Genomic DNA, 57,671 nt, shown 5'->3' on the forward strand with positions numbered 1-57,671 from the left:
CCGCACGGCGCGCCGGAGCCACCGCTCCGCCTCCCGCACACGGCCTCGCTGCTGGAGCATTCCGCCCGCCAAGTAGGCGCACCTCGCATCCTCGGGCCGCACAAGCGCGGCCGCTTCGACGAACAGCAACGCGCTTGCGGGGGCCTCGCTGCCGAGTGCCCACTCACTGATCGCCAAGCAGGCCCGCGCCAGGTGCTTCGGATCCGCGCCCGACAGGTTGGCCAGCTCACCCGCGATCACCGCAACCGGCGCCCAGAGACCCGGGGCCTCTTCCATCCGTTCGAGCGCTTCCTCCTCCCAGCGCGCCGGCTCCTCGACGTCCGGAGGGGCCACGGCCGCCTCATCGCCCTGGGCCCACGCGAGCACGATCCGGTAGGCGCGCAGCACGGTTAGCGCGTGTTCCGCCGGGACCTCCGAGGCGATCACCGACTCCTGCAACTCCGCTCCTTCGATTGAGATCGGCAGCGCGAAATCCGGCTGCTCGACGCGAGCGGCAGGACGACGAGGGGGCTCCATGCGGGTCCTTTCAGCTGCGGTGCGTGTGATCTCTGCTTCGTCCCTCCCTACTGGCGGACGAAAGCGCGGCACCGCCGCCTGCCCCGCACCTGATCCACTCTGTCACCGACCGGCACGCGCCTGCCCTGCCGGGACGTGCGCGCTCCTCGCCGCCCATCAGTTCCCGCTCCGAACATCCGCCCGGAGACCGGGGGATAGCCGTACGTGTAGGTCTGGTAGTCCATAGGCTCGGACGACTGGGGAGGGTGCTGCGCTCGCATCCGGTCGGCAGCCGCCGGTGGGGACGGGTTCGAGGGGACGGTCGCGGGCGTGGCCGCCTGCGCGCGGGGTTCCACGGGCTGGATCGTTCGGCTTCCCATGCAGAAATCTCCGTTTTTGTCCTCGTGAACGAGTGCCTCTCGGACGAAGTTCTGCCGGGAAATGCGAGGGCGACAAGGGCTCCGGTGAAAGATTCCAAGCCATCTGGCTTGTCATCTTCGGAGCGCCACCGCGTGCGGTGTATTGCTGTGTTTAAAAGGGAAGAAACCCTGATAACCTGGTCCCGATGGCGTCGCTGGCTTAGTCGGGAAGCGGCGCGTAAACAAATGGGTGTGGTGGCGCGAAGGGAACGGGCTTATGATTCAGCCCGCCCGCCCCCATGCCACGGCGGTGCTCCCACATCACATGCGCCAGAGGAGAACCCAACATGCGGAATGGAACGCGAAATCTTCGGCTCGGTGCGGCTATCTGCACCGTCCTCATCCAGGGCGCGTGCAACGCGCAGCCGACCGCCAGCCGCGCCGGTGCTGACGAGGCTGTCGCCCGGTCGAGTGGCAGCTCGAACCAGGTCTCAGGTGGAAGCAGCACCAGCGGGAGCGGCGCGACAGCAGCGCCGGGTGAAACAACTGTCGCGGGAGATACGACGGGGCGGGGCGGAGTGTTCGTAGGCTCGGGACACTAATACGCCGCCAGTGGGGGCGGCGTCAGGGTTCCATCGGCGACAGCGACTGCAGCCGCCTCACGAACCGGCTAACGAAGCGTACGACGCCCGGTGGCGGCTCCCGGGGCACGTCACCCGCGCGTTTTTCGCGGACGGATTCGATGACGTCCAGTGCCGCTTTTTCGGCGCCCCCCATGCCGCGCAAGCGGGCGATCTTCAGGGCCTCGTTCGCCGTGGCGATGGCTTTGCCGTCAAAGCCGAGCGTATGTGCGGCGCGGGCGATCTCCGCCAGCGCCGCGGGCGCGAACTCCCCCTTCTGCGCATCCTCTCGGTTGACGCTCTCGTACGCGACCCGAAAACGGTCCCGGTCCCCGACTGCCGCGGCCGCACGGGCCACGTTGGCCAGCAGGGCGACCTGCACCGCCGGGCGCGCGACGTGACGCGCCAGGGCATCATACAGGCGGAGCGCGTGCGCATAGAAGCCGTGCTCCGCGAAGAACACGCCGGCATCCAATGCGAGCAGCGCCAGCCGTTCCGGGTTGCTGTCGTCGTAGAGCTTGTAGGCCGCAATGACGTGCGCCAGGCCAACATCGAATGGATCGTCCGGCACCGACAGTGCGATCAGGTTGTGCCGCGCGGCGGCCCCAAGCTGGTGAAGGCTTCCGCGCATCGCTGCCCGCCACGCCCGCACGTACTTCTGCCGGGCCGACGCGCGGCGGCCCCGCTGCTCCTCCATCAGGCCCCACCCGAGGAATGCGGACGCGTACGCCGCATCATCCCCCGCGCGGCGCGAGAGGCCGATGGCGCGCAGGAACCACTCTTCCGCGCGCTCATGGCGTCCACAGCGCCGCTCGGCCCGGCCAGCGGCGAAGGCCAGCTCAGGGTCGCGCGGCCGCAGCCGTGCCGCCAAGCCTGCATAGAGCGCCGCGGTCTCCTCATGCCCGTGCAGCGTGGCCCACTCGGAGATGCTAACGCTGGCTTTCGCGAGCGCACGCGGCTCGACGGCGCGAGCGCTGCCGATCAGCTCACCGAAGGCGCGCAGCGCCGGGTGGATCTCCACGGCTTCCGCTGCGGCGTTCGTAAACGCGGGGTCGCGCAGGTAGGTGGTTTTCAGGAAGAGGTGGTGCCGGCCTTCGGCGGCAACCGCGTTCCAGACCACCCCGTCCCGGAACCGCTGCCAGAGCTCAATCCCGAGAAGGCCGGGGACCTCCTCCAGGATCTGCCGCGGCGCCCCGCCCCCCGGGCCCGGACCCGCGGCCAGCGCCCAAGCCCGCGAAGGCCGGGGACCCCCCCCCGGACCTGCCGCGCCACCCGCCCACCGGGGCTCAGGCGGGGCGGCGCGGGAATGGTCCACCGGCGCTTCGGCCCGCGGTTCCGCTCCCTGCCCTCCGGCTCCTGTTTGCCGATATAAGCCACTGTCGCTCGCGCATGTGCAGGGCAGTTCCATTCAGGCGCACATCATCGGACACAAAGAATGCGCGTGGCCACTTTGCCTAGCAAGTGTGCCATTCGTGCTTGCTGAGCTCATGCAACCGGCCCCCGCCAAGGCGGGAGAAGGCGCCGAAACAGACAGGCCCCCAGTCGGGGGCCCGCCAGGCATAAACACGCCGTCCACCCCCGCCGCCTCTACCAGATCAGGGTCGTGCGAGCACCCTCCAGCCATCGCTCGCGCGCACGAGGATCGCCTGGGCCTGCCGCGGAACACCCGGCCCCAGCTCCCGCTCGACCTCCGGGTACAGCCGGAGGAAGCCGGCATCCTGGGCCCAGGCCGCCACGTCCCGGAGCCGGTAGCTGTACGTCACCTCCGTCTGCACCTGCCCGGCTCCCTCTGCCGGCTCGGTGTAGCGGATGATGGAATCGACCTCCGGCGTGCCGTAGCAGAACCCCCCGGCCGGCTTTCGCGGATCCCACCGGCCGACCGGGAACTCCCTGTACGCTGACCGGCCCGCGTCCGTCAGCTCGTAGCGCATCGGATGCCCCCACGCCGCGCCTTCCACCGGCTCGGCGCGCAGCAGGCCCAGTCGGACGAGCGCGTCCAGCCGCGCGAGCATCGCGGCCCAGTCTGGTTCGAGGGTGGGATGGTGCTCGCGCCTGAGATCCGCGGGGAAGCGCCATGCGATGTCCGCGATGCACCGCGGGGTTTCCGCCAGGTGCCGGTCAATCGCCGTCCGGAGCTCGCCTTCGTCCGGACGGGCCGGACCGCCACACGCCGTGAGAAACAGGGCGACCGCGGCGGCGGCGCCCATCGTCCGGAAGATCAGCCGTCGCCGCGTCACGGGCACACCTCCTCGGACGAGTCGTCGGAGAGCTCCTGCCCCCGGTCATCATACGAACGCGCCCGATACCGATGGCATTCGTAGGCGGCGTGAGAGTTCAGGGTGGCGAAGACCGCCGGCGGGGACTCGGCCTGCTCGCCCGGCGAGAGGTCGCTGACCTGCGTCGCCGCGCTCGCGACCGTGCTGCCGTCGCGTCTCGCGTCGACCTCCAGGTTCACGGCCTCCACGCCGACGGTGCCGCGGTTCTCCACGACGAAGACGATCGCAGGAAAGCCATCGGCATACAGGACTCGCGTCGCTGAGACGACCTCGATGTCCGCTGTGCGGCCGGGATCAGCCGCATCGCCGCAGCCGGAAACCATGAGGGGCGCCAGGAGGAGACAAGCGATTCGGAGAGCCATCAGGCAGACCGGGGTGCGGGTTAGCGAAAGAGGCGGGCACACCGGCGGATCTGGTCGGCGCTTGCAACCGCGCGCGCCCAGCCCTATGCTCTCCAGTGTAACCCGACGTGTTTTATCCAGAACTTATCCAGAAGCGGCCGGGGCGGCAATGCTCCCTGACCGCTATGTCTCTATTTCCCGGATCCGCGAAGCGGCGCGTGCCCGCGCCGAGGCCAGCTCGAACCGGGCTGTCTCCCGCGAGATCGGCATCGCCCACCGCGGTTTTCTCCTCTTCCTCGAGGGCTCCCGCCCACAGGCAAAGACGCTCGAAAAGCTCTACGCGTGGTATCGCGAGCACGTCGAGCGAACCGAAGGCCCACCGATCACCGCCTCTGACGCGCTGCTCGTCCTCGTCCGCGCGCTCCCGCCGGAGCGCCGCCCCGCTGCGTCGGGCGGCGTGATCGCCTCCCTGCGCGAGCACCACGCAGCCGCAGGAATCGAATTGCCCCCCGACGTACTCGCCGCCGCCGGCAAACCCGCCGGAACCCCAGCCGGCACGTAGCTTCCGCGCCACGATGACCGAATATGTCCGGCGAGCGGCGAACCAGGCCCGCGCACCGGAAGCGCCGTCGCATTAGAATGCCCGGATTCCGTGTTTACTCTGTCTACTGGGAAGGCAGGGCAGGCACGCCTCGTCACGATACGGCGCCCCGGTGGTGCCGTGTCACCCGGGCTCCGGCGGAATGCCAGATTCAACCGCACGCACCGGCCTCGTCGAACTCGCCGCGGCCGAGAAGGACGGCTGTGAGCACGCGCTGGAGCGCCTGCTCGCGCACGTGCATGTCCATGTTGTCAGAGCTTGCCGGCGCTGGCTCGCCGGCATCGGAGATGGCGCGGCAGAAGAGGTGGCCCAGGAAGCGCTGGTGAGGATCGCCGCGGGGCTCCAAACCTGCCGCGCCGGCACCGATGAAGTCCTCTTTGCCTGGTGCCACGCCGTCGCCCGGCACGCCGCGATGGATCGGTTGCGGGAGCACCTGCGGGAGTGGGAGGTGCGCGCCCTGGGCGACGAGCTCGCGGAGGTGGAATGCGGCGCGGATGCGGACGAACGGAGCGCGGCCGTCGGCGCCCTCCTGGCAGTGCTGCACGAGGCGCTCGGGACCGAGCCGGAGGCGGTCCACGCGCTGCTCTGGCACCGCGTGGTGCGGCGCGACAGCTGGGAGGAGGTCGGCCACGCGCTGGGCCTGACCGCGGCCGGGGCGAAACGCCGGTTCCAGCGCACTGTCGCCCGCGTCAGGCGGAAGGTGGAGCGCCTGCTGGCCCAGGGCGACGACCCGGGCCGCACGGACGCGCGCCGGTGGCTGGCACGCCAGCGTCACGGGCTCATGGCGGGCAAGGCGTAGAGACGGGCGGACCCACGCGCCCAGCCTCGCGCGGCGCGCCGGCCCCGACCACTTGCCGTCACCCGTCGCTCGCGGGCGCCTCCTCCTCCAGCACGATGCGCAGCGCCGCCTCCAGCCGGGCTGCGGCGTCGCCGTCCGCGCCTACCGCGCCGCCTGCCGGCGCCAGCGCGGAGCCCGACGGCAGCGCCGCGACGTGCGCCTGGATGTGCGCCAGGCGCACCAGCGCGTCCTCCCGGGAGACGCCGGCCGCCACGACCAGCGCCACCCGCTGGTCCGGCCGCGAGATCGTCCGCGTGACGCGTCCGAGGACGAGGTACCCGCCGGGCCCTTCGCCCGCGAGCAGGATCTCCCGGGAGCAGCCCACCACGTACACGTCTTCCGGGTCGTGCTCCGCGAGGTCCGCGAGATGGACGGCGGCTTCCGCCCGGACGCGGATCGACTGCAGCGCCTCGCCGGCCGGGAACCGCCCCGCCGCCATCTCCTCCGCCACCGCCGCGTCGGTGAGCCGCTCGACCCGGCCGTCCTGGTGCCCGCGCACCTTCAGACCCGCACCGAGTAGCGGTCGGCCGCGCCGAAGGCGTGCAGCTTCCAGGGCGTGCCGCCGCGCCCGGCATAGATGGCCTCCCGGAGCCACGCCGTCTCCCCCTCCACCTCCTCCTCGCGCCGGTCGGCGTACCACGCCTTCGGCCGCCCTCCTTCTCCGGGGCTCCAGCGGTAGCCCCTCCCCTTCAGGGCCATCCGCGCCCCGTAGGGCGCGTCCAGCGCCCAGACCCGGACCGTCCGCCGGCGGCTGGACCTGAGGAGCAAGGCGAAAGGCAGTTCGCCGGACCGGAACGGCGTCGCGAGCGCGTGCAGCGCCGCATGGCAGTCCTGATCCGCCCGGTGCCCCTCGAAGAAGGCCCGGCAGTGCTTGAAGAGGACGAACTCGAGCTTCGCCGCCGCGATCCCGTGCTCGCCCCAGGGCACCTCCACCTGCGAGCAGGCCCACGGCATCTTCCGGAACAGCGGCATGCGGCGCTCCAGCAGGGGGCGGTCGAATCCGGCGTTGTGCGCGATGACGAGGCTCGCCCCGGCCGCCAGCGCGGCAACGGCGCCGTCGTCGATTCGCCGGCCGGCCACGTCGGCGTCCGAGATCCCGGTGAGCGCGGAGATCTCCGGCGGGATCGGCCGGCCGGGGTCCTCCATCTGCACGAGCGGCTCGCCCACGGCGTAGACGCGGCCCGTCGATGGCGCGTACTCGAACGGCAGCAGCGCGAGCTGGATGATGTCATCGCGCTCGGTGTCGAGCCCGGTGGTCTCTACGTCGGCGTAGAGCGCACGGTACGTGGCTGTGCCGTCCGGCTCCGCGTACCGGCCCTTCGGCTCGAACCGGCGCGCGACGCGGAACGCGCCTGTCGCGTCCAGCGCATCCGCGATGCGCTGCAGGGCAGCGTCCCGGAGCACGCAGTCAGGCATGGGACGCCCCGTGGCGCCAGCGGTACGGGCGGGGCGGGCGCGCCGGCTCCCAGGCGAGTCCCCGCGCCCGGCCGACCCCCCAGTCAGGCAGGGTGAGGACTGCGCGCTCCTCGCCGGCGAGCAGCCGCTCGATCGCCGCCTCCAGCTGGTCCTGCGAGGGGATCATGTAGGCCGAGCGGATGCGGAGCACGCGCCAACCCGCCGCGATCATGGCACGGTCGCGAGCTTCGTCCCTGTCCTGCAGGGCCCCATGGAAGTACCAGCCGTCGTACTCGACCGCGATCGGCACCCCGTCACGCTCCAGCGCGACGTCGACGGCCAGTCGGCCCACACGGCGGTTCAGCTCCCCTCCCAGCATCCGCGCCAGCCGCCGCTGGTTCTGGGAGACTGGCATGCCGTTCACGCGGTCCTGACACCCGTGGCAGCCCGCCCCCCGCTCGATGCAGGCGTAGCTCGCCTCCCACTCGTGCCCCTTGCGGCAGCGCCAGCGCGTAGGATGGATGTTCCGCCGCGCCGGCGGCCCCAGCCACTCGAACCCGCGCTCGGCGGCGAGCGCATGGTAGCGCTCGGGCGGGATCCGTTGCCCGGCGTTGCGCCTGTCGAGCCTGCACCTCGGGCACCCGCGGCCCTGTGCGAGCTTGTGGAAGGGCGCGGTCCAGATCCGCTCGCACGCCAGGCATCGCCACCGCGTCTTGCCCCAGGCGCTCCCAGGCAGCGGGCCCAGCCAGTCCAGCCCCGCTCGCGCACCGGCAGCCCGGTAGTCCGCGTCCGTGTGGCGATCGCGCGCGCAGCGCTCCAGGTGCTCGGCCCGCGCGCACCCCGGACACCCGCGGCCTTGCGCGATCCGCGTGTACGTGCTCCGCCATGCGTGCCCGCGCGCGCAGGTCCACTCCGTCCGCGCCCTCGCCGTGCCCGGGTAGCGGCCCGTCCACCGGAACCCGCGGGACTCGGCCAGGGCGTGGTACGCCCCAGGCCCGCACGTGCGCAGCTCGGCGCGGCGGCGCACCGCGCAGTCGGGGCAGCCGCTGCCTCGCTGCAGCGCGTTGTAGATGGTTCTCCACCACCTGCCGCACGCGAGGCACTTCCACCAGGTGCGCGTGTTCGCGTTCCCCGCCACCGGCCCCAACCACGCCGCGTTCCGCCGCCGCGCCATGTCCCGGTAATCGGCCGGCCTCTTCGTCTCGGGCATCCCGTCCGCTCCGGCAGGGCGGCTGGCCCGGCGAGCTTCCGCTCCGCCTGCCCACCGCTTCCACCGGAGCGGACGGGCAGGCGGCACCGGTGCCGCGCTTCCGTCCGCCAGTATGGGAGACGGATCTCGGCGACCGCGGGAGGAGCGATGAAGGGCCCGACACCCGATGGCTTGCTGGTGTGCCTGGCGGAGGCGGCGGTGCGAGGGGACGAGGACGCGATGGAGCGCCTGCTCACGGAGCTCCATGTCGACCTGCTCAGGTACCTGCGCCGGTGGCTCCGCTTCTGGCGCCAGGGCGACGAGCTCGCGATGGAGATCGCGCAGGAGACACTGGTGCGAGTGGCCCGAGGGCTGCATTCCTTCCGGGGGACGAGCAACGGCCAACTGGTCAGCTGGGCCCGCGCCGTCGCCGCCAACCTTGCGAAGGACGCGGCCCGCGAGGCCCGGGGTGAGTGGGACGCAGTGGTGTTCGGCGAGGAGTTGGACGAACTCGATGCCCATGAACCGGACCTGCCCCTTGGGAACGACGACGACACACCGGGGTCGCAAGGGCGGAAGGTGGTGCTCCGGCTGCTCGGAGAAGCCCTGCAGGGTGGAAACGAAGAGGCCCAGGCGCTACTCTGGCACAGGCTCGTCCAGGGCGACAGCTGGGCCGATGCCGGCGCGGCCGTGGGCCTCACGCACACGGCGGCCAAGCGGCGCTGCCAGCGCCTGCAGGAGCGGCTGCGCTCGCAGGTGCTCGAGCGCATCGAGAGCCTGCCCGCCGCCGATGCGGCCGCGGCGCGGCGATGGCTCGCGCACCTGGAAGCATCGACCCCCGCTGGCCTACCCTGACGCGATCCGATGCGATGCCCGACGACGGCAAAGACCTCCCACCGAGACTGCTCGACCGGCTGATCCGCGCTTACCTCCGGATGCGCGGGCGGCCGGACCGGCCGGAGCTGCCGCCCGCTCCCAGCCTGGACGAGCCGGTGGACACCAGCCCCGCCACGCCCGAAGAGCGGGCCAGCGCCGAAGCCGCGGCCCGCGAAGTCATGCGGCGCCTCCGCGAAGGTCCTCGCTGAGCCCTGCCTGAGAAAACGCGCCTCCGCCGCCCACCGGGCGGCGGGGGCGCGCCGGCTACGCTCCATGCGAGGGCCGGGCCTGTCCCCACCGAAACATCCGTATTATGATCGGGCGCCCGCCTTCCACGCCCGACCCTCGGGGGAGCCGCAATCCGGATGAACGTACACTACTGGCCTATCGGAATCAGGCCCGCGCAGCCGCTCCTGCTGTCCCATGACCAGATGGCGGGGATGCTCCTCCAGGACTGGGCCCCTCTCAGCGCACCTCCTCCCGCATCCGCGTTGTTCGGCTGGCCAGCCCACCTCATCCGCCCGCACGACGACGGCGGCACCTTCTAGGGAGATGCACGAGGAGCTGGCCGGCACGGAGCGGCAATGGAAGCGCGTGATCGCCTGGATGCTCGGCGTGGTCGGCGCACGCCACCTGCTCGCCGAGGAGGGCTATCGCTGGATCGCCCCGGTGAGCGCCTTCCTCGCCGACGCTCGACACCCCATCCGGACCTACAACTGGCACCGTGCCTTTCCGCCAGGTGCGGTCGTGGCCCAAGGGTTCCCCCGGCAGCGAGCCAACGGCACCACCAGGCCCAAGCCCACTCCCCTCCTTCCGGATTACCTCGCGATGCGTCCACGACAGGTCACCGGCGTCCGCGGCTGGGCGGCGGTCGAGGCGAAGGGCACGGAGGAGGCCCTGCACACCCCGAGAAAAGACAGGTGCCCGCGTCCATGGCGGCGGCAGGCGTGGAACCTCATCGTCACGGTCCATGGCATGCGAGTCCCGGTCCCGCGGCACATCGTCGCGGCGACCCGGGTCAACCCCAACGCGAGGAAAGCCACCACCCGCTGCCTTCACATCCGCGGGTGGAACTCCGCCGACCGGCAGCCGCCGGAGCCGCCACCGCAGCTCGCGGTCGAGATCGCGGCGGCCCACCTCTTCGGCCTGTGCCTGAGCCTCGGGCTCGTAGAGAACGCGGCCGCGCTCGCGGCTGGCGTAGAAGCGAGGAGCCGCGGGGCGTCAGAGGCCGGGAAACGCCGTCCCCGCCGGGACGAAACGCTCGCTGCGCTGGCCGCGAGCGCCGACGAGGAGCTTGGCTCCCACAGCGCTCCGGCTACCGGAGACGACCAGGAGACCCGCCGCATCCAGCGCACCCTGGTGTCCTCGCTCGGCTCCGCGGAAGTCACCATGGAGCCCGCTACGACCACGCTGATCGAGCGCTTGCGCTCTGCGGACATCGACGAGGCCAGCGCAGCGCTGGACGAAGCCGACACGCGCCTCGACGAGCTGATGGCGGCCTCGCCCCCGGCCGCGCGCGAGAGCGCGCTGCTCCAGAACGGCCTGCGGATCCGCTTTAAGCCGTGACATCTCTGGGATCCCTGGAAGGCCACGCATCCCACCCCAGCTTCCCCGTTCCCGCCTGACCGGACGCGCAAGATGCCCACGAACTGGTCCGCCGCATCGCCCTTGTGCTCCGACTGCGTGGGCGATCCCGAAGTCGGGAAATTGATCCGGGCGAATGGCGCCCGCGCCCGCTGCGAGAACTGCGGCCGCCGGCGCAAGTCGGTATCCCTGGAGCAACTCGCAGAACTGGTCGATGGGGTCTACCGGGACTTCTACTCACCCGGCGAGATGGAGCCCCGGTTCAGCCGGGATACCGACCACGTGGAGTACCAGCAGAGCGGGGAGTCGCCGGTCGACATCGTCTAGGAGATGCTCGAGGTCGACTACGAGATCGCGGAAGCGATCGTCGGGCTCCTCGCGGACGCGGAAGCCTACAGCGTCGTCAAGGACGGCGCGGACGCGTTCTACGACGATTCAGGCGGATACGTCTTCATCCCGCACGCCGTCTGGCCGTATGAGCAGAACGAAGCGTGGAGCAGGTTCGAGGAACGGGTCCGGTACGTCCGCCGCTTCTACGACGACGAAGGCCGCGCATCCCTCGACGAGCTGCTGGGCGACGTAGAGGCCGCCGGCTGGGCGGGGGCACCCTCGCCGGTGCGGGTGCTGAAGCCCGGCGAGGACCTGAGGATCTACCGCGCCCGGCGCACCGATACGGTGGCAGCCTCACGCAAGGTGCTCAAGGATCCGCGCGCCGAGCTCGGACCGCCTCCGCGGGACCTGCGCATGGGCGGGCGCATGAACGCGCCCGGCATCGCCAACTTCTACGGGGCGCTCAGCATCGAGACCTGCGTCGCGGAGATCCGCCCGGCCGTCGGCGGGCAGGTCGTGGTGGGCGCCTTCGAGGCGGTCCGCCCGCTCAAGCTGCTGGATCTCTCGGTGTTCCGGAGCCTGCCGCCGTTCGGGAGCATGTTCCGGCCGCGGTTCCGCGAGGAGCTGGCGAGGTGGCGCTTCCTCATGGGGTTCCACGACATCGTGAGCCGGCCGATCCAGCCCCACGAGGAGTTCCTGGAGTACGTGCCGACGCAGGTGGTCGCCGACTATCTCGCCAACGTCCTCGGGTTCGACGGCGTGATCTACTCATCCGCGCAGGCAGGGCTGCCGGAGGAAGGGGAGCGGCAGGATGTAGAGGAGAACCGTAACATCGCGCTCTTCAACGCGGAAGGGATCGTGGAGACCGACCCAGCCGCCCGATCCGATGCTCCTGCCGCCCACCCGCCGACGGCCGGCGGGCCCGACCTCGACCTCGGTCTCCTGTGGCAGCCCGAGCTTCCGCCGCCCCCATCCGTCCGATACGTGCCGGACAGCGCCGAGGCGTACCGCGTCGCCTCCGTCAGATACCGCCACGAGCCGGAGTTCGTGTCCCTGCACGACGACGGATCTCCGTTCGACCCTGTCGAGCTGGTCGACTTCGACTGAACCCAGGACAGCGTCGCCGCCGGGAGGCACGGCACCCGGGCTACCAGGCCCGACGACCCCCATCCGTCCCATGAGCGAGATCCGCGTCGAGACGTTCACCGGTGATCCGGCCCTGGCCCAGGCGGCGGCCGCCCACTGGAGCCAGGACGAGCAGCACGCGTTCCGGTTCAAGGTCGCGCCCATCGCCGCCAGCCTGTGCAGCCGCGTCAGGAACGTCGCGCCGCGGGTGGCGAAAGCGAGCATCGCGTTTGTGCCCGAGTGGCCCTGCAGGTCGTGCGGCGGACGGCGGCCCCTGGCCAACCGGGAAGACTACGTCAGGGGCCGCGCCGGCCCCTACGAGTGGCTCTGCAACGCCTGCCTGGAACGGCGACAGGCGGAGGTGGCCACCGCCCGCCGCGCAGCCATCCGCAGATGCTTCCCGGCCCTACCCGACCGCGCGGCTTCCCGGCTGACGCTGATGGACCGCGTCTACCTGATGAGCTTCGCCCGTCTGGCGAAGGGTGGGCCTGAAAACCCGTCAGGGGCCGTGGCACAAGCGTACCCGCCGCTCTCGCCGACACCATTCCAGGACCGCCTGATCGTCGAGCGGCTGCATGCCCAGCGGCTCATCCAGGTCGCCCCTGAGTCCGATCTCTCCGCATTCGACTGGGATGAGGACGGCCGGCCCGAGGCCTTCGACCCGCTGCACGTGTCGTGGCTCATCGCCAGCCAACCGGAGCCAGAGGCGCCGCTGGTCCCCTTCCAACGCGAGCACGAGTTCGCGTCCGCACTCCAGCTCTGCAGAGCCGTCCTGATCCAGGAATGTTTCCAATACCTGGAGTTCACTCTCGCGGAACACCGCCTCGCGTTCCGCCCGGGCAGAGGCACCCACGACCTGTTCGAGCGCCTGATCGCAGATCTCTCCGTCGCCCAGATCTACAGGCTCATCTGGCGGTCAGCGAAGGACACCGCCGCCTTCGCGGAACGACAGCGGCTCACCCCGGACCACGCTGGCGCGACCGTCATCAACCAGCTCGCGCACACCGCCAGCTACCTGCTCTCACGGGAACTCCCGGTTGATCCGTACCGCCGTGACTGGCGCGTCCCCCGCTCACGCCTCAGCGAGGTGCTCTTCGACGAGCTCTTCCCCCTCGGCGCCGAAGCGCCGTTCGCGGCCCGGTGGAGCGCCCTGGAAGAGACGATCGCCGCGATGATCCTGCCGCCCGCGGACGCCGCAGCCCAAGATGGGCCGGGATAAGTGCGGGGCACATGAGCGCACAGGAACGGAATCGGAGTTGCGCCGCAGGGGGCAGGGGTACGACCAGAATAAGGAAAGGCGATTCTACTGCAGAAGACCCTTTGCAAGACCCAGCGACCGTAAACTTAGGTGAGCAGCTGCGCCGAGTTGTCAGGAGGAATCTCGAATTTCGCTAGTATTTGGCAACGGGCGGCGATCATTGAAGCCGAGTTCGGCCTGACCATTGACCGGAGGTGGAAATCTTCTATCTCGTTAGTGTTAAAATACATAGCTTTTGTTGTGGTCAAAAACGCTGTTACTAGTGAAAATTTCTGGTCAGGCCGGCGATGGTTACACAGCGAGAGCTCCCATCCAAGGTCGGATGGGAGCTCTCATCCAGTAACGCCGATCTGGAGTCTGCGTCGGGACCAAGCCGCTTACGGGTCTATCTCCTCCCAGATGATGCGTTGCGCTTTGGCCGTCAGATCCCTGCCCCGGAGGTGACCATACGTCTTCTTGATCATCGAACGCGTGTTGTGCAGCGCGTCCGCTGCACGGTCTATCCCGTCCGGACGCGTGCGGACAAGGTGAGTCGCCACGATGTGCCTCACCGCATGCGGGTTGAAGCCACGCGGCGCGTACTCGGGGATGTACCGGACGACGATCGAGCTCAACCAGCTACCATAAGTGAAGGGCTCGGTGTTGACCCGCCGCGAACCCACTGGTCCGGGGCGAAACACCCAATCGCACCCCTCAGCCCCTAGCAGAAGCGGTCGGCACGCGGCGAGATAGTCATCAATCAGCGGCGTGAGCGCGGGATCCACGTCCGCCAAGTAATCCTCGTCTCTGAATTCAGCCAGGCTCTTGAAGTATCTCCTCGGGATGAAGATCTGGTAGTCGCCTCCTGCCCGCTTCCGCAACTGGCCAGTATTGTCCGCGCGCCACGTCATCTGCGACCAGTGCTTCTTCCGCAACGGGTTCCGCACGAGCATCGAGACGTAAAGTAGGTCCCGGACGCGAAGCGCCCGCCGCAGAGGTGAAAGGTAGTCAGCGGTATTCTCATAGTCCGCGGTCATCCGGTCTAGCAAAATCCGCAGAGCATCCATAGGACGATCCAGATCGAGGATCGCCTGGATGTGCTGATAGTCGCGGGTATGCGTGATGGAGTCGCTCAGATCTTCCAGCCACTCGCCTATCCACTCCACCATCCGCTCGCAATGCGAACGCCACTGCTGCAGTGTCCCCTGTGGACGCTCGCCGTCAGCCAAGAGCAGTGACTGAGGCGAAAAACTCTCCCATGCAACCCCGTTGGCCTGCCAGAAGAAACCCGTTTTGGGGCGGAGCAGGGCTCGAAGCCACGCAAGGAACGAGATCGTCGCCGTGTTGTAGCTCGACGCCCTCCGCGCGCGGAAGTCGATGAACCCCTGAACCTGCTCGGGAACGGCTAAGTCCAGGATGGAGAGTTGGGAGCCGTCTCTCCCCAACCCCCGCAGGCGTGGATCAGATGCGTCCGGGGGCAGCGTAAGGTAGCCAAAAAAGTGCCTGATGTCGGTGTAGACGAAATCGGCGGTCGGAGACTCGCCGTCTTCATAAACTCTCCAGAATGAGCCTGCGCGGGTACTTCGATTCGCTGGTGTCCGATTGGTTTTATGAGCCTTCAGTGTTTCCCATTCCTTCTGTTGGTCGTGAGTTAGAGCCCAAGCGTATTGCTCCGGACGCGGGGTCGGTTCAGGGAGCAGCTTGGACAGATCGCCTGGGGCAAGCTGGAGAGTCTTCTCCAGCACCGGAAGCGTCGACTCCCGGCGCTTCTCACCCGGGACATACCTCGCTTCAACCCATCCCTGCAAAGTCGGACTGGGCATGCCGACCCGGCGGGCAATTTCGGCGGCGCTGACATTCTGAGCTTGAAGAGCTTTCCTGAGTGCCAACGCGAACGGCATCGCTCCAGCGCGCGTTTTCCGGGGCGGCATCGGCCGAAGCGCGCCAACGAGTTTGGCCAGTGTGCCATCTGGCAGGCCCAGCTCTCGCTCCAGAACGGGCAACGCCTCACGGTTCTCACGATCGGGAGTGAATTGTCCGGTGATCCAGCCGTGCAAGGTAGAATTCGTAATGGCGGCCGTCCGTGCCAATGTGGTGGCCGGAATACCGCGGCGCTCCATGGCGACACGAAGGGTTTCACCGAACGTCAGCCCACTTCCCTCAACCACCGTTACCGAGGCGGCGATCTCAGCCAGCTTGTTGACTTTGGACAGGTAGGGGCCGATCGTTGCCGGCGATTTGCCCTGCCGCATGAGCTCCGCGCGGAACTCCTTCTGGTACTTCGGCAGCTCAGCCCCGAGTTCCGGCCCGACCCGCCCCTGCTCGTCCAGGCCGAACGTGCGCATGAACAGGCGCAGCCTGCTGAGGAGGCCGTCCACGTCTTTGCCGCGGCGGCGGATCTCGTCCTCGAGCTGCCCGTACGTCGGCCGGACGAGCGCCGGCCCGGATGCCCCGGGCGGAGCGAGCTCCACGGACAGCCCCGCGGCGAAGCCCTTCGCGTTTGCCTCCGCCCCGGCCACATCGGTTGTTCCGGCGTCTGCCTGGAATACGGGCCCCGTCGAGCCCTTCATGACCGCCTCCAGCCGGAGACGCCTCTCGCCCGGCCACCGCACCACGCTGACCAAAAACCCGAACGCCTCCACCACGGCGATGCGCCGTCCCTTGGGGCCGCCTGCGATGACCTCAGGCATGCCCGGCCTTCGCGTGCGCCTCGGAGCCGGACGCGCGCACCGCTTGGCGCGCCGCTGCCGCCGGGTCGAAGGCCGACTGGTCGCTGGTCCGGTCTGCGCCTTTCTTCTTCAGCTCGGACGACAGCACCCGAGGCGCTCCCCGCCGGCCGGCCTGGGTGAGCGCTCCCGACGCCAGCAGCACGCGCAGGTGCGCGATGCTGTAGCCGCTCTCGGCTGAGGCCTCCCGGAGCGTCAGCAGGCGCCCCTCCGCACGGACGAGCGCCTCTTCCAACTCGGCCGCGTGCGCCTCGCAGAGGCTGGCCAGCTGCCGCAGGCCGTAGCGCCGGCGGAGGCCGGACGCCTCTTCGCGCCACGCGCTCGCGAGCGCCTGCAACAGAGGCACGGTTGAGTCTCCATCCGGGAGACGGGTTGTTGCCATCGCACACACCGGGTCGGGACCTGCGGCTGGAAGGACGCGGCAGAACCTCCTCGCGACTGGGGCAGAATCCGGGATGGGAGGCGCCGACAGCCGGTACGCCCATGCCCCTCCCGTAGAGGCGGACGCAGGTGTGGCACCGGCCGCCCGCACACGCTCGGGGATTGTGCCGGCGGCTCCGCCGCAGTCGGATACGGCCCCCACTTCTGGTACGCTCCACCTGGTTCTCCATATCGCTGACGATCGCGGGCCGGCCCTTCCGACCCGCTCACCCGGAGAACCAAACGGATTGTGAAGGGTGGGAAACTTGCCCGCCGCATCAATCCCATCCAAGTTGTCGCTCCAACCTTTTGCGCCAGATGGTGTGAGTTGATGAGCGACAAACACAAGCAGGAACGTCCGGGCCGTGGTCGGCCTCGCAACGAGGAACAGATTGAGAGGGCAAAGAGGAGGGCAAGCCGCGAGGCCGCCCTGATCGGCGATCTCGGACAAAAAGAGAACCGTGACTGCGTGTACCGGCACCGGGCGCGGGTGCGCGCGGAGGTGCTGGTGTACGTTCTTCGGCGCCAGCTGAACGACGAGCGATGCTTTGACGAGGGATTGTTCCAGGCCTGCAGCGCCACGCTTCTGAACTCAACGCCCTCGGGCGCTACGAATCCACGCTCAGGAGCGCTGGTCAGCTCGATGGTGCGAAAGGTCATGCGGCGGACAGGATTGCCGCGGGGACCAGCTGAGTTCAGGGAGTTCTTCGCGGCCGCCAGCCAGACGATCTGGACTGGCATCCAGTCAGTGAATTCAGGTGACACGGTGTGGCAGGAGCGGTTCGGCATGAGGCTGAGAAGCCGCCTCTTAAACGTGGCCGAGGCAAGCCGCCGTGACATTCGGCGCATTGCCGCCACGGAGAGCTTCGAGCAACTCCCCCCTTCCGTGCTCTTGGCGTATGAGCGTGACGCGTCTCCAGAGATTGGTGACGCTGAGGAAGAAGAGCGGATGCTCGCGCTCGCGGTCGCAGCGCTGAAACGCGCCCTGGACCGGCTTCCGCACCCCTCTCTCCGACTCGTCTATTCCGTTGACGACGTTGGTCGGATGATCCCGACCCGAGATGCCGCCCGTCAGCTGGGCTGCGACCGGCGCACGGTAACGAACCTCCGTCTCCGCGCCCGCGAACTCCTCCGTCGCGACCCTGTCCTTCGTGAGGAGATTCAGAAAACGGGTTTCAAGGTACGGCAGGAACGTTCGTGAGCCGCATGAATCTGGAGACGGCATGATGTCGGATGCGTTTGAGCAGGTCAGGACCCGCATGGAGCGGGAGCTCGGTGAGAGCGGATTCCTGGATACGCGCCGTTGGCTGAGGGACTTTCCTCAGTACACGGCCGAGATACAGGAATTCGTGCTTGCAGGGATTGAGCAGGCTTCCGCACCGGACTGGGCGCCCGGAGAACGGGAAGCCTATGATGCCGCCGTTGCGGACGGTATCGCGGATGCGTTGAACCAGGCACGGCTTCGGGCAAGGGAGATGAAGCTCGGGGCGCGCATCGCGGCGGTCGCTCGTCGCGAACCGCTCCCGGAGGGCAGCACACGGAACTACGCCCGCGCCTTGCTCATGGCCTTCACGGTCTACCGGCTGTACGAGAGAATCCCGTGGGTGGATAGGGTAAAGCTTTACAAGGCGCTGTACCTCTTGGAGGAGGCTGTGGGGCCGGGTGTCTTCACCTCGTTCGAGGTCACTGCATACGGCCTGTTCGACCTGGACCTCCGGCACGCCGAAGACGACGCTGAGGATCGCGGCATGCGCGCCGGCTGGATAGAACTCGATCCAAAGAAGACAGAGGACCGCTCCGATCTGTTCCTCCCGGGCCCGAAGGCCGCCGAGGCGGTGGTGAGAGCTCCCGACTACCTGCCCGACCCGCCGCTCGCCGAGGAGTTCCTTGACCTGATCGCGGGCTTCGACGGATGGACGTTGGCCGCTTGGCAGACCATCCACGCCGTCGGGAAGGCGCTCGCGGAGCGCGGCGCCACCATCGACGTGGAGTCGGTCACGGCCGCAATCAGGGCAGAGGAGGCTTGGCAGGGCAACAAGCTCGGCTTCCCGGAGTTCACGGACGACGGCATCGAGGAGAGCCTGCAACACCTCGCGCGCCTCCGGCTGCTCCCGGGCGAGAACATCTCCTACCGGTAACTTCCGGTCTCATCCGTAGATCAAGGCGGCCTGTCACGCGGACAGGCCGCCTTCATTCGCGTACACGGGCGCTGAGTGTACGCTTTCCCCATCTGCTGAGCGCGTTGGTTCACCTGGACAGGTGGCAGGACAAAACGCTCCCTGGCGACGGTGCGATCATGCAGATCACGGATCTCGAGCAACTGGTGCGTGACGCTCCGCCGGGCACCCGGGTGGAGTTCATCCAAATAACGATTCACACTCCAGGCGACGCCGACGCCCTGGGAGTTGTCAAAGCCGATACTGAGTGGGAGCCGCGGCAGATCGCGGAGTGGGTCCGCCGTGAGCACGGCGGAGACGGTCTGAAGCTGAAGCAGTGGGCAGTTATGCTGCCGGGCGTTTCGCACCGGGAGCTTCTCCGTGCCGCTGGCGACGGCCGACTCGCCTGGCACGCGAAGCCGGGCGGCCGCGATCACGGCGCGCGCATGGCTTCGCCAGACGCGATGCTCGCCTTCCTCTCGGCCGAGGGCCTCATCGAAACCGACGCGGCCGGAGAGGCAGCCGCGGCATGAGGCGCCAGCCAGCTGCTGTCACACGGCCCGCGATCCCGGCAGGGCGGCCACCAGGCGCGCCGCCGGTGCCGCGCCTCCGTCCGCCAGTAGGGGGAGGTACGAGGCCCCCGCACCCGCGGGGGCCGGCCCCCACGGCCCCGCGACGGCGCGCGCCCATGGCTGAGAGAAAGAAAAAGCGCGACACCAGCCCCTTCGCGGAGCGGCTGCTGAAGCGCCTGAAGACCCGCCCCAGCGCGCAAGGCGCGGTGTTCGTGCTGGACCTGCGCGGCCGCGAGTGGTCCGGCGCGCAGCTGGGCAAGTCCGGGTTCCTGACGCTCCGGAACCCGGCCGACGAGGGCTGGCCGGCGAAGGGCGCAACGACCCTCGACCAGGCCGTGGCCGAGCAATGGGTCCGTGACCACTACGCCGCGTGGATGGAGCGGAAGCTCCAGATCGCCGAGGATGGCCCCGACTCCGGCCTCACCGTCGCCGAGGCCTGCGACGCCTACCTCGAGCACCTGACGAAGCTCCTCGGACCCGACCACAACACCGTCAGCGTGCGGCGCAGCGTCGTCCGCGTGCACCTGAAGCCCGCGTTCGGGGACCTCCCCCTCGCGGCACTCACGCGCAAGCGGCTCCGCGAGTTCCTCGAGGGCCTGCAGGTCAGGAAGTGGGAGCACGGCACCGTTCGGGAGACGCCCGCGATGCGGCGCACCAAGGAAAACGTGCGCTCCACCCTGCAGGCGCTCTGGCACCACGCGTACCCCGACACGGCCTGGCCCTTCGGCACGATCAGCGTCGCGGACCGCGGCGCCAGCCGCCGGCGGCGCGAGGCCGCCGAGACCGGAGAGATCTCCGCGATGATCGCGAGCAAGACCTACACGTACGAGGAGATCGCAACCCTCCTCTCGGCGGCCGTCGAGTACGACCGGGCCGTCCTCGGCCGGGTCAACCTCCTGCCCTGGGTGCCGAACACGGCGGAGACGATCGCGCTCCTGCTCGGCACGGCCGCGCGCATCGACGAGCTCATGCTGCTGCGCTGGAAGCATGTCTTCTTCGACCAGGAGGCGATCTTCATCCCGGGAACCAAGAGCGCCGGCGCGGCGCGGTGGATCCCCATGCAGCGGAGCCTGCGGCCCTGGCTGGAGCGGCTGCACGCCATGCACGGCGGGAACCCGCACCCCGACGACTACGTGCTGCACCTGCGGCGCGGCACGCCGCTGTCCCGGCCCAGCAGGAAGAGCTATGGCGCGCGCCTCGGGAGACTGGAAACCATGGCCGGCCTCAAGCGGCACCGGAAGACCACCCACATCTTCCGCGCGACCCACCTCTCGTGGGCGGCGCCGCACCTGCCGGAAGGGGTGCTGAAGGCGTATGCCGGCCATAGCCGCCCCCGCGGCGGGGCCACTGACGCGTACGTCGAGACACGCCCCCCGTTCATGCCCGCCGCGCACCGCGAAGTGATCCGGATCCCCTCGCCGGAAGAAGTCGGAGCATCGGAGCAACACGACCAGATCTGACCTGGTCACTGACTCCAACCTGATTCGCCCATCCGCCAGGCTGCTTGACCAGCAGTCCTGGCGGATCCGTTGCGCTCCGGCCAGTCCAGCCACTCGATCATCCCCCGGCGCACCGCCGGTGCCGCGCTTTCGTCCGCCCTTACGGGAGGGGTCCGCTCCCCGTGGACGGAAACGGCCGCCACGGCCCGCAAGTGCGCGCGCATGTCCCACAACACAGTCCAGCCGGCCCATGCCCGTCGTCGAACGCGAATTCAAGCATTCGGAGACACGGGCCGCACGAGGCGCGCTTTCGACCCGGAGAGCCCGACCTCCCTCGATCTGTACCTCCGTGAGATCGGCGACTACCCGCTGTTGACGGCGGCCGAGGAACGTGCGCTCGGGCATCGGATCCGCGCGGGAGACGCCGCCGCGGCCGAGGCGCTGGTCAGCTGCAACCTGCGCTTCGCCGTGATGATCGCGAAGAAGTACCAGCACCTCGGGCTTCCGCTCGCCGACCTGATCAACGAAGGCAACGTCGGGATGGTCCACGCGGCGACCAAGTTCGATCCGGAAAACGGGGCGAGGTTCGTCTCCTACGCCTCGTGGTGGGTGCGCCAGGCCATCCACCGTGCGCTCGATCGTGCCGTGACCGTGCGCCCGAAGGGCGCAAACGAGGAGAAGCTCCGACGCATCCGCAAGCACGCCGCGCGCCTGGCGCAGCTCTATGCCCGCGAGCCCACCCTGACGGAGCTCGCCGGCGCCGCCGGCGTGGAGGTCGTCGAGGCCGCGCACGCCCTGAACCTGACCGGGGCGCGCCGGTCAGGTACCGGCGACGACCTGCTGCTGGAGTGCCTGCCGCACCCCGACCAGCCGCTGCCGGACGAGGACGCGTATGTCCGCGAACGCGCGGGGCGGATCGACGCGGTGCTCGGAACCCTGCGGGAGCGGGAGGCGCTGGTGCTGCGGCGATACTACGGGCTGGGTGGATGCGCTGCGATGACGCAGGCGGAGATCGCCGAGGCTCTCGGCATCTCCCACCAGCGCGTCCAGCAGTTGCTCGTGCAGGGGCTGAACCGGCTGAAGGAGCCGGCACGACTAGCCCGGCTGGAGGCCTATCGGTGAGTTCGCGGTCACCGCCCGGGAACCGTGATACGTCGGTTGCTGAACGTGAGGTATTCCCCTGCACGTGACCTGTCCCTGATGATGAACTCGTCACCACGGATCTCGGCGATGCCCTGGTCAAGGAGCCGGTGTAGATCGGCGCGCAGCAGAATACCGTCGGTAGCTTGGTTCGCCACGCGCCAGTCGCGGCCGGGGAGGTGCGCCGCCTCGAGGACCTCGCGGACCGCGGTACCTGAAACGACACATCGCCAACCGCAGCGGTTCCCAACCAGAACTCTGAAGCTCTGCTGCCTCAGACGGCGTTCAACCTCGACGGTGACCTTTCTTGACCCCGATCCGTCCGGCGCCACCATGGTGACAGGAGGCACACCGGAAACCTTTTCAAGCGGAATCTCAAGGTTCGTCACACACTGCACTGATGGGGAATCAGGCAGATCCCGGGAATCTTCAAACCAGAGTGTCGGTGTCTTCGTATTGCGAGCGCGTTGCGGCCAATCGCGAATCTGCCGCCGATACGCCTCCGCGACATCGTCGATCGCAACCGCGACATAGTTCTGGATCACTGAGTCGACCATGTGCACCATCAACGCGTGCGTGGCACCCAGATCCTTCGCGCTGGCTGTGCGTGCAGCGACATAGTCCACGAAGTAGTCATCCGGCAACGACCGTGGATCGGAAACCCGAGAGATCATTCCGAACTGGATCGCGGAATAGCGCTTCGTATCGGTCCAGCCCTGCTTCAGCCAGAACGTCACCGAGCCGCCGCTGACCGTCCGCGCTTGCACCAACTTCATGCCTTTCGGCTTACGAACAGCTACTGAGTCGAAACCCTTTGCGCGCAGCAGCACAGGGACTTGCGCCGACACCAGCTGCTCGTTGAGATACGATTGTGGCTTCCGCGCGATCTGTTTCGACATCGTTCACCATCCGATTGTCCTCGTCGCGGCCCTCTCAGCGGCTTCCGCAGCCGCGAGAACCCTGCACTACCCGCACCCTTCCTTCAGCGGCCTTTCCGGCGTCGAACCGCGGGACGAGGTCTACCGGTCGGCATGTTCGCCGCGACAATCAGAGATCGGTCACCGTCCACCGCGGTATTCACCAGCTGGGTCACGGCCTCGGTGTGCTCCAGCCGCGAGCCTATCCACCCGGCCTGGAGCAGGTCGACAAAATGCGAGTTCGTCAGATAGCGGCCCGCATTTTCGAACGTAACGATTCGGCCGCCGCGCGGGCCCTGGACCTCCCCGGATTCCAGCAAGACGTCCCAGTAATCGAGCGGCAGATACATGCCTCCGATCATCTTCGTCGAATGCGGCTCCAGCACGATGGAACTGCAGAGCTTCAGGTAGAATAGGCCGGGATGCAACCGGTAGCTGTGGCGCTCCGCTGCCGATGGGGTCGGCGGGTGCTCGCGCATGAACCTCCGCATCCGCTCCATTTCACGCTCGTAAGACTTGCCCCCCGGCCGATATCCGAGGACCTTCCCTTTCTTGCGCATGCTCTTGTACTGCACCAGCACATACGAGCGGTACTGGTGGTGGTAATACAGGAGGTCCACGCCGAGCGTGTGCTCGACCTTGGTACGGTTCACGTTCATCACCGTCAGCCGGGTGCCCTCCTGCTCGAACACCGCGGTCCCTACCTGGTATCGGTCGAGCATGCGCCAGCCGCTGCCGAATACGCCTGCGTCATGGCCGATCGCCTGATCTTCGGTGATTGAGGCTTCGCGCAGCCCCGTTAGAAACGGCGCCGTCCCGTCCACATCTGGATCCACGTCGACCAGGCGAGCGGGGTCGAACCCCGATGCGCGAAGCGCCAGGTTGACCGCATCGCGCTCCTGGGCGATGACAGCCTGGGCTTCTCCACTCACCCGCTTCGGAGTCGCCAAACGCCGCAGGCGCTCAACCACAGGATGGAGATCGGGGCGGATCGCGATCAGCGCATCGAGTACGTGCGCCCAGGTCGCGGGTGGGACGGCCGATCCGGAATTGATCGCGTCCTCGAACGGCCGGCGAAACCTCTCAGGGATCCGCCTCAGGATCTCGTCCACGCCAACCGGCTGGTCGAACGGCTCCAGGTCGGAAACCCGGACCCGCCTCTTCCCCGTCGCGACGGGCGCCGACCGGTGCACAAGGCCGATGAACTCGAACTGCGTCCCGTAGCTCGAGATCAGCACCAGTGACGTCTGCGGCAGCTTCCAATCACTCGTGCTCACTACGTCGGTGAAACCGGCGGTCCGTTCGATCGAGGACATGATTGGTCCCCCGAACGCGTCCACATCTTCCCCGATGACGATCACCGCACCGACAGCCTCGGCCATTTTGGGTCTCTCCAGCCTTGCGGCGCCGGCACCGACGCCGTTTTCCTTATGCAATCTCCGCGGCCCGGAGAAGGTGCCCAAACGCATAGTGGGACGGCAAGGCCCGTGCGTCTGATAACCCGGCCTTGTCACGGATTCTGTCACGGACCCACATGTGGAGCTTCTTCCCAAGGCATTGCAGCGCCACCGCCGCGGCCGCTGAAATTCGGAATTTTCCCGGCGAGAAACGACTCACGGATGAACAGCCCCAACCCGCTGAGAGAACTCACGCTCGCGCGCATCCGCTCATTCGTGCGCGAACCGGAGGCGCTGTTCTGGACCTTCGGCTTTCCGATCATCATGGCGCTAGGGCTCGGGATCGCCTTCCGCGAGCGGCCGACGGAGCGAGCGGCGGTCGGCGTCGAGCGCGGTTCCGTGGCCGAGCGGTACGCGCCGGCGCTTGGCCGATCTTCCGAGGTAGAGCTTGAGATTCTCTCGCCGGATTCTGCCGAGGACGCCATCCGCAGAGGAGAGATCGCAGTCCTGCTCACCGGGCGTGACGTGCTCACCTACCGCTACGATCCCGCGCGCGCCGAGAGCCGGAGTGCGCAGCTCGTCGCCGACCGCGTGGTGCAGCGCGCGGCGGGGGCAACGGACCGGGTGCCCAGCGTCCAGGACCGCGACCGGCGCCCCGGCGGCCGGTACATCGACTGGGTGCTGCCGGGTCTAATTGGGATGAATTTGATGTCGACCGGGATGTGGGGGATGGGCTTCGGGCTGGTGCAGATGCGGCAGAAGAAGCAGCTCAAGCGCATGTCCAGCACGCCGATGCGCAAGCGCGACTTTCTCCTGGCGCAGATCCTGGCGCGGCTGTCGTTCATCGTGCTGGAGGTGCCGCCGATCGTGCTGTTCGCCTGGCTGGCGTTCGGGGTAAAGGTGCAGGGGTCGCTGGCGGCGCTGGCGCTGGTGATTACGCTGGGCGCCATGACGTTCGCGGGGCTGGGGCTGCTGGCGTCCACGCGGGCGCGCACCATCGAGGGCGTGAGCGGCGTGCTTAACCTGGTGATGCTGCCCATGTTCGTGCTCTCCGGCGTCTTTTTTCCCGCCAGCCGCTATCCAGACGCGCTGCAGCCCGTGGTCCAGGCGCTCCCGCTCACCGCGCTGAACGATGCCCTGCGCGCCATCTACAACGACGCGCTCCCCTTCAGCGGCTACGCGGGCGAGCTGGCCATCCTGGCGGCGTGGATGGCGATCGGCTTCCTTCTCTCCCTCCGCTTCTTCCGCTGGCAGTGAACCGGGCGGTCGGATAAGTACGGGGCTTCACGCACAAACGTGGAGGCGCGCAGAGGACATCCTCCCTCGCGCCTCCACGTTGCCGTTTGTGCCGATCCAGAGCAGGCCGACGACGGGAGAGGCCGCCGCTCACCTCGCTCGCCGGAGTGGCGGATGGTTCACAAGATCGCACATCAGGTGGTGCGATAAGCCTGGTATCGTGCACAGTGAAAGGCCATCCACCGATCCGCATCCTCCTCAAAAAAACGCGGATGGCCCCCTGCCGCATTCCATCTCTCTCCCGTTTCAGACACTCCTACAAAAGATCGTGCCTCGTCGACCGCCCCACCCGCACCCGACACTCTGAAATCCGTGCTCCGACCGTGAGGCCAGAGGAAACGGCACGAGAAAACTCCGTTGACTCCGTTAACTCCGTGTGAGGCATAGTCTTTCGTGCATCCGCCGCGAACGCCGAGGAATCGGCACGAGAAAACTCTGCTGACTCTGCTAACTCTGCGTGAGGCCCCTTCTCTTACGGAGGCAGCCGAACACAAGACGCGAAGGCTCCAACCGTGCGCTTCGTGGGGCCCGGAAACGGGGCGAGAACGGCGACGAGCCGGCTACGGCGCGCGCTGAAGCGTGGCCTCGAGCGTGACGGTGTTGGGGCCGCAGCGGGCGCCCTGCACCACCACGTTGCTCTGCACCCATTCCACGTGGCCGGGCCGCTGCACGCGCACCTGGTACACCCCCGGCGGGCCGTACGCGTACAGCTGGGGCACGCCTTCCACGCGCACCCCGTGGCGCAGCGAGTCGGTCACGCCGCCCACGGTGAACCAGCCGCGCGACTCGTCCGTGGCGGAGGCACGGGTAATCCCGTCCAGCACGCCCACGGCCACCGACGGCTGCTGATCGTCGGGGCAGACGAACGAAAGGGCCACGTCGTTGCAGGCGGCCAGCGCCAGGCACGGCACCAGCAGCGTGAGGATCTTCATCGTTCCTTCAAAGGCCAGTGAGGTGGTGCGGGCGCGGCCGGCACGGTGCGGCCGCGCGGTCCTGCACGGGGAGAACGATCCACCCCCGCACCTCGTGACACCGTAAAGGGTTGCGCGGGCGCACCGGCCGTGTCACGATTCGCCCGGGCGGGGCGTTCTTTCCACGTCGCCGGACGCGGAGCGCCCCACAAACCCCGCGTACCGGTTCGTAATTCGGCGTTTCTCCAGCGATGACCTCGTGCCAGCCACGCATGCAGACCGTCCCGCCGGGGGCGCCGCCGCGAAGCCTGCCGCGCCCGGAGCAGCCGTGAACGCCATCTCGGGAGGCGGCGCGGACTACGACGCGCTCTTTCGCGACGTGTATCCGTCGCTGTTCCGCTACCTGCACCGCCTGACCGGCGACCAGGACGGCGCGGAAGACATTGCGCAAGAATCGTTCGTGCGGCTTCTGGGCCGCACCATGCCGGAGCAGGAAGCACGGTTGTGGCTGTTCACCGTGGCCACCAACCTGTTCCGCGACGGTACCCGAACCTCCCGGCGCCGCGAGCGGCTGCTCTCGGCCACGCCGTGGAAACCGTCCGCACTTCCCGCGCCCGACGAGGAGCTGGAGCGCGGGCGCAAGGTGGCTTCGGTGCGCTCGGCGCTGGAGCAGATCCCCGAACGCGACCGGCAGATGCTGCTGATGCGCGAAGAGGGATTCAGATACGACGAGATCGCCCAGGTGGCCGCGGTGGCCCCGGGCTCGGTAGGCACGCTGCTGGCCCGCGCAACCCGGCGGTTCCTGGCGGTGTATGACGCCCGACTGGAGGAAGGATGACACACCTGGGTGAAGGATCGTTGCAGGAGCTTCTGGACGGTGAGATGCCGCCCGGCGCGCGCGCCGAGGCGGAGGCTCACCTGGCCTCCTGTCCCGCCTGCGCCGGCGAGCTGGCGGAGCTGCGCGGGCTGACGGCCCGCGCCTCGGCCCTGCTGGGGCTGGTGGAGGCGGCGCCGCCGGTGCTGGCCGCCCAGGCCCGCTTTGCGCGCCACCGCCGCGGCGGCGGCGCCATGAGCGAAGCCCGCCGGGCGCTTCCCCGGGCCGCGGCGCTGGTGCTGCTGCTGGCCGGCGCCGCCGCGGCCGCCGCCATCCCCGGCTCGCCCGCGCGCGAGTGGGTGCGCGGTCTGGGCGTTTCCCAGCGCGAAGAGCAGCCGGCGCCGCCGCAGGCCGCCCCCGAGGCGCCGGCCCCGGCCGTGGTGGAGGTGGCGCCCAAGGCCGTGTCCATCAACCCCTCCGAAGGGCGGATCCGCATCGCGGTGACGGCGTCGTCGCCGGAGCTGCGGGTGCGGGCCCGGCTGGTCCCCGGCGCCAAGGCCGAGGTCACGGCCACCGGCGCGGCCTCCACGGCGCGCTTCCGCACCGGGCCCGGGCGCATCGAGGTGATGGGCGCCGGGCCGGGCGAGCTGGTGATCACCCTTCCCGCCGACGCCGACGCGGCGTTCGTGGAGGTGAACGGCCGGGTGCTGGCGGCCAAGCAGGGCGCCGCGCTGCGCTCGCTGGCGCCGCGGGTGGCGGGCTCCGCCACCGAGCCTGTGTTCCGCGCCGGCGGCAACTGATCCACGGCCCGCCCCCGCGGCGGGCCGCCGACCACGGACGTACGGCCCGCCCCCGCGGCGGGCCGCCGACCACGGATGTACGGCCTGCCTCGGGGCAGGCCGCCGACCACACCAAGGGCGCCGCCGGGCCTGTTCGGGCCCGGCCGCCGGATCGATAGAAGTCCAGGCTTACGGATGCTGATCCCCCTCGTGCTCGCGCTGTTCACGGCCGCCGCCCCGCCGCAGGACCCGGCGCGGGGGGTCATTCGTGGAACGGTGGTCAGCGAGCCGTCGGGGTTTCCCGTGGCGCGCGCGGTGATCGAGGCGGACGACGGCAAGACGACGGTGCACGCCATCGCCGACAGCGCCGGCGTGTACCGGCTGAACGTGGCCGCGGGAGAGCAGATGCTGCGCGTGCGCCACCTGGAGCACGCGCCCATGGAGCAGGGGGTGCGGGTGCCCCCCGGCGGCGAGGTGTCGCTGGACGTGGCGCTGGTGCACCGCCCCATCGCCCTGGCCACGGTGCGGGTCATCCGCATCGACCCCCGCGCCGACAGCACCGCCGCCGAGCGCCCGGACATCGGCGTGGTCATCGACCACCAGGCGGTGGAGAACGCGGCGGCGGTGACGACTCCGCTGAGCGGCGGCCTGACGCCCAATCCGGCCGAGCCCGGGACCGTGGGGGACGCGCTGTACGTGCGCGGCTCCTCCGCCAACCTGCAGCTGGTGCTGCTGGACGGCGCGCCGGTGTACGCGCCGTTCCACATGGGCGGGCTGATCGACACCTTCGAGCCGGACGTGGTAGGGTCCGCGCGTCTGTACCTGGGCGGAGCCCCCGCCCGGTACGACGGCGGGCTTTCGTACGTGATGGACCTGTCCACGCGCACCGGGCGCGAGCGCATGGGCGCGGCGGGGACGGCCGACATGGTGAGCGCCACCGCCCGCGTGGAAGGCCCGCTGGGGCCGGCGCGATACCTGGGTTCCGTCCGCACGGTGCACGGCGGCACCTTCAGCCAGCTGCAGGGCGAGCCCTTTCCCTACGACTTTGGGGACGGCCTGTTCCGCTTCGACCTTCCCCTTCCCGACGGCGGCGTTTCCACCACGCTTTTCGCCAACACCGAGGGGGTGCGGGTGGACAGCACCCAGACGGGGGGGCGCGACGAGGCGCGGTGGGGGAACCTGGCCGGCTCGGTGCGCTACCGCGGGCGGCACGAGGGCGCGGACATGGAGCTCACGCTGGCGGCCGGCCGCTACAACGCCGACATGCCGCTGCGCTTTGGCACCCGCTGGTTCCAGCTGGCGGGGCGCAGCGAGCGCCTGCGCGCGGGGCTGGACTTTACCCGCACCAGCGGCGCGCTGCTGCTGCGCTACGGCGCCTCGTACGAGCGCACCTGGATGACGCAGATGGCCACGGCGCCGGCGCAGTACAAGCTGCTGATGCGGGGCGAGGCGTCGGGATCCACGTGGGGCGGCTACCTGGACGGCAGCTGGCAGCCGGGCTCGCGCGTGGTGCTGCGCGCCGGCCTGCGCGGCGACGCGTTCTCGGTAGGCGGCAGGGCCACGGTGGCGCCGCGCGGCTCGGCCACGGTGCTGGTGGGCGACGGCGCGGCCCTCACGCTGGCGGGCGGCCGCTATCACCAGTACATCCGCGTTCCCCGTCCGCTCCCCCGCGGCTCGCTGCTGCGCAACTTCGCCGACTCCGCCCGCATCCCCACGCACATGGCGGTGGCCGGCGCCACGCACCTGTCGCTGGAGCTGGACCAGCAGATGGGCGGCGGGGTGCGGCTGGGGCTGGAGGGCTTCTACAAGCGCTACGACGGCCTGCCCCCGGCGGTGGCGGTGGACAGCCTTTCGTCCACGGCCCACAGCTCCGGCGTGGACGTGTGGGTGCGGCGGACGGGCGCCGCGCTCACGGGGTGGTTCGGCTACTCGCTCAACTGGGTGTGGAGCTCGGGCGACTACACGGGGATCGCGGGCGACTTCGTGGGGCGGCAGACGGTGAGCGCGGGGGTACGGGGATTGGGGTGGAAGGGCAGCGTGGTGGGGGTGCGGGTGGCGTACGGCGCGCCGATCTCGTCGCGCGACTTTGGCAACCTGGTGGAGGGTGCGCTGGGGCCCGGCTCCATCCCCAGCTCCGAGCTGAACAGCGGCGCGGACCTGGACACCGACGCGCCGGTCTCCACCTTCTCCAGCGCGTTCCTGCGCCTGGACGCCGAGATCTCCCGCACCTGGGCGCCGCGCGTGGCCGGCCGCGCGACCGAGTTCACCCCCTACCTGCGCGTGATCAACGCGCTGGACCAGCGCGACGGCTTCTTCTACCGCTACACGGAAGCCGGCAACGGCGAGAACGGCGTGCAGCCGATCGCCACGGTGCCGCTGGTGCCGGTGTTCGGGGTGACGTGGAAGATCTGAGGTGAACGGGTGTGAGGGTGAACGGGTGATGGGGTGACATGGATTGATGGCCGGTGGATGCGGACCCTTCCTCGCGTGATGCGGGGGAGGGTTGTTTCGTTGGATGGACATCGTCTGGGTTCGCCAACCGTCTCGGCTCGCCGAGAGGGATCACGCTGACGTCCGACGGGGTGCCCCTCCCCCGGCCCCTCCCCGTTCGTACCTCAGGTTGAGGGTATAACTTCTATCCCGCTCCGTATGGGGGTTCCAACCTCCCGCCCCCGCCATGTTGGGGGGGTTGGGCCGGGGAGGGGGGCGGCTCACCATCTCGCACCACCCCATCCGAAGCACTCCAAAAACTGCTTTATCCAACCTCCCCCAGGTTTTTTTGGGGGAGGTGCGAGCCTAAGCGAGCGGAGGGGGCGCGGCCCTGGCACCCAACGATCCCAGGCTCACCGCTGCCTGCCCCCCCCAACCTCCCCCGGCAGTTTCGGGGGAGGTGGGCCGGTGGTGCCGGCCCGGAGGGGGCCTGCGCCAGACCGTCCGCAGCGCACCGATCCCCCACATCGACCGTCATCCCATCAGCCTGGTCGATTCGCCGCAGTCCGGGGTGCGGTACGTACGAACTCCGTTGACTCCGTTGACTCCGTGTGAGGCCAATGCCGTAAAACCGTCCGCCCGCGAGAAGTCCGCCGGCACGCGGCGAACAGATTTTGCGCAGCGGCGTGCCAAAATCCACCCCGATGATTACATTGCTGCCCCCGCCGGACCGCCCGGCGCGAGAACCCGGCATAACCAAGCATAAAGCCGCATGAGCACGACGCTTACTCCGCCCGCCCACGCCGTCACGGTGGACGAGCTTTGCGCGCACCTCACTGGCCTGGGGCGCACCGACACCCCCCTGCTCTGCCAGTTCGCCCGCGCCTTTTTCGCCAAGTCGCCGCGCCACCTGCTGGAAGAGCGCGACACCGGCCAGCTTGCCGCCATGACCCTGGGCGCGTGGGAGTTCCTGCGCGGCGCCCGGCCCGACCAGGTGAACGTGCAGGTGGTGAACCCCGAAGAAGAGGGGTGGAGCGCCGGCGTCACGGTGCTGCGCGCCGAGGTGGGCGACCGGCCCTTCATCGTCGACACCATCCGCGAGTACTTGGCGGGGCAGGACCTGCCCATCCACCAGTACGTGTACCCCGTGCTGCGCGTGCGCCGCGACGCCGCGGGCGAGATCGTGGAGATCGGCGGTGAGGACGGAACGCTGGAGGCGCTGACCCACGCCGAGGTGGCCCGCGTGCACGACGACGCCCGCCGCGACGAGGTGCGCGAGGGCGTGCGGCGCAGCCTGGCCGACGTGGTGGAGGCCACCAGCGACTTTGGCGCCATGGTCGACCGGCTGGACCAGGTGGCCCGCGACGTGGAGGAGTACGCCGCGCGCTTCCCCGACCGCGCCGGCGAGGTGCGCGAGGACGCCGAGCTGCTGCGCTGGCTGGGACGCGGCAACTTCGTCTTTCTGGGCTACCGCGAGTACGCCATCGAGGGCGAGGGCGACGCGGCGACCATCTCCGTGCGCCCCGGCAGCGGGCTGGGGATCCTGCGCGACGCCAGCACCAGCGCGTACGAATCGCCCGTGCCGGTAAGCCGCATGGACGACGACCTGCGCTCGCGGCTGTTCGAAGGCCCCGTGCTGATGGTGAGCAAGACCAACCGCGAGGCCACGGTGCACCGCCGTGCGCGGATGGACTACGTGGGGGTGAAGATGCTGGACGCGCAGGGGCGCATCCGCGGCGAGCGGCGCTTCCTGGGCCTGTTCACCTCGCAGGCGTACAGCACGGCGGCCGAAGACATTCCCATCCTGCGCGGCAAGCTGCAGCGCGTGCTGGACGCCAGCGGCGCGCGCCCCGGCGGGCACGACTACAAGGAGATCGTCAGCGTCGTCAACAGCATGCCCAAGGAGGAGCTGTTCGAGGCCTCCGAGGCGCAGCTGGCGGACGAGGTGCAGGCGGCGCTGGCCTCGCTGTTCAGCGAGGACGTGCGCGTGGTCGTGCGCTCCGACGGCGCCCGCGCCGAGGCGGCGGTGATGGTCATCCTTCCCCGCGGCCGGTTCAGCGGCGAGGTAAAGCGGCTGGTGGGCGAGCGGCTGGCGGCCGAGGTGGGCGGCCACGTGCTCAGCTCGCACGTGGCCATGGCCGCGGGCGACCGCGCACGGCTGCACTTCTACCTTTCCACCGGCCCCGGCGCGCGGGTGCCCGACGCGCGGGCGCTGGAGCGGCAGGTGGCCGGGCTGGTGCGCAGCTGGGAAGACCGGGTCGAAGACGCCATGCGCGCCTTCATGGACGACGACACCGAGGCGTACCGCCTGGCCCGGGCCTACGCCCCTTCGTTCAGCCCCGAGTACCGCGCCGCCACCTCGCCCGCCGCGGCCGTGCACGACGTGCTGCACATGGAGGCGCTGGACCGCCGCGGCGGGCCCGTGGCGCTGCAGCTGCGCCAGCCGCTGGAGGGCGAATCGGCGCCGCAGGGAAGCTCGCTGCTCAAGCTGTACCTGCGCGGCGAGCGGCTGGTGCTTTCCGACTTCATGCCCATTCTGGAGGACGCGCGGGTCAAGGTGCTGGAGGTGGACACCTTCAACGTCCGCACCGACGGCCCCGGCTTCATGATCTACTCCTTTGCCGTGCAGACGCGCGAAGGGGCCCCCATCCCCGACGACCTGGCGCCTCTGCTGGCCGAGCAGCTGCTGGCCGTGCGCGCCGGCGACGCGGTGGAGGACCCGTTCAACGGGCTGACGCTGGCCGCCGGGCTGCGCTGGCGCGAGGCGGACCTGCTGCGCGCGTACTCCGAGTACGCCTTCCAGGTGGGCGCCATCCCCAGCCGCATCGCCGTGTCGCGCGCGCTGGCGGCGTATCCGCAGGTGACCCGTCTCCTGGTCGAACTCTTCCACGCCCGCTTCGGACCGGAGGCGGGGAAGGAGAAGGAGGCGGAGGTGCGCGGGCGGCTGGCGGCGGCGATCGAAGGCGTGACGTCGCTGGCCGACGACCGCGCGCTGCGCCGCATCCTGGCGCTGATGGAGGGCACCGTCCGGACGAACTACTTCCGCACCGGCGGCGCGGACCCCACGGCGCGCAGCGGCGGCGTGCCGTACATGTCGTTCAAGGTGCGCTCGGCGGACGTGGACGAGCTGAAGAAGACGCGGCTGCTGTACGAGATCTTTGTCCACTCGTCGCGGATGGAGGGCATTCACCTGCGCGGCGCCCCGGTCAGCCGTGGCGGCATTCGCTGGAGCGACCGCCCGGACGACTTCCGCACCGAGGTGCTGGGGCTGGTCACCACACAGATGGTGAAGAACGCGGTGATCGTCCCCAACGGCAGCAAGGGCGGCTTCATCACCCGCAAGCGCTTTGATGACCGCGACCAGATGGGCGCCGAGGCGGCGGACCAGTACCGCACGCTCATGCGGGGGATGCTGGACATCACCGACAACCTGGTGGACGGCAAGGTGGTGCCGCCGCAGGGCGTCGTCCGCCACGACGGGGACGACCCGTACCTGGTGGTCGCGGCCGACAAGGGGACGGCGCACCTGTCCGACGTGGCCAACGGTGTGGCGGCGGAGTACGGCTTCTGGCTGGACGACGCCTTCGCCAGCGGCGGATCCAACGGCTACGACCACAAGAAGGAAGGGATCACGGCGCGCGGCGGGTGGGAGTGCGTCAAGCGCCACTTCCGCGAGATGGGCAAGGACATCCAGAAGGAGCCGTTCACGGTGGCCGGCATCGGCGACATGAGCGGCGACGTGTTCGGCAACGGGATGCTGCTTTCGAAGCAGATCAGGCTGCTGGCCGCCTTCGACCACCGGCACATCTTCATCGACCCCGATCCCGATCCGGCGATCAGCTTCGAGGAGCGGCTGCGCGTCTTCAACCTCCCCCGTTCGTCGTGGGAGGACTACGACCGGGCGAAGATGTCGGCGGGATCGATCCTGGTGCCGCGCGGATCCAAGGAAGTCGAGCTGACGCCCGAGGCCCGCGCCGCGCTGGGGCTGGGCGACGAGGTGACGGTGCTGGACGGCGAGTCGCTGATCCGCGCGGTGATCAAGGCGCCGGTGGAGCTGCTGTGGAACGGCGGCATTGGCACCTACGTAAAGGACGGGGAAGAAACGCACGCCGAGGTGGGCGACCCCACCAACGATCCCGTGCGCGTGAACGCCGAGGAGCTGCGCTGCAAGGTGATCGGCGAGGGCGGCAACCTGGGGTTCACCCAGCGCGCCCGCATCCAGTTTCACCTGAACGGCGGCCGCATCAACACCGACGCGCTGGACAACAGCGCCGGCGTGGACATGAGCGACCACGAGGTGAACCTCAAGATCCTGCTGAACCCGGTGGTGCGCGACGGCGACCTGGACGCGGAAAGCCGCAACGCGCTGCTGCGGGAGATGACGGACGAGGTGAGCCGGCTGGTGCTGCACGACAACGTGAGCCAGTCGCTGGCCGTGTCGCTGGACGAGGGCCGCTCCGCCGAGTCGCTGGACGACTTTACGGCGCTGATCGCGGCGCTGGAGCGCGACCGGCTGCTGGACCGCGAGGCCGAGGGCATTCCCACGGCGGCGATGATGACGGAGCGCCGCACCGAGGGGAAAGGGCTGACGCGCCCCACGCTGTGCGTGCTTCTGGCGCACTCCAAGATGTTCGCCAAGACGCAGCTGCTGGCCAGCAAGGTGCCCGACGACCCGGCGACGGAGTCGTACCTGGTCAACTACTTTCCCCCGCAGGCGGTGCAGGCGGCGGGGCCGGAGCGGCTGCGCGCCCATCGGCTGCGCCGCGAGATCGTCACCACGCAGCTGGTGAACGACCTGGTGGACCTGATGGGGAGCAGCTTTCTGCACCGCCTGGCGCGCGACACGGGGCAGGCGGTGCCCGACATCGTCCGCGCGTGGCTTGTGGCCAGCCGCATTAGCGGGGCGCCGGAGATTCGCGCGGACGTGGCGGCGCTGGAGGGCAAGTACCCGTCGGAGGTGCTGTACCGCTGGCTGACGGGGCTGGCCCGGGTGCTGGAGAGCACGACGGCGTGGATCCTGGCCAACGTGCCCGGCGACGGCGCCACGGACGCGCTGATCGAGGACGCGCGGCGCGGTCTGGCGGTGCTGCGCGGCAACTTCGCCAAGGTGGTGAGTGGCGAGGACCGCTCCATCTTCATGGCGCGCCTGGGCGAGCTGCAGGACCTGGGGGTGGAGCGCACGCTGGGCGAGCGGCTGATCACGCTGCGCTTTCTTCCGCAGCTGCTGGAGATCGTGGAGGTGGCCCGCCGCGCCGGCACGGACGAGGTCAAGACGGCCAGGGCGTTCTACGCGGTAAGCGAGCGCTTTGGCACGGCCATGCTGCGCGAGGCGGTGCGCACGGCGGCCGGGCGCGACCCGTGGGAGCGCCGCTTTGCCCAGGCGCTCAGCGACGACGTGCAGCGCGCCCAGCGCGGGCTGGTGCAGGCCGTGCTGGCCCGCAACGGTGGTGACGGAAAGCGAGCGCTGGACCAGGTGGAGAAGGAGCATCCGCGGCAGGTGCGCGCCTACCGCGAGCTGGTGGGCGAGCTGCGCGGCGGCGACTGTCCGCTGGCCGCGTACGCGCTGGCCATCCACCAGCTTCGCGAGCTGGCCGTGCAGGCCCAGGAGCACGCCGCCGTCAACTCGTAGGCTGACCGGCGGCAGGATGGAGGGTGGATGACGACGGGGCCGTCGCGCGAGCGGCGGCCCCGTCGTGCGTCTGGAGGTTTGTGCGAGCCGAAGGCTTTGCGCGCGGTGCCCCTCCCCCGGCCCCTCCCCGTTCGTTCCTCACGGAGAGGGGTGACGCGAGCGGAAGCTACGTGCGTGGGAACGGCCGAGGACGGCCCGCACGCCAAACTGTCATTTCGAAGGAGCGCCGCACGAAACCGTCTTCACCACCACACCCGGCGCGCGACTGAGAAATCTACCGTCCGATTTCTCGTGACTTGTCGAAGCGCGAGAATCTCGCGGCCACAATCCGCGCAGGCGGATTTCGTGATTTTCCAGCCGCGGTTTCAACCGCCCCAGGGCAGAGCCGGTGACTTGGTGTGATATTAATCTCTCACCTCTCGCGAGATGATGGATGAACGACGGGGCTGTCGCGGACGCGGCAGCCCCGTCGTGTACGTCATGGCTCGGGCATCGGGAGCGATCGAATCAACCCATCTCATTAACGACGAGATCGCAACCTGATTCCTCGACTTCGATCAAGGAGATCCTTCTCCGCATTGCCGGATGAGAAAGACGAAAGCGCCGGTCCCTCAATGTGTGAGACGGATATGAGCCGACGCTACGACTGACAGGATCTGGTGAGATGGAATGCGTCATTACAGAACGTGCGTCCGTGGAGGTCGCTCGACGCCACATCGTCCGGACAGCGCCTGCGCTGCTGCTGCTGACAGGGGTGGCGTGCGGCGGTGACGCTCCAACACCGGAACCCACCGAAATCACGTACGCGCAGGCGATGGTGGTGGATGACTCTGTACCCGTCTGGCCCACGACGGAGGCGGGAAAGCCGGTCATCCTGTACGTGGACCGCAGCCAGAGCATGCGCGGATTTCTGGATTCCGCGTATCGCGCCCGCGTGGCCACGGACTATCGCTCGGTGCTGGACGGCTTCGACGCGCGGCTGCGGCCGGCGCAGGTGTTCGGCTACGGCAACGAGGTGCGCGCAGAGGGAAGCGGGCTGGGAACTCTCGGCGACAAGGATTTCTACTCCGACGGGAACACCCAGCTGGAAGAGATTTTCCCGCGGCTCCAGGCGGATTCCACGCTGGGCTCCACGCACGTCATCATCGGCGACGGCAGGCGAGGCGACCCCGACGCAGCCAACCGCCAGTTCGTGTCCATGCGAACGCAGGCGGAACGCTGGATCGCCGCCGGCGGCACCTTCATCGTCGCCGCGTCAGCCGCGCCCTTTCAGCCCGTGAAGAACGATCCGGCGGGGTGCCGCGCGTCCGGCGAGGCCGCCGAGCAGACCTGTCCCCTGTACGCCTTTGCCTTCGTGGCGCCGGGCGACCAGGGGCGGGTGGCCGCCGCGCTCGCCGCCGTGTTCCAGAACCTGTACGTCACCCCGCTCCCCGCAGTGGGGGAAACGGACGTAAGGCTGAGTTCGCCGGGAACGGAGCACATCACCCTGGAGCCCGCCTGGGCCACCGCGCCCGACGGCACGCCGATCGTCCGGGTGCGCGGGCGCGTGGCGACGAACATTCCCATTCGTGCGTCGCTCGCACTGCGCGACACTGTGTCACCGCTGGGGCGCGCTACGCTGCTGGTGATCCGGGGCCGCCGCTTGGTGCCCGCCATCGACGTCCGCATGCTGGTGAGCGACCCGGCGGCCTCTCCGTGGCGGCCTTCGCCGGCGACCGGCGCCCTTATGCGCGCGACGAGCGATCCGTTCACGTACGAGTTCTCTTCATTCGGTGAAGGTGAGGGGGTCCCCCGCTACGTGTACCGCCTCGAACTGCATCCGGGTGGCGAGCCGTCATGGCTGAAAGCGTTCGACGCCGAGAGCGCCAACGACGCCCTTCGCACTTATGGCTTGGGCAGCCTCTTCGAAAGCTTCCAGGCACGAGATCCGTTCACCGCTCCGCCCATAATTCGAGCTTTCATCGTCGCCAACTGACCGGCTCACTGCCCGGCAGCCTTCCTCCATCGTGCTTAGAGGATCGTTATGTGGCAATCCTTGCTGCACCTGTGGGCTTCGCCGCCCGCCAACGTCAAGCTCACCTGTCCGCTGCCTGCGCCCGGTGATCCGCCGGACCTGAACGGTTTCTTCGACCCCGCCCCGGTGAACGCCGCCTACGGTTGGACGGCGCTGGCGACCGGGCTGCTGGTGCTGCTGGCCGTGCTCGCCTGCTACCTGTTGGACCGGCGCAGCCTCAGCCGCGCGTTTGTCCTGCGCTGGTGGCTGGTACTGGCGATTGCATCGGTGGTAGGCGCGCTGGTGCCGCTGGTGATGCTGTATGTCGTCGTCCCGCAGCACGCACTGGTGAGAACCTGCGACACATTTCCGCTGGCCTTCTCCGAAACCTATCCGGTGGGGCTGGCGCTGAGCCGCGCGCTGGCGGGCCTGGTCTGGAGTGCGCTGGCGTTCGGCGTCTTCTCGTTCGTGCTCACCCGGGCAACCGGGTGGCACCCGGCGTCGGGCGGCTTCTTCCACAACCGGGGCTGCCCGTGGCCCCGCATCAACCCGTTTGGAGCGTAGCCATGTCCACGGACCTTGTCGGCTCGGGGATCGCGCAGCGGACGCTCACGTATCTCGCCCTGGGCGGGAGCGGAATCCGCAGCATCGAGCCGCTGCTGTACCTGTGCGCCTTTGGACTGGGGCCGCGGCAGCTGCGGCTGGTGCTCATCGACCCCGACCAGTCCAATGCCGCAATCAAGCGCGCCAGCGAGCTGATCGACCTGTACCGGGACACCCGCGCGGCGCTGGCCGAGCAGGGCGCGGCGGATGTGTACTTTCGCACCGAGGTGGTGGACGCGGTGGGAAGCTCCCTTGTCTGGTCGCCGATCACGGATGATGAGGGATTGGCCGATGCCCGCTTTGCCGTGCGCGTGGACCGCACCCTGATGCGCGGACGCAGCGCGCCGCTGGGACACCTGTTCGACCTGCTGAACCCGGAGCGGGTGCGCAACATGGACCTGACGATGGGGTTCCGCGGCGTCCCCTCCATAGGCACGGTGTTCATGAACCGGCTGCGGGACGAGCGCTTCTTCGCGCAACTCCTGTCGCAGGGGCAGACGGAGGCCGACGCCGTCTTCTTTGCGGTGGGCTCCATCTTTGGCGGCACCGGCTCGGCCGCGTTCCCCGTGGTGGGCCGCGCGCTGGCCGACGGGCTCAAGGAGCGCGAGGGCACGTCGGCCATCGCCGGGGTGCCGCCCCAGCGCATCGGCGGGGCGCTGTTCCTTCCCTACTTCACCCTTCCCGCGCCCGACACCCGCGACGCGCCGGACGGCGGCCCCCGGCCCGAAACCGTGCTCTTCGCGCAGAACGCGGCGGGAGCCCTGCCCACCTACCTCACCACCAGTACGGGCTACGGCGGGCTGTACATGGTGGGAGATTCGGAGCCGCGCGAGCAGCTGAAGAACGAGGTAGGTGGCGAGCGCCAGGCCAACCACGCGCACTACGTGGAGCTCTTTGGCGCGCTGGCCGCCCTGGACTTCGCATCCCGTTCGGGCGAGGACGCGGCGGCGCGGCTTCCGGTGGTGCGCGCCACGGCCATCGGCGGGCGTGACCCGGGGTGGGCGGACCTGCCGCTGAACGCCCCGTCGCGCGCGCGGCTGGTGGGCGGGATCGTGGCCGCGCACCACTTTCTGAACGCGTTTCGCCCCGACGGCGCCGCCCACCCGGACCTGCCCGCAACCCTTCGCGGCGTGACCTGGCTGCAGCTGCTCAAGCTGAAGCCCGAGGAGCTGGCGGCACGCACGCAGGCGCTGGACGGCATGGGCCGCTTTTTCCACGCCGCGTGGGAGTGGCTGGCGGAGATGCGCCGCTCCAGCCCGGCGCTGGCGCTGGTGCCCGCGTCCAGCGGCCCGCCCACCCGCATTCGCCCCGACGAGCTGGTGGAGGGGCGCGGCGCGTCCGCCGCCGAGCGCCGGTCGCGCCACGATGAGTCGATGGTCTTTCGCCACTGGAACGACGCGGCCTGGGCGCACCGCGGGACCGGGTTCCGCGGCTTCATGCAGGTGATGCGCGAGGGGAGCGAGCGGTACGCGCGCGCCGCGTTCGCCGAAAACGTCAGCCTGAAGGGGGCCGCATGAGCCGCAACCTGCTGCCGCGGTTTCGCGAGAAGCCCAACCCGGCCAACATCGAAGCGCTTCCGCCCGGACGCTGGACGCCACTGCAGAACCCGGTGGAGTTGGCCAAGCTGGAGCTGCCGGCCGAAAACGCGACGGAAATCCGCACCCGCATTCAGTCCATCCCCAGCCCGTGGGCGCGACTGCACCTGTTCCGCAACGCGCTGGAGGACCCGCAGCACCCCGCGCACCGGCTGGTTCAGAACGAGCTGCTGGACGCGCTGGAGTTTCTCTGGTCGCAGGGCTCCGCGCGGGGCGCCCACGTCACCGTGGAGCGCGTTCGCCTGGAGGACCTGCGCGCCATGGCCCAGGACACGGGGTCCGTGCGCGTGGAGGACTTTGCCGACGCCCTGGTGGAGCTTTCGCCGCGGCGCACGGGCGGCAGCGCGCAGAGCGCCGTTCCCACCCTGTCGGTGCTGCTGGTGAACGGCACCCCCATCGCCGCGTCGTCGCCGTACACCGTGCTGTTCACGGCCGAGGACGCCGCGCGCGGCGAGGCCACGCGCGGCCTGTTCCGCTACGCCGTGGGCGCCGAGCACCGTCCGCTGCCGGCGCGGCCGTTCCAGTTCCAGCGCTACGTGGCGCAGGTCCTTCTTCCCCAGCTTGAAGCCCCCGCGCCCGAGTCGCACGACGAGTACGTGGCGTGGAACACGGTGCAGGCCTGCGTCACCGCCTGGCTGCGGAAGGAGATCCGGGAGTGCCGCACGGGGCGCGGCGAGCGCGTGGCTGATCAGCTCACCCCCTCGCCCGACGCGGAGGGGTGGCGCACGGCGGCGGCGGCGCTGCACCTGGAGCCGGTGGGCTCCCAGCGCTTTGGCGGGCTGGTGCTGTACAAGCGCCGCACCGGCGCCGAGCTGGACGAGAGCCGCTGGCGCCTGCGCGCGTCGACCGGCGCACAGCCGGCGCCGATCGTGGTGGATCCTGCCAGCTTCGACGGACGCTTTTACGAGGGTGCCCCGCCCGTCAAGCTCCCCGCCGACCTGGCGCGGCTGGACCGCGGCGTTCTTCCGGGGGTGGACGTGCATCACCCCTGGGTGAATCCGCAGACGGACTGGCTCACCGACCAGGTGTTCCTGCTGGGCGAGCCGCTTCGCCCGGAGTCGGTCAAGGGGCTGCGGGGATACCGGGTGCAGTCGCAGGGCGGCGATCCCCGCTTTGCCCAGGCGCGGCTGGCGCTGCCGCTGCGGAGCGAGTTCTTCCGCTTCTTTTCGCCCGACGACGTGGACCGCCTGCTCACGGTGGAGGTGCTTTCCAACGGCTCGGTGGCCGTGGCGCTTACGGTGCCGGTGGGAAGCGACGACGATCCGGGCGAGGTGGTGGTCCGGCGCGTCTATCCCGATACGCACATCCTCAAGCAGTACGGCCCGGAGCTGACGGTGTGGCCCGCCTTCGCGCACCCGGCGTGGAGCGAGTACACGGTCTTTCGCACCGACCGCGAGCAGTTTGTGGCCGAGCACGTGGAGGTGCGCGCCTACAGCGCGGGGCAGGCGCTCGCCCTCATTGGCCAGCAGGGGGTGCGCACGCCCCTGGTGCGGGCCGCGGCATTCGCCGCGCGGCCGGAGATCCTGGAGTTCCGCAACACCGCCAGCGGCGCGGGCGACCGGGCCGAGCCGCTGGGCGTGGTGCTGCCGCGCTTTCCCCGGTCCGCCGATCCGCACGAGACCCGCTGGGCCGTCGGCGTCGACTTCGGCACCTCCAACACCATCGTCAGCGTCCGCGAGAACCAGGAGTCGGCGGCCGACATCTTTTCCGCCCAGGGGCTGGTGCTGCCGCTGACGGAGGAAGGGGCGGACACGAAGGAGTTCCTGGCCGGCTACTTCTTTCCCGCGGCCGTCCTGGCCGAGCCGTTTGGCACGGCGGTGGTGCACGTGGCCGGGCTTCCCCAGCTGGACCTGGCGCGGGAGCCGGCGGCGGTGCGGGTGAACGTTCCCTTTTCCGGGATGGTGCGCAACGACGGAACGACCAACCGGGTCACCGGCGACCTCAAATGGTCGGCCGAGCGCGAGGCGTACTTCCTTTCCTCCGCCTTTCTGCGCCACGTGGTCGCCACGGTGGTGGCCGAGGCGCTGCGGCGCGGGGTGCAGCCGGGCAACGTCGCCATCGCCTTTTCGTGGCCGCGCTCGTTCAGCGAAGACCAGGTGCGCAGCCTTGAGGGGCAGTGGCGCGACGTGCACCAGACGTTCGTGGCGCGCGGGCTGGGGGACCTGAAGATCGAGCGGGGGCTGGATGAAAGCCGCAGCGTGCTGCGCCACTTCTTCAACGCGGCGGGGACGGGGACGCTGGGCGCCGGCAACGTGATCATGGACGTGGGCGGCGGAACCACCGACCTGGCGGCGTACGGCGAGGGGCGCACGCTGCTGCTGGACTCGGTGCTGCTGGGCGGCAAGAACCTCACGGGCCCGCGGCAGCAGGCGGCCGGCAAGGAGGGGCTTACCAATCCGTTCGTGCAGGCGCTGGTGCGCTGGGCGCAGGCCAACGACCTGCCCCACACGCACCGCGACGTGCTGGACAAGTACATGGCCGAGGGGCAGATCCACCTGGCCTTTACCTACCTGGTGCGCACTCCCTGGTTTGCCTCCGGGCAGGCGTCGCGGTTCTGGGTCACCCCCGAGTTCCGCGCGTTCCAGTCGATAATCTTCTACTTCTTCGCCTCGCTCTTCCACTACACGGGCCTCGCCTTCCGGGCGCTTCCGCCGCGGGAGGGCGCGGAGGGGCCGCGCCTTCCCGAGTCCATCACCCTGGCCGGCAACGGGAGCCAGTACCTGCACTGGCTTTCCAACATGCACCCGGGTTCGCCGGGGGATGCGTATCGCCGCGCCCTTTCGGACATCCTGCTGACCGCCGCGGGCGCGGAATCCGGCCCCGCGGTGCGGGTACAGGTCACCGAGAAGCCCAAGGAAGAGGTGGCGCGCGGGCTGGTGGCGCCGGTGGTGAACCAGAGCCTGGCCATCGATCCGCTGGCCGCCGGGCCCGTGCTGGGCGAGCGCCTGACCGTGCAGCTGCGCGCGGAGGGGCAGCCGCGGCAGATGGAGCCGGACACGCGGCTGGGCCCGGCGGAAAAGTTCACGCCCGACCGGTTGCCCACGCTGCGCTGGCCCGACGGGGAGATGGAAGGCGAGCGCTTTCACGCCTCGCTGCTGCGGGCCGCCGAGGGCCTGCTGCCGCTGGGCGGAACCTGGGCCGAGCTTCCCGACCGCTACCGCACGGTGTTCTTGGGCCTGGGACGCGCGGGTCTGCGCAACGCGACCGCGCAAAAGCTGGAGTACTTGGTGAACCGGGGGGGCGGATACCGCGGCTCCGTCTTCATCCTGGAAGCCACGGTGGTGCTGGAGCGGATGATCGACGAGTGGTTCGGGAGGCGGGCATGAGCGTTCGCGACCTCCCGTGGGTGTGGATCGCCGGTGCCGTCCTCGTCGCCGCGCTGGTCGTCGTGCTGATGACGCGGAGGCCGGCGAGGAAGCGGCACCGCTCCCCGCGATACGAGGGCGATCACGGCTCCGGCCATGGAGACGGATCGGGGCCGCCGCCCACCGGCGAGCAGCGGGCGTTGCTCAACGCGGCCAACCAGCTGCGCGACGCGCTGGAAAAGCAGGCACGGCAGATGGAAGAGCTGCGGACGTTCTGGTCCCAGAAGCTCGACGAGCTGAACGGAAAGATCGGCGAGCTGGCCCGTGCGCAGGCGCGCAGGCTGGAGCGCGCGCCGGATCCGCCTCCGCGCGTCGAGGCGGACGGCGGATACGCGGCGCCGTACGACGCCGGGATGTACGGCTCGGAGAGCCTGGGCATGCAGTTCCCGGCGCCGGAGCCGGCGTGGAGCCCCGGCCCCGGCCCCGGCGACCAGCCGGTGGAGATCCGCGACGGCGTGCTGGTGGTCAGCCGCTCGCTCCCTCCGGCCGGGTACGTGTCCGTGGGCGGATCCGGGCAGGCGCGCGTGTACCTGAACGCCGAGGTGCCACTCACGGAGTTCTCGCTTCCCAAGTGGGCCGCGTTCTTCGACCTGCAGGGCGCTCGGCCCTACACGGCGTACCGTACGCGCCGTCCGGCCGAGGTGCGGTGGGACGAAGGGTCGGGGCGGGGTGAGCTGATCAGCAAGGGAACGGCGGAGGCGATATGAGCGTGATCGAACCGCCGGAGGCGCCGCGCCCAGGCCACGTGGACGACGACGCGCAGGCGCCGGCGGCAGCGGCGCAGCCCGCCACGCGGAGCACGGCACACGCCACCCAGCCGATGGGGATGATCGGCGTACCCACGCGGGGCGACGGCCCGGCGCGGCTGTACCTGTGGGTCGGGGCAACGTTCTACGCCGGCTTCGCGCTCCTCTTCATCGCCAGCCTGCTGGGGGAACGGGAGGACAAAGGCCGGGCACTCCTGGAGCTGCTGGGCATCTCCGACGGGGTGAACTGGATCATCTTCTCCCTCATCGTCGCGGGAATCCTGCTCACCGTGGGCGCGGGGTGGACCGTGTGGCGCGACGCGGAGCTGCTCCGGCGCGAAGAAGACGACGTGGACTGGGTGCTCGGCCGCAAGCGCGAAGGGCTGATGCTGGTGTTCGCCCCCGCGAAAGACCGGGAGGCGCGCTTTGCCCGCGGCGAGCGCACCATCCGCCCCGGTGAGTCGGCGCACGTGGAAACGCTGGTGGACGACCGCGTGCGCCGCGTGCACCAGGCGCAGCTGGAGGGCGGAGGCGCCCACATGCCCGTGGAGGAGCTGCGCGGGATCGCCGAGACGCGCACCGCCAGCTTTGGGCACGTGGCGCGCTTTGCCTCGTCGCTGCTCCTGCTGCTGGCGGTCCTGGGCACCTTTGCGGGGGTCAAGACCGCGCTCCCCAGCCTGATCGACGCCATCGGCGCCACGGAAGGGGCGGGCGCGGCGGCAGAGACCATGATGGGGCCGCTGCGCGCGGTGGCCGATGCGTTCGGGGGCAACGCGCTGGCGCTGGTGGGCGCCATCGCGGTGGGGCTGATGGCGCAGGGGCTGTCCGTGGGGCGCCGCCACCTGCTGGAGCGGCTGGAGCTGGCGTCGGCGGAGTACATCTACGACCGCCGCCGCGCCAGCTCCGCCGATCCCATGATCGCGGCCGTGGAAACGCTCGCCGCCACCGCGCGCGAGGTGCACGAAGCGGGCACCGCGTTCCTGGGGATCGAGGATTCGCTGGCGGGGCTGAGCGAGTCGTTCCGCACCTCCTTTGGCAGCCTGAACGACAAGCTTGCCGACGTGATGACGCAGCAGGACGAGCAGCTGCACCGCCGCACGTCGCAGGCGCTGGAAGAGCTGCAGAGCCGGGTGGTGGCGCTGGCGGGCGTGGTGGACGCCAACACCCGCGCCTACCAGGGGCTGGTGGACCGGGTGGGCGAGCGCTCCGCCGAATCGCGCGAGGCCGTGCAGCAGATGCGGGCCGCATCCGATTCGCTCACCCGGGGACTGCAGGGCATCCTCCAGCTGGGCACCGTCTCGGCCTCCGCTTCGGCGCGGCTGGAGGAGGGGATCGGCGTGATGGTGAAAGGCACGGAGCGCATCGAGGAGCGGATGACCGCCGTGGCCGACGCGGTGGAGCGTACGCGCCCCGCGCTGCAGGAAGTGGAAACCGCGGTGGCCGGCGCGGCGGACCGGGTATCCAGCATCGACGCGCGGGCGGCGGCCAGCTGGAAGGCGGTAGCGGACGACGTGCGCCGCGAGTTCGCGGAGCTGGCGAAATCGCACGCCGTGGCGCCGGTGTCGTACAGTGGCGGCGGATCGCCCCTGCCCGCCGACGCCGTGGGGCTGCTGCGCCGCATTGCCGCCGCGGCCGAGGCGCAGCGCGGCCCGTCCCCCCGGCTGATCGCGACGAGCGCGGGGGCGGGTGTGCTGGGCGCCGCGGGCGTCGTCTACGTCATGATGGAGCTGGGCGGCTGGCTGGGCACGCTCGGCAACCTGGTGGGGCTGTAGGATGGCGGTCCTGCACGACGACGAGGCCGCCGGCGGCCCTTGGCCCGCCTTCGCGGACCTGCTGGGCGCCACCACGCTGCTCTTTCTGATCCTCTTCGCGGCCGTCGCCGTCCCCGCCATGCGCCGGGCCGGCGCCGCGGACGCCCGCGACAACACCCTCGACACGCTGGAGCAAAAGCTCCGGGGCACGGGGGACGGGCGGGAGGTAGAGGTGCTGCGCGTGGGCGACTACCTGCTGGTGCGAATCCGGGGGGACGCCACCTTCCGCAAGGACCGGTACGCGCTTTCGGATCTCAAGTCCGAGGGCAAGCAGATCCTGCGCGAGCTGGGCGCGTCGCTGCACCGCGACGGCCTGTTGTCACTCATCGACCAGGTGCAGGTGGTGGGGCACACCAGCAGCGAGGGAAGCGAGGAGCGCAACTGGATCCTTTCCGCGTCTCGCGCAGCCACGGTCTCGCTGTTCCTCATCGACAGCGTCCGTATCGACCCGTGCCAGGTTTCCGCGCTGGGCCGCAGCCGCTACTACCCGGTAGATCCCGTGGCCGCGCGGACGTCGAGTGGCGCGAACGCCGAAGACCGTCGCATCGAACTCGAGATTCGTCCCATGGTGGTGGACGACACCGTGCAGAAGCGCCGGCGACGCAACTGCGTGGGTGGAAGGCGTGGGCCGTGACCATGAGGGCGGACGGCGTGCTACACGTGGACCGGGTGCTGGCGGACCCGCTGGCGGTGCCGCGGGGGCTGGACCAGGCGTTGCGGCGCATCGAGCGGGGCGCGCGCGAGCAGCGGGACGTGCTCGCCCCCCTTGCCGCGCGGCCCGACGCGGCCGAGCCGGTGCGGGCCGCCGCGCAGCAATTGGAGCGCTTTCTGGAGAACGGGGACCGCAGCCCCCTGCTGCGCGCCCTGCGGCGTCCGCTGCGGCAGATCGCGCCGGGGACACCGGGGTGGCGTAACCTGGACAGTGCCTGGAAGGGACTCAAGGCGCGCGCCGAGGCCGCGGTGGAACTGCAGGCGGCGCTGGATGGCATCCGCGCTGCAGTGGCGCGCGTCCGCGACCGCTTTGCCGACGAGCTTCCCCGCGCCTCCGCCCGGGTGCTGCGACGCGAGCAACTGGACGAAGATGACCTTGTCCGCATCGCGCGCGCGGAGGACGTAAAGCGCCTGCACGCACGCCTGCGCCGCGCCGAGCACGAGCTGGAGCGGCTGTGGGAGCGGGTGGACGGCGCGGCGGATGCGCAGCTGCAGCGCGGACAATCCTGGGCCGAAGAGGCCGCCCCGGGCGAGGTGCTGGCCCTGCTGCGCCTGCGGGAGCGCGAGCGCCTGCTGCACGAGCGCGACCGGGCGCAGAAGCTGCGGGGAATCGCGGCGCGGCAGGTCCAGGCGCTGGGAAGCGCCGGGGCGAACGCGTGTCCCCGGCGCGACGCCTCGCACGCCGTGGCGGAGCGGTTGGGCACGCTGCTGCTGCGCGACGAGGGCGGCACGCCCACCGCGGAAGACCTGGCGCTGTGGAGCGAGCTGCTGGGGGCGGCGTCCGATGCACTGCATCAGCCGGAACGTGCCGGCTGGGCCGCGCACCTGGATCCGCCGCCCGTCCCGGTCGAGCGGGATTTTGGCGCCACGCACTTCATCGTCCCCATCGACCCGACGTACGCTCTCGTCACGCAGGAGATGCAGTCGTGCGTGCGCGTAGCGGGACGGGCGGTAACGATGGACGGCGCGGTGGAATGCGCGGTCTTTCTGGAGCCCGGCGACGTGGAGACGCTGCCCCTGGCCCGGATGGACGTGGAACCGCTCTTCGATGGGCTCAACGTGGAGCCGGCGTGGTACGCCACAGGGCGCCGCGCGAAACTGCGGATCATCGCCCGCTACAAATCCGGCTGGATCGCGCGGATCGAACGGCGCGGCGAGCTGGTGCGCAGCCGTGTGGCCGCATGGCAGCCCGAGCGCGGCGGCGATGACCGGCTGCGCGTGCTGGGCACCCTTTCCGCCCCCGCCCCGGCCGAGCCCCTGGTCGTGGGTCCCGCCGGCGGTGAGCCATACGGGTTCTGCGGACTGGTCACCCTTCCCGTCGCGACACCGCTGGCGGAGTGCGCCACCGGGTGGCTGCGGCTGGCGGGGCACGGCGCGTGGTCGCTGGACGCGGTGAAGGCGGAGGAAGCCTGCTTTCGCGCCGTGGCGCGGAAGATATCGCTCACCGTCCCCGTCTGGGCGGGCCGGGGCCACCTGGAGGCGCGCGGCGCCAGCGGCCCGCTGTACGTGCAGCCCCTGGGGCTGCGCGCCGCCGCCCTTCCCCCGCTCGCAAGCTGGCTCACCTCCGCGGCGTCGCGGCCGCTGCTGCAGGCGGTGGCCCGACTGTGGCTGCGGATCACGCAGGCAGGGTACGCGCTGGGCGTGTACCACACGGACGCCCTGGTCTTCACCATGGATTGGACGGACGGCGGCAGAGGCCCCGCGGCACACGCGACCGTCACCCACGCCCCCTTTGCGGCTCCGCTGGGCCAGTACCACCGCCGCCCGCCGGCGGAGGAATCGCTTCTCCCCCACTACGCCGGCCTGGGATGCGGGGTGCTCCCTCCCGCCGCGGCATACGGTGACGTGGCCCTGCCTGCCTCAGAGGTACAGGCGTTCGCGCTGTTCGCCCTCGACGCGCTGGTCCGAAAGCCGCTTTCTCTCTCCGGCATTGTGGCGAGCGAAACATTGGTGGAGATGGTTCCGCGTTTCGCGGACCACTTCGTGTACCCCGAGCCGGCGGCGCGCCTGGCCGCGGTGCTGCGGCCTGGCGCGAAGACGGATGGTGTGGCCAGCTTCATCCAGCGTATGGCCGGGGAGTAGCGGGGTATGGGCGAGCTGCAGTCATAGATGGATGACGACGGGGCCGTCGCGCGAGCGGCGGCCCCGTCGTGCGTCCGGAGGTTTGTGTGGGCGGAAGGTTTTGCGCGCGGTGCCCCTCCCCCGGCCCCTCCCCGTTCGTTCCTCACGGAGAGGGGTGACGCGAGCGGAAGCTGCGTGCGCGGGAACGGCGAGGGCGGACCCGTGCCGAATTGTTATTTCGAAGGAGCGCCGCGCATCTATTCCCCATCTCCACACCCGGCGTGCGACGGAGAAATCTGCCATCCGCATCTGGTGAATTGTCGAAGCACACGGATCTCGCGGCCACAATCCGCGCAGGCGGATTTCGTGACTTTCCAGCCGCGGTTTCAACCGCCCCAGGGCTAAGCCTGTGACTTGCTGAACGCCGTCAGGTGCGCATTCTTGCATCATCCGCATCCCGCTCCAGCTTCCCTTGGCCGGTGCTGAACCGAAAGAACGAAATCGACCGATGCCCATCGCCACGATCAATCCCGCAACCGGTGAAACGCTGCAGACCTTCGAGGCGCTGACGGCGGGGGAGGTGGATGCAAAGCTGCAGCGCGCGGCCGACGCCTTTGAGCGGCACCGCCGGACCTCGCTGGACGAGCGTGCGGGGAAGATGCGGCGCGCGGGTGAAATCCTGGACGCTGACAAGGACCGCCTGGCGCGGCTGATGACCACGGAGATGGGAAAGACGCTGGCCGCGGCGCGCGCGGAAGCCGAGAAGTGCGCCTGGGTCTGCCGCCACTACGCCGAGCACGCGGCGGGGATGCTCGCCCCGCAGGCGGTGGACGTGGGCGGCACGGCGCGCGCGGAGGTGCACTTTCTCCCGCTCGGCGCCGTGCTGGCGGTGATGCCGTGGAACTTTCCCTTCTGGCAGGTCTTCCGCTTCGTGGCGCCGGGGCTGATGGCGGGGAACGTGGGGCTGCTGAAGCACGCCTCCAACGTGCCGCAGTGCGCGCTGGCCATCGAAGATGTTCTACGCCGCGCGGGATTCGAAGAGGGCGTGTTCCAGACGCTGCTGGTGGGATCGGACGCGGTGGCGGGGATGCTGGATGACGAGCGCGTGGCGGCGGCCACGCTCACCGGCAGCACGCCGGCCGGGCAGAGCGTGGCGGAGCGCGCGGGGCGCAACCTCAAGAAGACGGTGCTGGAGCTGGGCGGCAGCGACCCGTTCATCGTCATGCCCAGCGCCGACCTGCACGCCGCGGCGACCACGGCGGCCAAGGCGCGCTGCATCAACAACGGGCAAAGCTGCATCGCCGCCAAGCGCTTCATCGTGCACCAGGACGCGGCGGACGAGTTCGAGCAGCTGTTCGTGGCGGCCATGGAGGCGCTGCGGGTGGGCGACCCGATGGCGGACGGCACCGACGTGGGCCCGCTGGCCACCGCCGCCATCCGCGACGAGGTGGACGAGCAGGTGCGCACCTCCGTCGCCGCCGGCGCGCGCCTGCTGACGGGGGGACAGAAGATCGAAGGTCCCGGCTTCTTCTATCCGCCCACCATCCTCACCGACATCCCCGAAGACGCGCCTGCCTACCGCGAAGAGGTGTTCGGCCCCGTGGCCTCGCTCTTTCGCGTGGCGGGGATCGATGAGGCGATCGCGCTGGCCAACGACTCGCAGTTCGGCCTGGGCAGCAGCGTGTGGACCCGCGACGAGGCCGAGCGCCGCCGCTTCGTCGCCGAGATCGAGGCGGGGATGACGTACGTGAACGCGATGGTGGCCAGCGACCCACGTCTCCCCTTTGGCGGCGTAAAGCAGTCCGGCTACGGCCGCGAGCTGGGCACCTTTGGCATCCACGAGTTCGTGAACATCAAGTCCGTGTGGATCGAGGAGCACGCCCCGACGGACCTTCCCGACGCGGAGTAACCCGATCGGCGGCCGAAAAGACAAAGAGGCCAGGGTACAGAGGAACCGACAAAGGCCAGAGGAACAGAGAAAATCAGGTTCTCTGTCCCTCTGGCTGTTCCCCGTTCCTCTGTACCCTGGCCTCTGTTGGGAAGGCTGCCTCGCGTGAAAGCTGGATGACGAAGCGCGAAGGCTCAGTATCCGCCGCCTTCGCGGTAGCCGTGAGCGACCACTTCGCCGGTGCGGCGGGCGTTCACCTGCATGTAGCGCTGGCCGCGCGAACGGGTGACGGAAACGTAGAACTCGTCGCGGCCGTCGTTGATGGTAAAGTAGCGCACACCCGGCTGCGCGTCGCGGCGCGGGGTGTACGGCACCAGCTGCCCGCGCAGCGTGCGGCCGTTCTTGCGCCAGGTGTAGGCGCCGCTCTCGTCGATGGAAAGAATCCCCATCGGCGCGTTGGCGCTCACGCTGCTCCAGTCGTCGCCCTGCACGCGCGCGCCGGGAAGGGTGAGCCCCCAGCGGCCCACCAGGCGCCGGTCCACCTCGCCGTCGTGGTACTCCTCCTCGTAGTCGCCGGGGCGCGGACGGGGGTTGTTCCCGTAGCCGCCGCCCAGGCTGCTTTCCACCTCCAGCGTGTACTCACCCGTCTCCGGCAGCAGCGAGTTCACGCGGATCACGTACTCGCCAGGATTGGGCAGTGCCACCTCGATGCGCGCGTCGTGGCCGCCCGCGCCGTCGTCGTCGCGCGCCACCACGTTGCCGATGCCGTGGCGCCCGCCGCGCGTGCCGATCACCAGGTACGCGTCAAAATCCTCCGAGCGCAGCGTGAGCGTCAGCCGCTCGCCGCGGCGCGCCTCGTACGTGTACAGGTGGAACGCGGCGCCGTTGTCCAGCTCGGGATCGGCGTCCGAAAGCCGTCCGCGCACCCGGTCGCCGGCACGCAGCGGCCCGCCGTCGCGGCGCTCGTAGTCGCCGCCGCCGTAGACGGGGTCCATCGGCTCGCGGTCATCGTCCCATCCCGTGCCCGAGGTGGCGCGGCCGCCGTTGAGCGTGAGCGTGTACGGACCCGTGCGCTGGCGCAGCGAGCTGGCGCGGATGACGTACGTGCCGTCTTCGGGCAGCCGCACCTCCAGGCGCGAGTGGGTGCCGTTGCCGCCGTCGTCGTCGCGCGCGATCTCCTGAAAGTTGCCGCGGCGCAGCGTGCCCAGGTACAGGTACGTGTCGAACGCGCCAGACTCCATGTTCACGATCACCGTCTCGCCGCGGCGGCCGGCGAACACCCACTCGTCGTAATGGCTGTCGCTCTGCCCCCGCGGGTCGCTGCTGCTCAGGGAGCCGCGCGTAACCTCGCCGGGGATGATGGATTGCTGCGCGGCCGCGGAGCCGGCGGTGAGCGCCACCGCGCCAAGAGCCAGAAGGAACGTCTTCATCAGTGGATCAGGATGGGGATGGTTGATCGGGAAGGTCCGGAGGTGGGCGGAAAGTCGCGGCGCCGGCGGACATTCGCAATATCCTCGTTCCGAACGGGGGCGATGTACGGCCCCGTTCCCCCGCCGGTTTCGCCGCGCCCCCTTACCCGGCCCTCATCCCGCCCCGGGAACGGGGCGCAAGGGTTGATGCCGGGCATCCAGCAACGCCGCGCGCCACGTCCGTCCCGCTCCCCAAAATCAACCGCCGCAATGGTGCCCAGCGGCGCGGTCCTTCCGGGCCGCTCGCCGGGTGGAGGGATGTCGAAACTGTTGTGCCGGCGCGGGTACGGCCGCAAGTTGAGCGCAGCCCACCCGTTCACGCCGGCCCATGCCTCCGTCCGCCACCCTGCTCCTGCTTCCCTACGTTCTTTCCACCGCCATATCGGCGGGGGTCGCGGCGTATTGCTGGCGCCGCCGCGCGCGTCCCGGCGTGGCGGCGTTCGCCGTGCTGGCGGCGGGCGAGGCGTGCTGGACGCTGGGGCTGATCTGCGAAGTGGTGTCTCCCGGAGTGCAGGCCAAAGCTTTCTGGGACAACGTGCAGTACCTGCCCATCGCGGTACTTCCCCCGGCGCTCCTGGCGTTCGCCAACGGGTTCAGCGGGCGGACCGTGCGGCACCCCGTGCGCCTGTACGGCGCGCTGGCGCTGCCGCTGCTGGCGGTGGCCGCGCTGGCCTTTACCGATCCGTGGCACGGGCTGGCGCGCGCGGGCGTTCAGCCCGTCACCGCGCCGTACACGCAGCTGGTGTACGGCTTTACGTTCGTCGACGTGGCCGCCGCCATCTACATCTACGTGGTGCAGGCGTGGGCCTACGTGGTGCTGGCGGCGGGGTGGATCCGCGCCCATCCGCTGTACCGCGCGCAAATGAGCCTGGTGATGGCCGGGGTGCTGATCCCCGCGCTGGGCTCCGTCCTCACCTTTACCGTGCTGCGCGAAAGCCCCTACCGCGACCTGTCGCCGTGGACCTTCGCCATCGCCAACCTGGTCATTGCCTGGGGGCTGTTCCGGCGCCGGCTGTTCGACGTGGTGCCGGTGGCGCGCCACGCGGTGGTGGAGAGCCTGGCGGACGCGGTGTACGTGCTGGATGCCCAGGGGCGCGTGGTGGACCTGAACCCCGTCGCCCGCCGTACCGCCGGCGTGGCCGACGACGCGGCGCTGGGCCGTCCCGCGGAGGAGGTGCTGCCCCTGCCGGCGGACGTGGTCGCGCGGCTGCGGGAGAACGGCGCCGCGGGGGTGGACGTGGCGACGGGCGGGCCGGAGGGGGGACCGGTGCACCTGAGCGTGCATCCGCTGCACGGCCCCCATGGCGAGCCCTGGGGGCGCGTGGTGGTGCTGCGCGACATCACCGACGCCAAGCGGGCGGAGGAAGAGCTGCGCGGCAGCCGCGACCGGCTGGAGGCGGTGGTGAGCGAGCGGACCGCGGCCCTGGTCTCCGCCAACGAGGCGCTGCGCTACAGCCAGGAAAGCCTGCGGCAGATCGCGGAAAACAGCAGCGAGGTGTTCTGGCTGCTGGAGCGGGACGGCCACGCGGCGTACGTGAGCCCCGGCTTTGACCGGATGTGGGGAACGCAGCCGGGCGAGGTGCGCGACGCCGCCACCTCGTTTCTGTCCGTCGTCCCCGAACACCGGGCGGCCGTGCAGGCCATGTTCGAGGAAGCGCACCTGCGCCCGGCCGAGGCCACCTTCCGCATCGTCCATCCCGACGGCTCGGAGCGGTGGCTGCACACCCGCGCCGCCCCCGTGCACGACGAGCACGGCGTGGCCTACCGCGTGGCCGGCGTGACGGAAGACGTGACGGAGCGCAAGCGGATGCAGGACCAGCTGCTGCACGACGCCTTTCACGACGGCCTTACGGGGCTGGCCAACCGCGCCCTTTTTCAGGACCGCCTGCAGCACTCGCTGGACCTGTCCCGGCGCCACACCGGCCGCGCCTGCGCCGTGCTGATTCTGGACCTGGACCGCTTCAAGCTGGTGAACGACAGCTTTGGGCACCTGGCCGGCGACCGGCTGCTGGTGGACGTGGCCGGCCGGCTGCGGGCGCGGATGCGGGACGGCGACACCGTGGCGCGCTTTGGCGGCGACGAGTTCGCGCTGCTGCTGGAAGGCGTGGCCGACGCGGGCGAGGCGCTGCGCCAGGTGGAGCGCATTCAGCGGGGGCTGGCGGAGCCGTTCGAGCTGCAGGGGAACGAGGTGTTCGTCACCCCCAGCATAGGCCTGGCGCTCAGCGCGCCGGGGGTGGAGGAGCCGGAAGAGCTGGTGCGCCGGGCCGACACGGCCATGTACCGCGCCAAGGAGCTGGGCGGCGCCCGCTGCGAGGTGTTCGACCGCGCCATGCACGCCCGCGCGCTGGCCCGGCTGCGGCTGGAGACGGAGCTGCGCCGGGCGCTGGAGCGGGGCGAGATGGAGGTCGTTTTTCAGCCGATCGTCTCGCTGGCGGGTGGGCGGGTGGTGGGGTTCGAGGCGCTGGTGCGGTGGCGGCATCCGCAGCGCGGCGAGCTGGCGCCCGGCGCCTTTCTGGACGTGGCGGAGGAGACGGGGCTGATCGTGGCCATCGACCGCTGGGTGCTGCGCGAGGCGTGCACGCGGCTCCGCCGCTGGCGCGAGCGCTACCCGGAGCGCGGCCTGTACGTGACCGTCAACGTTTCCGGCAACCAGTTCACCCACGGCGGGCTGGTGGACTTTGTGCAGCAGACGCTGGCGGATACGTGCGTAGAGGTGGACGGGGTGCGGCTGGAGATCACCGAGCGCGCCCTGGTGGGGCGCACCGGGCAGGCGGTGCTGGGCGAACTTCGCGCCCGCGGCGTGCAGATGCTGATCGACGACTTTGGCACCGGCTACAGCAGCCTGGGGTACCTGCACCGCCTTCCCATCAGCGCGCTCAAGGTGGACCGCTCGTTTCTGGGCGGCGACCAGCCCAACTACGCCATCGTGGGCGCGGTGCTGGCGCTGGCGCGCAACCTGGGCAAGGACGTGGTGATCGAGGGGGTGGAGCGCGCCGACCAGCTGGCGCGGCTGGTGGAGATGGGGGCCGGCTGCGCGCAGGGGTACCTGTTCTCCCAGCCCCTGGACGCCGCGGCCGCCGAGCCCCTGCTCACCCGGCGCTTCGACGGCGCCGCGTGGGTGCCGATGGAACCGGCGTGACGCGGCCGGGTTTCACCCTGAATCCCCCGGCACGGCGGCCGGAACCGCCGTGGTACAGGCTTCGCAACAGTGGCGGACCGGCGCGCGCATCGTCCGACCGCGCACCTGTTTGTTCCGCGCGACGCGGCCCAATCGGCTCCTCAGGACAGGAGGTGTGGAATGATTCGATTTCTCTCGACACGCGGGGCCATGCTGGCCGCGGCGGTCTGCGTCCTTGGCGCATCAGCCGCCTGCGAGGAGGACAGCACCCCGCCCACGACGTCCAGCCCGGGCCGCCTGGCGGTGATGGTGAACGCCACCGGCACCAGCGTGGACAACCAGTTCACCGTCCAGCTCAACAACGGCGAGGCGCTGTCGTACGTGTCGGGGACCCCGTTCGAGCGCGAGCTGCCGGCGAGCGTGTACACGGTCAGCCTTTCGGGGATCGCGCCCAACTGCACGCTGCAGGGGGAAAACGACGTCCGGGCGGTGGTGTACGCCGGCCAGCGCATCGTGGTGACGTTCACCCTCACCTGCACCACAAGCCCGGTCGGCGCGTGAGCGGCCGGCGGCAAGCCGGCCGCCTCGCCACACGCCCCGTGATCAGCGGCGGCCCCGTTCGGGCCCGCCGCTGCTTTCGTTTGCGAGAAGGAACTTCTGATATGAATCGTCCCCCCGGAGGCACGCTGTCATCCTGAGGGAGCGCTCACCCGTAACGTTCATAACCACACGGGCCTGCGCGCGACCGAAGGATCTTTGTCGGGTCGCGCCGGACCCAGCCCCTCGGGAGCTGTTCAAGTTCCTCAGCCTGACAGACAAGGTCCATCAGTCGCGCGCAGGCCCTTGTGTGAGTTCTGGTTGCACGTGGTGCGCTCCCTCAGGCTCAGGATGACACCGCTTCGTTACGTGTCTTCAGGGTCGGCGGCACCCTCTCTGGAAATCGACCTTGGCGAGTCGCAGACACTCCCCGCCGGCAAACGCTGGGGCGGTCTTCCGCATCACACATCCACGCACCTACTTTTTCCGTGCAACCGGGAGCGCCGCGGCGGGTACACGCCTCTCCCGAACCACGCACGCACGTCCATCGACCAAAACCCCGTCTGCAGGATGCAACGCACGACGCTGATCCCGGCCTTCGTACTGCTTTCCGCGCTCGCCGCCTGCGGAGGCGCGGCGTCGGGTAACCAGACCGCCCGCGAGCGCGAACTGGAAAGCCTGGAAGCGCCGCCGCAATCGAAATCGCCCGAGGCCGCGCAGGCCAGCGCGCGCACGCAGGACTCGCGGCGCACGGCCATCGTGGCCGCGTCGGAGCGGGTGGCGCCGGCGGTGGTGAGCGTGAACGTGGTGCGGCGCGAGCGGGTGGTGCCGCGCACCCTGTGGGAGGAGATGATGCTCCCCCCGGGCGCCGAGCGCGAGACTGCGGGCCTGGGCAGCGGTTTCATCATCACCGCCGAGGGGCTGGTGATCACCAACGAGCACGTGGTGCGCGCCGCGACCGAGGTCGTGGTGACGCTGCCGGACGGCCGCGAGTTCGACGCCGACGTGGTGGGCAGCGACGAGGTGAACGACCTGGCCCTGCTGCGCATCCGCGTGCCGCGGGGCGAGCGGGCGCTGCCGGTGGCGCCGCTGGGCAACAGCGACGACCTGATGATCGGCGAGTGGGTGATCGCCATCGGCAACCCGTTCGGCTTTCTGCTCAGCAATCCGGAGCCGTCGGTGAGCGCGGGGGTGGTGAGCGCGGTAGGCCGCAACATCCTGGGCGGCGACGGCCCGCGCAGCTACTCGCTGGACATGATCCAGACGGACGCCTCCATCAACCCCGGCAACAGCGGCGGCGCACTGGTGAACGCGCTGGGCGAGGTGATCGGCGTCAATTCGTCCATTCTTTCCAACTCCGGCGGCAGCGAGGGGCTGGGCTTCGCCATCCCCATCAACCGCGCGCGCCGCATTGCGCTGGACCTGGCGGACGACGGGCGGTACCGGCGCGCCTGGATTGGCGCGGAGGTGGAGGCGGTGCGCACGGAGGGCCCGCGGCGGCTGGCGGAGGTGCGCATCAGCGTGGTGGCGCCCGGCTCGCCGGCGGAGCGCGCGGGGCTGCGGACGGGGATGCGCGTGACGGGGATTGGCGGGCAGCGGGTGCGCACGCCGCTGGACTACCAGGCGGGGCTGCTGAACGCGGCGTACGGCGAGCCGCTGGAGGTGCGGGTGATGGAGAACGGCCGCGAGCGCACCGTCCGCGTGCAGCCCGGCGACCTGCCCTCCGTGAACGCCGAGCGCATCCAGGCCCTGCGCGACTTTCAGCTGGTCACGCTGACCCCCGCCATCCGCGCCGAGCGCGGGCTGACCAACGAGCAGGGCGCGCTGATCGTGGGCCTTTCCGACAGCGCGCGCGGCATCGGCCTGCAGGAAGGCGACCTGA

Annotated in this window: 44 protein-coding genes (2 of these 44 cut by a window edge); 30 read left to right on the forward strand and 14 right to left on the reverse strand. The window is 70.1% G+C overall.

Annotated features, from left to right (window positions below):
* The 4 genes from ACOJUJ_RS17200 to ACOJUJ_RS17215 form a co-directional block, all read right to left on the reverse strand.
* On the reverse strand, positions 1–516 hold the 5' portion of the coding sequence (locus ACOJUJ_RS17200; RefSeq protein WP_420128135.1) for a hypothetical protein. Its footprint begins 84 nt before the window's first position; 516 of the gene's 600 nt are visible here — the first part of the coding sequence; it begins with the start codon at positions 514–516; its stop codon lies beyond the left edge, outside the window.
* A gap of 962 nt (positions 517–1,478) precedes the next feature.
* Entirely contained in the window at positions 1,479–2,594 is a 1,116-nt protein-coding gene (locus ACOJUJ_RS17205; protein WP_420128136.1) for a hypothetical protein, read from the reverse strand.
* A 475-nt stretch (positions 2,595–3,069) separates the two neighbouring features.
* On the reverse strand, positions 3,070–3,711 hold the full coding sequence (locus ACOJUJ_RS17210) for a hypothetical protein (RefSeq protein WP_420128137.1): 642 nt from the start codon (positions 3,709–3,711) through the stop codon (positions 3,070–3,072).
* On the reverse strand, positions 3,708–4,073 hold the full coding sequence (locus ACOJUJ_RS17215; protein ID WP_420128138.1) for a hypothetical protein: 366 nt from the start codon (positions 4,071–4,073) through the stop codon (positions 3,708–3,710). The genes ACOJUJ_RS17210 and ACOJUJ_RS17215 overlap by 4 nt, the downstream gene beginning before the upstream one ends.
* Before the next feature lie 187 nt (positions 4,074–4,260).
* On the opposite strand from ACOJUJ_RS17215, the gene ACOJUJ_RS17220 reads away from it, so the two are divergent.
* Positions 4,261–4,653, forward strand: coding sequence for a hypothetical protein (locus ACOJUJ_RS17220; RefSeq protein WP_420128139.1), 393 nt, complete (start codon positions 4,261–4,263; stop codon positions 4,651–4,653).
* Between the two features lie 181 nt (positions 4,654–4,834).
* Positions 4,835–5,491, forward strand: coding sequence for an RNA polymerase sigma factor (locus ACOJUJ_RS17225; RefSeq protein WP_420128140.1), 657 nt, complete (start codon positions 4,835–4,837; stop codon positions 5,489–5,491).
* Positions 5,492–5,549: 58 nt separating this feature from the next.
* On the opposite strand, the gene ACOJUJ_RS17230 is transcribed toward ACOJUJ_RS17225, so the two are convergent.
* The 3 genes from ACOJUJ_RS17230 to ACOJUJ_RS17240 are packed head-to-tail and all read right to left on the reverse strand — an operon-like array spanning position 5,550 to position 8,135.
* Positions 5,550–6,029 (reverse strand): hypothetical protein, encoded by a 480-nt coding sequence (locus tag ACOJUJ_RS17230; RefSeq protein ID WP_420128141.1) that lies wholly within the window; start codon positions 6,027–6,029, stop codon positions 5,550–5,552.
* Positions 6,030–6,031: 2 nt separating this feature from the next.
* Positions 6,032–6,946 (reverse strand): 3'-5' exonuclease, encoded by a 915-nt coding sequence (locus ACOJUJ_RS17235; RefSeq protein ID WP_420128142.1) that lies wholly within the window; start codon positions 6,944–6,946, stop codon positions 6,032–6,034.
* Complete coding sequence (locus ACOJUJ_RS17240) at positions 6,939–8,135, reverse strand: zinc-ribbon domain-containing protein (RefSeq protein ID WP_420128143.1); 1,197 nt, start codon at positions 8,133–8,135, stop codon at positions 6,939–6,941. The genes ACOJUJ_RS17235 and ACOJUJ_RS17240 overlap by 8 nt, the downstream gene beginning before the upstream one ends.
* Before the next feature lie 147 nt (positions 8,136–8,282).
* Here ACOJUJ_RS17240 and ACOJUJ_RS17245 point away from each other — a divergent pair, with 147 nt between their 5' ends.
* The 6 genes from ACOJUJ_RS17245 to ACOJUJ_RS17270 all read left to right on the forward strand — a co-directional run bounded on the left by ACOJUJ_RS17245 (position 8,283) and on the right by ACOJUJ_RS17270 (position 13,248).
* A complete protein-coding gene (locus tag ACOJUJ_RS17245; RefSeq protein WP_420128144.1) occupies positions 8,283–8,969 on the forward strand; it encodes an RNA polymerase sigma factor in 687 nt (228 codons plus the stop codon).
* An 80-nt stretch (positions 8,970–9,049) separates the two neighbouring features.
* A complete protein-coding gene (locus ACOJUJ_RS17250; protein ID WP_420128145.1) occupies positions 9,050–9,199 on the forward strand; it encodes a hypothetical protein in 150 nt (49 codons plus the stop codon).
* Positions 9,200–9,542: 343 nt separating this feature from the next.
* Positions 9,543–10,556 carry a hypothetical protein gene (locus ACOJUJ_RS17255; RefSeq protein ID WP_420128146.1) on the forward strand — a complete coding sequence of 338 codons (1,014 nt, stop codon included), beginning with the start codon at positions 9,543–9,545 and terminating at the stop codon, positions 10,554–10,556.
* A gap of 72 nt (positions 10,557–10,628) precedes the next feature.
* Positions 10,629–10,901 (forward strand): hypothetical protein, encoded by a 273-nt coding sequence (locus ACOJUJ_RS17260; RefSeq protein ID WP_420128147.1) that lies wholly within the window; start codon positions 10,629–10,631, stop codon positions 10,899–10,901.
* Positions 10,902–10,904: 3 nt separating this feature from the next.
* Complete coding sequence (locus tag ACOJUJ_RS17265; protein ID WP_420128148.1) at positions 10,905–12,011, forward strand: RES family NAD+ phosphorylase; 1,107 nt, start codon at positions 10,905–10,907, stop codon at positions 12,009–12,011.
* Between the two features lie 70 nt (positions 12,012–12,081).
* Positions 12,082–13,248 (forward strand): hypothetical protein, encoded by a 1,167-nt coding sequence (locus ACOJUJ_RS17270; RefSeq protein WP_420128149.1) that lies wholly within the window; start codon positions 12,082–12,084, stop codon positions 13,246–13,248.
* A 416-nt stretch (positions 13,249–13,664) separates the two neighbouring features.
* Here ACOJUJ_RS17270 and ACOJUJ_RS17275 read toward each other — a convergent pair whose 3' ends face one another.
* Together ACOJUJ_RS17275 and ACOJUJ_RS17280 are read right to left on the reverse strand one after the other, a co-directional pair.
* Complete coding sequence (locus ACOJUJ_RS17275; protein WP_420128150.1) at positions 13,665–15,956, reverse strand: hypothetical protein; 2,292 nt, start codon at positions 15,954–15,956, stop codon at positions 13,665–13,667.
* Positions 15,949–16,338: a hypothetical protein gene (locus tag ACOJUJ_RS17280; RefSeq protein WP_420128151.1), complete on the reverse strand. Its 390-nt coding sequence runs from the start codon at positions 16,336–16,338 to the stop codon at positions 15,949–15,951. Before ACOJUJ_RS17280 ends, ACOJUJ_RS17275 begins: the two co-directional genes overlap by 8 nt.
* 405 nt (positions 16,339–16,743) lie before the next feature.
* On the opposite strand from ACOJUJ_RS17280, the gene ACOJUJ_RS17285 reads away from it, so the two are divergent.
* The 5 genes from ACOJUJ_RS17285 to ACOJUJ_RS17305 all read left to right on the forward strand — a co-directional run bounded on the left by ACOJUJ_RS17285 (position 16,744) and on the right by ACOJUJ_RS17305 (position 21,701).
* Complete coding sequence (locus tag ACOJUJ_RS17285; protein WP_420128152.1) at positions 16,744–17,613, forward strand: hypothetical protein; 870 nt, start codon at positions 16,744–16,746, stop codon at positions 17,611–17,613.
* A gap of 25 nt (positions 17,614–17,638) precedes the next feature.
* Entirely contained in the window at positions 17,639–18,550 is a 912-nt protein-coding gene (locus tag ACOJUJ_RS17290; protein ID WP_420128153.1) for a hypothetical protein, read from the forward strand.
* 158 nt (positions 18,551–18,708) lie between these two features.
* Positions 18,709–19,101, forward strand: a complete 393-nt coding sequence (locus ACOJUJ_RS17295; protein WP_420128154.1) for a hypothetical protein — start codon at positions 18,709–18,711, stop codon at positions 19,099–19,101.
* A 155-nt stretch (positions 19,102–19,256) separates the two neighbouring features.
* Positions 19,257–20,600: a tyrosine-type recombinase/integrase gene (locus tag ACOJUJ_RS17300; protein ID WP_420128155.1), complete on the forward strand. Its 1,344-nt coding sequence runs from the start codon at positions 19,257–19,259 to the stop codon at positions 20,598–20,600.
* A gap of 201 nt (positions 20,601–20,801) precedes the next feature.
* On the forward strand, positions 20,802–21,701 hold the full coding sequence (locus tag ACOJUJ_RS17305; RefSeq protein ID WP_420128156.1) for a sigma-70 family RNA polymerase sigma factor: 900 nt from the start codon (positions 20,802–20,804) through the stop codon (positions 21,699–21,701).
* An 8-nt stretch (positions 21,702–21,709) separates the two neighbouring features.
* Here the strand turns inward: ACOJUJ_RS17305 and ACOJUJ_RS17310 are convergent, their stop codons facing one another.
* The 3 genes from ACOJUJ_RS17310 to ACOJUJ_RS17320 form a co-directional block, all read right to left on the reverse strand.
* A complete protein-coding gene (locus tag ACOJUJ_RS17310) occupies positions 21,710–22,618 on the reverse strand; it encodes an HNH endonuclease signature motif containing protein (protein ID WP_420128157.1) in 909 nt (302 codons plus the stop codon).
* An 83-nt stretch (positions 22,619–22,701) separates the two neighbouring features.
* The gene (locus ACOJUJ_RS17315; RefSeq protein ID WP_420128158.1) at positions 22,702–24,018 is read right to left on the reverse strand and encodes a hypothetical protein; all 1,317 of its coding nucleotides are present in this window, start codon (positions 24,016–24,018) and stop codon (positions 22,702–22,704) included.
* Positions 24,019–24,158: 140 nt separating this feature from the next.
* Entirely contained in the window at positions 24,159–24,359 is a 201-nt protein-coding gene (locus ACOJUJ_RS17320) for a hypothetical protein (RefSeq protein WP_420128159.1), read from the reverse strand.
* Between ACOJUJ_RS17320 and ACOJUJ_RS17325 the strand changes: the two genes are divergently transcribed.
* A complete protein-coding gene (locus ACOJUJ_RS17325) occupies positions 24,358–25,290 on the forward strand; it encodes an ABC transporter permease (RefSeq protein ID WP_420128160.1) in 933 nt (310 codons plus the stop codon). The two genes, ACOJUJ_RS17320 and ACOJUJ_RS17325, sit on opposite strands and share 2 nt — an antisense overlap.
* A 599-nt stretch (positions 25,291–25,889) precedes the next feature.
* On the opposite strand, the gene ACOJUJ_RS17330 is transcribed toward ACOJUJ_RS17325, so the two are convergent.
* Positions 25,890–26,261: a hypothetical protein gene (locus ACOJUJ_RS17330; protein ID WP_420128161.1), complete on the reverse strand. Its 372-nt coding sequence runs from the start codon at positions 26,259–26,261 to the stop codon at positions 25,890–25,892.
* Between the two features lie 307 nt (positions 26,262–26,568).
* Between ACOJUJ_RS17330 and ACOJUJ_RS17335 the strand changes: the two genes are divergently transcribed.
* The 13 genes from ACOJUJ_RS17335 (at position 26,569) to ACOJUJ_RS17395 (ending at position 50,686) form a co-directional block, all read left to right on the forward strand.
* Positions 26,569–27,078 carry a sigma-70 family RNA polymerase sigma factor gene (locus tag ACOJUJ_RS17335; RefSeq protein ID WP_420128162.1) on the forward strand — a complete coding sequence of 170 codons (510 nt, stop codon included), beginning with the start codon at positions 26,569–26,571 and terminating at the stop codon, positions 27,076–27,078.
* The gene (locus tag ACOJUJ_RS17340) at positions 27,075–27,854 is read left to right on the forward strand and encodes an anti-sigma factor family protein (RefSeq protein WP_420128163.1); all 780 of its coding nucleotides are present in this window, start codon (positions 27,075–27,077) and stop codon (positions 27,852–27,854) included. The genes ACOJUJ_RS17335 and ACOJUJ_RS17340 overlap by 4 nt, the downstream gene beginning before the upstream one ends.
* Positions 27,855–28,028: 174 nt before the next feature.
* Positions 28,029–30,245, forward strand: a complete 2,217-nt coding sequence (locus ACOJUJ_RS17345) for a TonB-dependent receptor (protein WP_420128164.1) — start codon at positions 28,029–28,031, stop codon at positions 30,243–30,245.
* 790 nt (positions 30,246–31,035) lie between these two features.
* Positions 31,036–35,892 carry an NAD-glutamate dehydrogenase gene (locus ACOJUJ_RS17350; RefSeq protein WP_420128165.1) on the forward strand — a complete coding sequence of 1,619 codons (4,857 nt, stop codon included), beginning with the start codon at positions 31,036–31,038 and terminating at the stop codon, positions 35,890–35,892.
* An 820-nt stretch (positions 35,893–36,712) separates the two neighbouring features.
* Positions 36,713–37,867 (forward strand): hypothetical protein, encoded by a 1,155-nt coding sequence (locus tag ACOJUJ_RS17355; RefSeq protein WP_420128166.1) that lies wholly within the window; start codon positions 36,713–36,715, stop codon positions 37,865–37,867.
* A 48-nt stretch (positions 37,868–37,915) separates the two neighbouring features.
* On the forward strand, positions 37,916–38,449 hold the full coding sequence (locus ACOJUJ_RS17360) for a hypothetical protein (protein WP_420128167.1): 534 nt from the start codon (positions 37,916–37,918) through the stop codon (positions 38,447–38,449).
* 2 nt (positions 38,450–38,451) lie between these two features.
* Complete coding sequence (locus ACOJUJ_RS17365) at positions 38,452–40,005, forward strand: hypothetical protein (RefSeq protein ID WP_420128168.1); 1,554 nt, start codon at positions 38,452–38,454, stop codon at positions 40,003–40,005.
* The gene (locus tag ACOJUJ_RS17370; RefSeq protein ID WP_420128169.1) at positions 40,002–43,409 is read left to right on the forward strand and encodes a hypothetical protein; all 3,408 of its coding nucleotides are present in this window, start codon (positions 40,002–40,004) and stop codon (positions 43,407–43,409) included. Before ACOJUJ_RS17365 ends, ACOJUJ_RS17370 begins: the two co-directional genes overlap by 4 nt.
* Entirely contained in the window at positions 43,406–44,155 is a 750-nt protein-coding gene (locus ACOJUJ_RS17375; protein ID WP_420128170.1) for a hypothetical protein, read from the forward strand. The genes ACOJUJ_RS17370 and ACOJUJ_RS17375 overlap by 4 nt, the downstream gene beginning before the upstream one ends.
* Positions 44,152–45,966, forward strand: a complete 1,815-nt coding sequence (locus ACOJUJ_RS17380; protein ID WP_420128171.1) for a hypothetical protein — start codon at positions 44,152–44,154, stop codon at positions 45,964–45,966. The genes ACOJUJ_RS17375 and ACOJUJ_RS17380 overlap by 4 nt, the downstream gene beginning before the upstream one ends.
* A gap of 1 nt (position 45,967) precedes the next feature.
* Positions 45,968–46,639: an OmpA/MotB family protein gene (locus ACOJUJ_RS17385; protein ID WP_420128172.1), complete on the forward strand. Its 672-nt coding sequence runs from the start codon at positions 45,968–45,970 to the stop codon at positions 46,637–46,639.
* Positions 46,636–48,798 (forward strand): hypothetical protein, encoded by a 2,163-nt coding sequence (locus ACOJUJ_RS17390; RefSeq protein ID WP_420128173.1) that lies wholly within the window; start codon positions 46,636–46,638, stop codon positions 48,796–48,798. The genes ACOJUJ_RS17385 and ACOJUJ_RS17390 overlap by 4 nt, the downstream gene beginning before the upstream one ends.
* Before the next feature lie 487 nt (positions 48,799–49,285).
* Positions 49,286–50,686 (forward strand): NAD-dependent succinate-semialdehyde dehydrogenase, encoded by a 1,401-nt coding sequence (locus tag ACOJUJ_RS17395; protein WP_420128174.1) that lies wholly within the window; start codon positions 49,286–49,288, stop codon positions 50,684–50,686.
* Positions 50,687–50,859: 173 nt separating this feature from the next.
* On the opposite strand, the gene ACOJUJ_RS17400 is transcribed toward ACOJUJ_RS17395, so the two are convergent.
* On the reverse strand, positions 50,860–52,095 hold the full coding sequence (locus ACOJUJ_RS17400) for a hypothetical protein (protein WP_420128175.1): 1,236 nt from the start codon (positions 52,093–52,095) through the stop codon (positions 50,860–50,862).
* Between the two features lie 367 nt (positions 52,096–52,462).
* On the opposite strand from ACOJUJ_RS17400, the gene ACOJUJ_RS17405 reads away from it, so the two are divergent.
* From ACOJUJ_RS17405 to ACOJUJ_RS17415, 3 genes are all read left to right on the forward strand, one after another.
* On the forward strand, positions 52,463–55,273 hold the full coding sequence (locus tag ACOJUJ_RS17405; RefSeq protein ID WP_420128176.1) for an EAL domain-containing protein: 2,811 nt from the start codon (positions 52,463–52,465) through the stop codon (positions 55,271–55,273).
* Between the two features lie 159 nt (positions 55,274–55,432).
* Positions 55,433–55,813 carry a hypothetical protein gene (locus tag ACOJUJ_RS17410; protein WP_420128177.1) on the forward strand — a complete coding sequence of 127 codons (381 nt, stop codon included), beginning with the start codon at positions 55,433–55,435 and terminating at the stop codon, positions 55,811–55,813.
* 546 nt (positions 55,814–56,359) lie between these two features.
* Positions 56,360–57,671, forward strand: partial view of a trypsin-like peptidase domain-containing protein gene (locus ACOJUJ_RS17415; RefSeq protein WP_420128178.1) — the 5' portion only. The gene runs 143 nt beyond the window's last position; only the first 1,312 of its 1,455 coding nucleotides appear in the window; the start codon lies at positions 56,360–56,362; its stop codon lies beyond the right edge, outside the window.

The sequence above is a fragment of the Longimicrobium sp. genome, assembly GCF_048594345.1.
In the GTDB taxonomy this organism is placed as follows: domain Bacteria; phylum Gemmatimonadota; class Gemmatimonadetes; order Longimicrobiales; family Longimicrobiaceae; genus Longimicrobium.

Bases quoted from the DNA above. Each gene is read 5' to 3' on its own strand.
- ACOJUJ_RS17215 (WP_420128138.1), bottom strand. From the start codon at position 4,073: ATGGTTTCCGGCTGCGGCGATGCGGCTGATCCCGGCCGCACAGCGGAC.
- ACOJUJ_RS17220 (WP_420128139.1), top strand. From the start codon at position 4,261: ATGCTCCCTGACCGCTATGTCTCTATTTCCCGGATCCGCGAAGCGGCG.
- ACOJUJ_RS17225 (WP_420128140.1), top strand. From the start codon at position 4,835: ATGCCAGATTCAACCGCACGCACCGGCCTCGTCGAACTCGCCGCGGCC.
- ACOJUJ_RS17235 (WP_420128142.1), bottom strand. From the start codon at position 6,946: ATGCCTGACTGCGTGCTCCGGGACGCTGCCCTGCAGCGCATCGCGGAT.
- ACOJUJ_RS17240 (WP_420128143.1), bottom strand. From the start codon at position 8,135: ATGCCCGAGACGAAGAGGCCGGCCGATTACCGGGACATGGCGCGGCGG.
- ACOJUJ_RS17245 (WP_420128144.1), top strand. From the start codon at position 8,283: ATGAAGGGCCCGACACCCGATGGCTTGCTGGTGTGCCTGGCGGAGGCG.
- ACOJUJ_RS17250 (WP_420128145.1), top strand. From the start codon at position 9,050: ATGCGCGGGCGGCCGGACCGGCCGGAGCTGCCGCCCGCTCCCAGCCTG.
- ACOJUJ_RS17255 (WP_420128146.1), top strand. From the start codon at position 9,543: ATGCACGAGGAGCTGGCCGGCACGGAGCGGCAATGGAAGCGCGTGATC.
- ACOJUJ_RS17260 (WP_420128147.1), top strand. From the start codon at position 10,629: ATGCCCACGAACTGGTCCGCCGCATCGCCCTTGTGCTCCGACTGCGTG.
- ACOJUJ_RS17265 (WP_420128148.1), top strand. From the start codon at position 10,905: ATGCTCGAGGTCGACTACGAGATCGCGGAAGCGATCGTCGGGCTCCTC.
- ACOJUJ_RS17270 (WP_420128149.1), top strand. From the start codon at position 12,082: ATGAGCGAGATCCGCGTCGAGACGTTCACCGGTGATCCGGCCCTGGCC.
- ACOJUJ_RS17275 (WP_420128150.1), bottom strand. From the start codon at position 15,956: ATGCCTGAGGTCATCGCAGGCGGCCCCAAGGGACGGCGCATCGCCGTG.
- ACOJUJ_RS17285 (WP_420128152.1), top strand. From the start codon at position 16,744: ATGAGCGACAAACACAAGCAGGAACGTCCGGGCCGTGGTCGGCCTCGC.
- ACOJUJ_RS17290 (WP_420128153.1), top strand. From the start codon at position 17,639: ATGTCGGATGCGTTTGAGCAGGTCAGGACCCGCATGGAGCGGGAGCTC.
- ACOJUJ_RS17295 (WP_420128154.1), top strand. From the start codon at position 18,709: ATGCAGATCACGGATCTCGAGCAACTGGTGCGTGACGCTCCGCCGGGC.
- ACOJUJ_RS17300 (WP_420128155.1), top strand. From the start codon at position 19,257: ATGGCTGAGAGAAAGAAAAAGCGCGACACCAGCCCCTTCGCGGAGCGG.
- ACOJUJ_RS17305 (WP_420128156.1), top strand. From the start codon at position 20,802: ATGTCCCACAACACAGTCCAGCCGGCCCATGCCCGTCGTCGAACGCGA.
- ACOJUJ_RS17310 (WP_420128157.1), bottom strand. From the start codon at position 22,618: ATGTCGAAACAGATCGCGCGGAAGCCACAATCGTATCTCAACGAGCAG.
- ACOJUJ_RS17315 (WP_420128158.1), bottom strand. From the start codon at position 24,018: ATGGCCGAGGCTGTCGGTGCGGTGATCGTCATCGGGGAAGATGTGGAC.
- ACOJUJ_RS17325 (WP_420128160.1), top strand. From the start codon at position 24,358: ATGGCGCTAGGGCTCGGGATCGCCTTCCGCGAGCGGCCGACGGAGCGA.
- ACOJUJ_RS17320 (WP_420128159.1), bottom strand. From the start codon at position 24,359: ATGATGATCGGAAAGCCGAAGGTCCAGAACAGCGCCTCCGGTTCGCGC.
- ACOJUJ_RS17330 (WP_420128161.1), bottom strand. From the start codon at position 26,261: ATGAAGATCCTCACGCTGCTGGTGCCGTGCCTGGCGCTGGCCGCCTGC.
- ACOJUJ_RS17340 (WP_420128163.1), top strand. From the start codon at position 27,075: ATGACACACCTGGGTGAAGGATCGTTGCAGGAGCTTCTGGACGGTGAG.
- ACOJUJ_RS17345 (WP_420128164.1), top strand. From the start codon at position 28,029: ATGCTGATCCCCCTCGTGCTCGCGCTGTTCACGGCCGCCGCCCCGCCG.
- ACOJUJ_RS17350 (WP_420128165.1), top strand. From the start codon at position 31,036: ATGAGCACGACGCTTACTCCGCCCGCCCACGCCGTCACGGTGGACGAG.
- ACOJUJ_RS17360 (WP_420128167.1), top strand. From the start codon at position 37,916: ATGTGGCAATCCTTGCTGCACCTGTGGGCTTCGCCGCCCGCCAACGTC.
- ACOJUJ_RS17365 (WP_420128168.1), top strand. From the start codon at position 38,452: ATGTCCACGGACCTTGTCGGCTCGGGGATCGCGCAGCGGACGCTCACG.
- ACOJUJ_RS17370 (WP_420128169.1), top strand. From the start codon at position 40,002: ATGAGCCGCAACCTGCTGCCGCGGTTTCGCGAGAAGCCCAACCCGGCC.
- ACOJUJ_RS17375 (WP_420128170.1), top strand. From the start codon at position 43,406: ATGAGCGTTCGCGACCTCCCGTGGGTGTGGATCGCCGGTGCCGTCCTC.
- ACOJUJ_RS17380 (WP_420128171.1), top strand. From the start codon at position 44,152: ATGAGCGTGATCGAACCGCCGGAGGCGCCGCGCCCAGGCCACGTGGAC.
- ACOJUJ_RS17385 (WP_420128172.1), top strand. From the start codon at position 45,968: ATGGCGGTCCTGCACGACGACGAGGCCGCCGGCGGCCCTTGGCCCGCC.
- ACOJUJ_RS17395 (WP_420128174.1), top strand. From the start codon at position 49,286: ATGCCCATCGCCACGATCAATCCCGCAACCGGTGAAACGCTGCAGACC.
- ACOJUJ_RS17400 (WP_420128175.1), bottom strand. From the start codon at position 52,095: ATGAAGACGTTCCTTCTGGCTCTTGGCGCGGTGGCGCTCACCGCCGGC.
- ACOJUJ_RS17405 (WP_420128176.1), top strand. From the start codon at position 52,463: ATGCCTCCGTCCGCCACCCTGCTCCTGCTTCCCTACGTTCTTTCCACC.
- ACOJUJ_RS17410 (WP_420128177.1), top strand. From the start codon at position 55,433: ATGATTCGATTTCTCTCGACACGCGGGGCCATGCTGGCCGCGGCGGTC.